This window comes from Pseudomonas sp. NPDC087697 (genome assembly GCF_044743155.1).
Lineage (GTDB): Bacteria > Pseudomonadota > Gammaproteobacteria > Pseudomonadales > Pseudomonadaceae > Aquipseudomonas.
On record NZ_JBIUVW010000005.1, the window covers coordinates 1 to 57671 of the forward strand.

A 57671-nucleotide genomic window follows, 5' to 3' on the forward strand; every position below is an offset into this window, starting at 1 on the left:
ACTCCGCCTCGAACCACCTGCCGCCTGCGCTGTTTGAGCAGCAAGCGGCCTAATGCTCCTACAGAGCGGTTCAAAAAAACTGAACCACAACACCGAAGGCTGCGATCTTTTGATCTTGCTTCTATTATTGGTGATTGCTAAACCGCTTTGGAGTCAGCAATCTGAACCGACATTCGAGCCCCGACATTCCGATGCCTTCAGGAGCCCAGCATGCCTGCAACCGTTCTGGTACTGGTTGAAACGATTAACGACTATCTGCCGATCCTCGAACATCAAGGCTTCCACCTGATTCTCGCGCCCACTCCCGCCGAGCGTGCCCAGGCCATCGCCAGTCATGGCGGACAGATCGACGCCGTGCTGACTCGCGGACCATTGGGGCTGTACGCCGACGAAATCGCCGCGTTGCCGAACCTGAAAATCATCTGCGTGATCGGTGCCGGTTACGAGCATGTCGATCTGCAAGCCGCCAGCGACCGGGACATTACCGTCACCAATGGCGCCGGCGTAAACGCCTCGTCGGTGGCCGATCATGCGATGGCCTTGTTGCTGTCGTTGGTGCGTGACATCCCTCGGTGCGACGCGGCAGTGCGACGCGGTGAATGGCCGAAAATCATGCGCCCGTCACTGGCGGGCAAACGCCTGGGCATTCTAGGGCTGGGCGCCGTCGGCAGGGCCATCGCCAAACGCGCCGGCAATGGCTTCGACATGACGGTGAGCTACCACAGCCGCCAATTGCTCAGCGACGTACCCTACGACTTTTGCTCGACACCCACCGAGCTGGCTCGGGCCTCTGACTTTCTGATCGTGTGCACGCCCGGCGGCATCGGCACACAACACTTGATCAACAAACAGGTGCTGGATGCACTGGGCCCCCACGGTTATATCGTCAACATTGCCCGAGCCAGCGTGGTTGCCACCAGCGATCTGATTGCCGCGCTTGAACAGCGGCGAATCGCCGGTGCCGCGCTCGATGTATTCGATGCAGAGCCTCAGGTGCCGGATGCGCTCAAGGCATTGAGCAACGTGATCCTCACGCCTCACGTGGCCGGCCTGTCACCGGAAGCAACCCGGGGCACCGTTGAGCTGGTCGGGCAGAACCTGATGGCGTTTTTCTCCAACCGCCCGGTATTGACGCCTGTGGCGTTGCCCCCGCCACTCTGAGAGGAGATGGCAGACTCTAGAGAACCCCTAATAACGTCCAGAGTCGACGCGACTCCGCGTCAGCCGATATCAACTCGCCAAGCAGTTCGCTCAACGGTTTATTGCCCCACTCCACGCCACGCCTGATCAAGTAAGGCACCGGACTGTGGGGCTCGGTTCGCGCCAGGTATTCGGCAATCAGCAACAGTTGCCGATAAGCCTCCTCGCGACTCACCGGCTCGCGCATTGCCTGCGCAGCCGCAGGCTCCAGAGTGTTTGGCGCCTGGACCTGCGGTGGCTCAACCGAGGCTGGGGCGGGCTGACGTGGATGCATGGCGATGAACTCCTGAACGAGCGTCAACAGCGCCTCGATGATGCCCTGCAACGATTTGTAGCCTGGCGCCTGACTGCCCAGGTAGGCATCACTCCAGTCTTCGAGCCGTTGCAGATGCTGCAAACTCAGCAACAGACTGCCTTGGCTACGCAACCAGAATGACAGCGGTGTCGCACGAATCTGTTCGGTGAGTTTTTTCTGCTCGTTGCGAGCGGCTTCAGCAGAGGTTTTCGCCGCCTTGGTGTCATTGACCATCACCTGTTGCACCTGCAAGCGTCGCCAGTCATCCAGGCAATAGCCCGCAAATTCGCTGGTGCGAGTGTCGAACAGCGGCACCTGGGTGAGCAGGATTTCGCTGTAGCGTCGCGCCAGCCATTCGAGAGGGATGACCCGCCACGACTGGTCGCCCTCCTCAGCCTGAGGATGCAGTTGCTCGGGGTAGCGTTCACATAAACCCGCCACCAGCGCCAGGCTGCCCGGCAACCCTTCCAGGCCGTCCAGATGCAACCAGGCCTCGCCGAGCCAGGCACTGAGCATCAAGTCCTTGCTGCGCTCCAGCAGCAAGCGGGTGGCAAGTTTTGCCTGTTCCGGCCATTGGGCACGCTTGATCGACGACTGCCAGACCCCCGTCGGCAAGCTGGTATCGTCTTCGCGGCGCAGCTCGCGCAACTGATCGAATTCAGGCTCATAGCGCAGGTCCTGACCACAGGGCGTTTCGTCGCTGATCGGTTCGATCAATTGTGCGATCAACTCCGGCAGCGGCGATGAAAATGATGAAGGCGACGGCAGACTCACAAGCCCTCCTCGTTCGTCACGATGGCCGCCGTCGAACCCGTCGACATGAAGGGTGAACGTGGAGCGCGAGTCGGTAACGGTTGAATGGACAATGGCAGTTTCGATCCTTGAGTCATCCATGACAGGCGCATGAACATTTGTGTGGGTTCCTCAATGCTGGTACTCGCGGTGACCGGCAAGCGCAAAGTCAGCGGAAAATCCGTGTAGTCCATGCTTGGCTGGCGCTGAATCGACTGGTGCGAGCGCATCAGACGCAGCAACGACCAAGGGCCGCCGTACTCCCAGCCAGCCTCCAGATCCCGGATGACCAGATTCGGTTGCAACGGGTCGTTGACCGGCCGCTGGGGACCATTCCTGGCCCAGCGCAAGGTCAACCTGACGGGTTGGCCGACCATCCAGCGCAGGTTCTGTTGTGCCTCACCGGGATAGCTGATCTGTTGATTGCCGGCATTCAAGCCCCAGGCAATGACCTGATCGGCGCCTCGCTCTTCCTCGCGATCAGTGCGCCAACGCACGTCCATCTCCACCCCCAGAATGCCGCTTTTGTCACGCACAAACAGCGGCCCGAGCCAGGTGCTGGCCTGTTTCAAACGGTTGAGAAAATCCTCCGCGGCCAAGCGCTCCGGCGTCTGGCTGAGCAACAACCCGGCTTGCGCCACCGGCAGGCGTTTGTCGATCAACTCCAGCAAATGCTGGACCCGCGCCGGGTCGGCATCGGTGGCCTGAATGCCATTGGCGAACGGAAAGCGCCCGGCCAGGTACTGATTGAAGTAATTGGCCAGGTCGTTCCACGCAGCCGAGGCCTGTTGCTGTCGCAGCGACTGGCAGCGTTGCATCGCGGTTTGCTGCAGCTCCTGGGCCCTCAGGGCAAGCGTCCCACGGCCGCCGGAAAGGTTGGCGGTTTGCAGGATCTGTGCACAGGACCCGGCATCCATTTCAATAAAATCCCGGCTCACCAACTGTTCGATCTGTGCCGGAGAACTGGCGGGATTCTGTTCCTTGTACTTGAGCAGTTCATCATTCAAGGCACTGAACTGTACAACCCGTTCGTAATCGAGCCCTGACAGATTTTGCTGCTGGACCTTCAGCCACTCCAGCGCCGGGGTGCGTTGTTCGGTAATACTCAACATGGTGTTGAACTGCTGCTTGAGGCTCAGCTTCAGATCCTGCACATCGCTGGCGCCGTACAGCTGCAAACCCAGGTTCTTTGAACCGTCCCACTGAGCAATACTGGTTCTCTCGCTGAACACCGGCTGGGCGCCTATTTCGTTCAGACCACTCGCCACCTCGGCCAACGCCCGGCGGTTAAGCGCGTTCTGCAAGCGGGTGGCCAGGTCACTGCGCCGGACCTCGATAAAGGCTTTCTGCAACGCCACGGCCTGCGAGGCCTGCACATTGAACCCGACGCCTTGCTGCGCCTGACCGCCCTGCTCCTCCAGGCTGAGCCACATGGCCTTGGCCGCCGCCCCTTCCGCCGCCTGGAGCAGCGCGCTCCGGTAAGCCGGCGGGATACGTGGCAACTCTTCGCTGGCATAGCTTTTGTAACTGGCGAAGTAATTCAACGCACTGTTGAGACCATCATTGTCAGCACTCTGACTCTGTGAAGCACTGAGGTTGGAGTCATCCTGACGCAGCGCGATGGCCACGAAATCACGCTTGAACAAAGCCTGTACGGCGTTGTTCAGCTGGCTGACATGCTCCTGCAATACCAGTTGTCCGCTGCCTTGCTGAACCAGCAAATTGCCACGCGAGCCGGCCTGAGCAATCCATTGATCACGAAAACTCTGCTGCAATTTCGAAGCCTGCATGTCCAACTGTTGCTCCAGTTGCGGCCCGAGCAAAGTGCTTTGGCGCACTTTATCCATCAGCTCGCGGTAGCCCGGCACCAGGTCCTGGCCCTTGCCCCGTCCCCACGCCGAGTTGGTCAAGCCAATCAACGCTTGCAGGTCGTCAATCAGCGCCCTTAGGTCCTCGAGTTCGCTGAGGGAATTTCCACTGCCGGACTCCAGACGCTCCAGGTGCAACTTGAGATAGCCGGCCTGACGCACGAAGTTGTCAGCCAGAAAGTACTGGTCCAGCCAGCGCTCCATCAGACCTTCAAAATTCGTCGCGATGGTCGAGCGTTCGGTGCTCAGGTCCAGCGCTTTCAAACCGCTGGTGTCGGAATTGAGCAGCACCCGGTTATAGAAGGCCGCACGACGCAATGTGCCGACGTTGAGATTCAGCGACAACGCGTTATTGCTGAGCAGCACCAGGTCATCGAGTGGGGTCCGGGGATTGTTCAACGCCTGATTGAACCACTGGTTTTGTTGCTCAAGACGCACCGCGCGCTCCACCAGTTCCTTGGCCTTGACGTAATTTTGCCATTGCGCCGGGTCCTCGCTTTCCACGTTCAGTCGCCGCTCGGTATTGCGGATCGCCTTGAGTTGCGCCAGGTCCGACACCAGCAACTCTTGCAGCGGCACCAGCAACTGCCGCTGGGCGGTGAGCCGCAGTTCGTCTTCCATCTGTGTATCCAGCGATGAAAACCAGGACGTGGGAAAGACCACCGAGGTGAAACTCCAGCGTGGGGCCTTTTCCAGTACCCGCCAGAAACTCTCGACGTTGCGTCGCGTCGGTTCCAGCCGATGGGCTTCGTCCGTGACCGCGACATAGTTTTTCTGCGCGCCTTGCAACAAGCGCGACAACTCATGGGCATCCTTGACCGAATCGTGCCAGACCCAAACCATACCGATAGCCCAGACCAACCCGACCACCAGTGCAACCATGCCGGTCACCCGTTGCCAGCGTTGGCGCAGCCGCAAAAGACGCGGTACGACCTGAGCCACGCCACGTTCGGCGACAATCCGTCGCTGCCACAACCGCCGCGCAAAAGCGCTCTGCTGCAACACCGTGTCATAGGCAGAGAAGCTGTCCCCGGTACTCTCTGGCGCTTGATTGGCGGTGAAGTAAATCCCGCGAAAACGCGGAGCCTCGCCTTGTGCATTACCCTGAAAGACCGGCTCAAGCAGGGTTTGCAATGTGCGACGCAGCGCTTCGAAGCGGTCCGGCAAGGCAAACAACTCACTGCTTAAATGCCCGGACAAGGCACCGATCTCGATGATCGACTCAGACAGTGCCCGGTTCACCTGATCCAGCGCCTGATCACTCCATTGCGATTGCCAGACCGCCTCAGGCGAATACGGCGACGACCACCCCAATGCACGTTCCCGCGCCTCGGCCGGCAACGTGCCAATCAACTCCTGAAAGCCCGGCAGCTCCTCCATCCCGGTGATGACCACGTACACCGGCAGGCTCAGACCGAAACGCTGTAACAGATCAATGAAGCGCCGCCGGGCCGCCAGACCGAGGCTGGCCGCCTGCTCCGGATCGCTCAGCTGACTGACCGGCACGGTCCAGATCACCGCGTCCAGCGGCCGCTTGCTGCGCAGGCGCACGATCAAACCCAGCAGACGCCACCAGCCGCCCCGTTGCAGGTTCAAGCCTTCATCAGGCAGGAACAACGCCTGCGGCACCACCAGCACCGCGCCCTCGGGGTCCGACCACCAGCGCCCGAACCAGGCCGGTTTGTCGGTGGGCTGCAAACGCCATTGGGAGCACAGTTGGGTGCCTTGAGCTTCGTTGCCGAGCATCAGCAGCCAGGGAATCTGATAGCGATCCTGGGTCCCTTGCTCCTGCTCCATGTGCCGGACCGACAGATAGAAACTGCGAATCGCGGCACCGCTCTGGGTGCGTAACCACCAGACCGCGACCAGCAATACCGCCAGCAGCAACAGCACCGCAACGATGGTCAAGACAATACCCAGGGTACTCATGAGTCTTGCTCCTGGGCCGCTGCCGTTTCGGAAAGGTGCATGACCGGTTCAAGCTCCTGACGAATGTCACGCCAGAACATCTGCCCCAACCCTGTCATCAACAGCAGGACGCCGAGGATCGCCAGGCCCAGACGAAAACCGTCGGGTAGTGACAGACGCATGGGCAACTGCACGGGAGCGACCGCCGAAGGCTGCTCCAGCCTGGCGCTGACATCGGCGTAATCGGGCTCGTGTTGCCAGGCGAAGGCGAACAATGCCAAGCGCCATTTTTCATGCTGGACCTGATTCTGCTCGCCGCGTAGACGCCCTTCAAAACCCAGGACCAGGCATTGCAGGTACACATTGGCCAGATCCCGGGTAGCCGGCACCTGATCGTCGAGCAATTGCTTGATCGCCAGCGGCAGCCGTTCACCCGCCTGACGGCTGGCGTACATCCGCGACTCCAGCGGTTTGTCCTGCCAGGCAAGCTGGCCAGGCCAGGGAGTAAACAACAGCGTCTCGTCGATCAGCGCGACAAACGCATACACCACTGCGGTCACCTGTTCGGTGGCCGCATCACCGACTTTGGCGAACGCCGTTCGCCACAAGCGCTGGGTAATCTGTGTAGAAAATTCGACGACGGCCTCGACCAGCGCCTCATCGTCACTGTCTTTGGACAGTTCGTTCCAGGCCTGCGACCACTCTTGCCAGGCCTGACGAAAAGCACTGCTCAGCGGCGCTTCGTGGAGGCCTCGCGCACCGCTGCCGACGTTCCCTTCAGGCATTTGACTCCCCTTCCCTGATCAAGTGTTTTCATTGGCTTGAGCGACAAACAACACCACTTGCCACGGGCTGCTCGCCAGCTGCGATGCCGGCGCGACAATCTGCAACGGCAGTTGCCCGTCGAACCATTGCCCCTGGGCGGTGACCACAAACAATCGGGTGTCGTCGCCCACGCTGTAGGCCACCTGCTCGTTGCGATTCATGGCTTCATGCGCCAGACCACTCATGCGCTGTCGACCGAGCAAGGCAATGTGCGGCGCAGAGGCGATGATCGCCCGCCTCAACCATTCACTCGCAGACTGCTCGCTTGCGCCGTTGGGCATGCGCAAGCCAATCACCAGACGCTGGCTCGGTTGATCGTCGGGCAACTGGATCGAAAAGAGGTGTTCGTTGCGTTCGAACGGCAGGCTGCGATAGCCGGCGCGAATCAATTCGAGGGTGTTTTCCAGCCAGTCGAGTACGCTCTCGTAGCCACGCTGCAACTCGAGAAAATCCAGCGCCGCAAAGGCCGGCACACCCGCCAGTGGATCAAGCGCCGACCATGTGCCGGCCAACCCGAGCAACAGGCCATACAGCGCTTGAGGTGTCGCCAGCCGGCTGCTCAACAAGCCCTCGACCTCCGGCAGACGTGCCCAGAGTGCCGTCAGTTGGCGACGAATTTCTGCCGCGTCATCCTGATTTCCGGCCTGCTGCGCCTGGCGCAAGCGACCGGCCAGAAACATGCATTTCTCCCGGGCCCGGGCACAAAGACCTGCGACCCGACGCCCCAATACCGACTCCGGCAGCAGGCACGGCGTCGGCGCTGTATAGGGCAGTTGCAAAAAGCCGCCGCCTTCCTTGCGAATGCGCAGCAATGGTACACAGATCGAGTCAGCCTTGTTCAGCTGTGTGCACAAACGCGGATTGGGTCGCCACACCGTGATCGACTCGGGGTACTCGCCGCTGGTGAGGTCGGGCAACGCATCACCGACCACCGATTGCAGCCGCCCTTTGAGTGGCAGTAACTGCCCCGCTCGCCACAGTGGGCTGACTGCCAGGTACACCGTCACGGTGGCGTTGTCCGTTGCATTGACCGCTTCGCTGACATCGAGCTCCAGCATCGACCCCACACCGGCCTGCAGATTTACCGGCAAACCATCCGGCAACGTCGCCTGCAACGCGAGCAGCCGAACATGCCCGGCGCTGAGTGCCGAGGGGTCGATGTCGAGATGGGTGACACCCCAGAACCAGGGGTTGCAAGCCTTGGCAAAATGCGCGACCAACGCTTCGGCGCGCAGCCCTTGCAACTGAAAATGCTGGGGCAGCAATTGCATGCCCTCGTGCCAGCAAACCGCGTCAGGTAGCAAACTCATACGATTCCCTTCGACGTCGAATGTCGCCGCGCGTGCCAGCGGCCTGGCGATCTGTTCAGTGCGGATCAGTGCGGATTGTCGCTGACCAGTGTCATCTCGCGACTGTCGAACTTCAGCCAGGCCTTGCGCTGATCGTCCAGTCGAAGTCGGTGCGCTCCGGGTGTGTTATAGCTCGCGAAGATCAAAAGTCCAGCGGCGCGCTGGCCCCCCAGGGGAAAGGGTTGCTGATCCATGAACTGCCCGGGAACCAGCTCCAGCCCCCAGACGGTCATCATCTGTCGGTAGTCGCGCTGAAACTGTTCGCGCTCGCTGAACCATTGCCGAGCCGTCATGGCCGACAGCTGTTTGAGCAGGTCGGGATCATTCACCGCAACAAAATCCACGGCAATCGGGGTGTCGTCATTGGCATGGGCGGCGACGTCCAGGGTCAGACTATCGAGATCGACTCGCGGCCCAAACAACGAACAGCCTGCGAGCAACAGGAACAAGAGAGGACTAAAAAAACTTACGCGCACAATGAATTTTCCTTTTCTCATGACGGTCAAAAATTGTTTTTGCTTGCTTTTTTATAGACCTGTTCTAGCGTCTTGGGTAGTTCGGTCAGCACGACGAACGTGGAAGGTTCGTCAAGGGAATGACAGGTCCCACTGCCTCCCTTTCTAACCTACGGTTCAGCAAGGGAATGCGATGAGCGGGCCTCCCGAAGCATTGCTCCCACCCAATGCATCGGAGTCCGCCACCATGGCCGAAAGTACTCAGCACAAGCTCGACAGGGTCCGTCCGCCCCGCGTTCAAATCACCTATGACGTTGAAATAGGTAACGCCATCGAGAAGAAAGAATTGCCTCTGGTGGTCGGCATTCTTGCCGACCTTTCCGGCAAACCTCTGGAACCCCTGCCCAAGTTGAATGAACGGCGGTTCACCGAGATCGATCGGGACAACTTCAACGAAGTGCTCGCCTCGATCGCCCCGCGCGCCACCTTGCAGGTCAACAACACTCTCAGCGGCGACGACAGCAAGCTCAACATCGAGCTCAAGTTCGGTCATATCGATGATTTCGACCCGGTCAAAGTGGTCGAGCAAGTGACGCCGTTGCGGCGCCTGTTCGAAGCACGCCAGCGTCTGCGTGACCTGCTGACCAAACTCGACGGCAACGATGACCTGGACAAACTGCTGCGCGATGTCATCGCCAACACCGAAGGCCTGCAAGAGATCAAGTCGGCCCGGCCGGAAGCGGCCCCTGCATCTGCACCTGTCGGCGATGCCGACGCGGCGCCGGAAGCACAAGCCTGATCGTTTATCCATTTAGGGAGAAATTGCCATGCCCGCCTCATCCAGCGCCCAGGCCCAAGCCAGCGAGAGTAGTGTGAACGAGACCTTGTCTCTGCTTGACCGAATCATCGCCGAAGGGCGAATGGCCCACGACGACAGTCAGCAGGATTACGCCCGCGACATGCTCGCGGAGTTCGCCACCCAGGTCCTTGACGAAGGCATGGCCGTCGACAAGGACACCGTGGCGATGATCAATGACCGCATCAGCCAGATCGACAAGCTGATCAGCGCCCAGCTCAACGAAGTCCTGCATCACCCCGATCTACAGAAACTCGAAGCGTCCTGGCGTGGTTTGCACCTGCTGGTGCAGAACACCGAAACCAGTTCCCGACTGAAACTGCGCTTGCTCAACGTGACCCAGAAAGAGCTGCAGAACGATCTGGAAAAAGCCGTCGAGTTCGACCAGAGCGCGCTGTTCAAAAAGATCTACGAAGAAGAATACGGGACCTTTGGTGGTCACCCGTTCAGCCTGCTGGTCGGTGACTACACCTTCGGCCGGCATCCGCAGGACATCGGTCTGCTGGAGAAACTCTCGAACGTCGCCGCCGCAGCCCATGCCCCGTTCATTGCCGCTGCCAGCCCGCGACTGTTCGACATGAACAGTTTCACCGAGCTCGCGGTGCCGCGTGACCTGTCGAAAGTCTTCGAGAGCCAGGAGCTGATCAAGTGGCGCTCCTTCCGCGAAAGCGAAGACTCACGTTACGTGTCGCTGGTGCTCCCGCACTTCCTGCTGCGCCTGCCTTACGGTCCGGAAACCTTGCCGGTGGAAGGTATCAACTACGTCGAAGACGTCAACGGCAGCGACCACAGCAAATACCTCTGGGGCAATGCGGCCTGGGCCTTGTCGCAAAGGATCACCGAGGCCTTCGCCAAGTACGGTTGGTGCGCGGCGATTCGCGGTGCTGAAGGCGGTGGCGCAGTCGAAGGACTGCCAGCCCACACGTTCCGTACCACCTCGGGCGATCTGTCGCTCAAATGTCCGACCGAAGTGGCGATCACCGACCGTCGTGAGAAAGAGCTCAACGACCTCGGCTTCATCGCCTTGTGCCACAAGAAAAACAGCGACGTGGCGGTGTTCTTCGGTGGCCAGACCACCAACAAGTCCAAGCTCTACAACACCAATGAGGCGAACGCCAACGCACGAATCTCGGCCATGCTGCCTTACGTGCTCGCAGCGTCCCGCTTCGCGCATTACCTGAAGGTCATCATGCGCGACAAGGTCGGCAGCTTCATGACCCGCGACAACGTGCAGACCTACCTCAACAACTGGATCGCCGACTACGTGCTGATCAACGACAACGCCCCACAGGAAATCAAGGCGCAGTACCCGCTACGTGAGGCCCGAGTGGACGTCTCGGAAGTCGCCGGCAAACCGGGCGTCTATCGAGCCACGGTGTTTTTGCGGCCGCACTTCCAGCTCGAAGAGCTGACGGCCTCGATCCGCCTGGTCGCCACCCTGCCGCCATCGGTAGCAGCCTGACCTGCCTCCCGCCGGCCTGGCCGGCGGGTTCTCCTTCGTTTATCTAGCGCGACTACTTTCAGGAGTTTCATGCGATGGATGCAATCATTCTCGACCTCGGCGGCGACATCAAAGGCGACAGCCTGCTCGAAGGTTACAAGGACAAGATCGAAGTCATGTCCTACAGCCACAACGTGGCAATGCAGGTGACCAACGACGTCAGCAACTCGGAGCGTACCTCCGGCAAGCCGCACATCGGCGAGTTCACGCTGACCAAGTTCGTCGACAGCTCGACGCCGTCTCTCAACGAGTACTGCTGCGCCGGCAAACCGATCCCGGAAGCCAAGATCACCATCGGGCGCAACGCGGCCGAAGGCAGCGGCCAATTGATGCCCTTCATCATTTACACCCTGACAAACGTGGTGCTGTCCAACGTCAGTGTCAGCGGTGGCACGGGCGGTAAACCGGTGGAAACCCTCTCGCTGAACTTCACCAAGATCAAGTGGGAACTGACCGCCCAGAAAGACGATGGCACCAAGGAAGGCACGGCCGCTTCGACCTGGGACCTGGCCGCGAACAAGCTGATCAAGGGCTGACGGAGTACCACGAAAATGACCGGCACCGGCATTCTGCCGCCGCTGTTCGAACGCCTTGCCGCCAGCGAGGCGGATACCGTGCAGGCGTTCGATCGCCAGGCACTGTTGGAGTCGGTCCGTATCGAGTTGCTGCGTTTGTTCAACACCCGCCGTGGCCAGAGCCCGCTGACCACGCCGCCAAGCGTTATTGACTACGGCATCGCTGACTGGACTGCACTGCAGCAACAGCGCAGCGATGACCGCCGTCAACTGGCGCGGCAGATTCGCGAAGCCATCGACCACTTCGAACCGCGCCTGCAACTGGGCGAGGTCGACGTCACACCCGTACCCGAACATCCGCAACAACTGAGCATCAGGTTGCAAGGGGAGCTACGCAGCGGCAAGCAGCATTGGCCTGTCGCATTCGTCATCGAGAACGCCGGCGATGGCCTTGAGGTGCGCCATGAGCGACTCGATTGACCCACAACTGCTCGATTACTACCAACGGGAACTGACCTGGCTGCGCCATGCCGGGAGCATTTTCGCCGAACGCTATCCCAAGGTTGCCAGACGCCTGGAGCTGTCTCCCGGCGAATGCCCGGACCCGCATGTCGAACGTTTGCTGGAAGGTTTCGCCTTGCTGGCGGCGCGCCTGCAACGGCGACTCGACGACGATTACGCCGAGTTCAGCGACGCGCTGCTGGAACAACTGTATCCGTTGACGATGCGGCCGCTGCCGTCCTGCGCCATCGTGCAATTCCAGCCGGACCCGAGCAAGGGCAACCTGGCCGGCGGTTATCCGTTGCCGCGCGACACGCCGTTGTTCGTCACCACCCACAGGGGTGAAAGCATCCACTTTCGCACCAGTGCTGCCGTTCACCTCTGGCCACTGGAAATCGACGAAGCATTGCTGCTGGGAAGCGACGAAGCCCAGGCCCTGACCGGCGTCGCCCTGGCACGCTCGGCCCTGCGCTTGAGTCTGCGCTGCCTGGGCAAAAGCCAATGGGCAGAACTTGGCATCGAGCAGTTGCGCCTGCACCTGGCTGCGTCACCGGTGATCAATGCCAACCTCTACGATTTGCTCGGTGCCCATGCGATTCAGCTCCTCGCCGGACCACCGGGCAGCGCGCCCAAAGTGCTGGCTGGGCTGCCGAAAATCGTCGGTTTCGCCAACGATGAAGTCCTGCTACCCGATGAGGACGGTGTGCATCCGGGGATGCGTTTGCTTGCCGAGTACTTTGCCTTTCCGGACAAATTCAATTTTTTCGACGTGCCGTTGGCGGGTGCAATCAGCGACAGCCAGACGCTGTATCTGTACATCGTTTTCGACCAGGCGCCCAGTAGTCGCCTGCACTTGCAGGCCAGCGACATTGCGCTCGGCTGCGCGCCGGTGATCAACCTGTTCCCGCGAACCTCCGAGCCGCTGCGCCCGGACGGCACTCGTAGCGAATACCGCTTGGTTGCCGACAGTCATCGGGAAAACAGCGTCGAAATCCACAGCATCCGTGCCATGCGCGCCAGCACCTCTCAGGGTGTGCAGCGCGTGCCGGCGTATTACGGCAGCCAGCACGGTGGCAACCACCGCTGTTACTGGCACGCCCGCCGAATCAGCGGCATGACCCCGAACCGCTTGGGCACCGACCTGATGCTGAGTCTGGTGGACACCCAGCTTGATCCGTTTACCGAAGTTACCGAACTGAGCCTGACCGCCGAGCTGCTCTGCACCAATCGACACTTGGCCCAGAGCCTGTCGGCCGGAACGCCGCTGGGCTTCGAGCGGCCGGGGCCGATAGCCTCGGCGCGTTTGCGTAATCCGCCGAGTCCGCAAAGCATGCCGCGACTGGACGGTGAGTCACGCTGGCGGCTGGTCTCGCAACTGACGCTCAACCATTTGTCATTGGTCGAAGGTCCCCAGGCGCTGGATGCGCTCAAGGAGATTCTGGCGTTGCATAACCTGCGTGACGAGGCCAGCGCTTTGCGGCAGATCGAAGGCCTGCTGAGCCTGAGCTGTGAGCGCGTCATCGCACATGTTGGTGAAGACGCCTGGCGCGGGTGGCGTAATGGGCTGGAAGTTCGCTTGCAACTCGATCAGCAGCATTTTGTCGGCAATAGCGCGGTGCTGTTTTCAGCAGTGCTGGCGCAGTTTTTCTCACTCTATGCCACGGCCAATCGCTTCGTGCGCACGGTACTGGTTCAATCAGACAAGGAGATCAAGGCATGGCAACCCCAAGCCGGCATGCCGCTCTCCCTCTGAGCCTGAGCCAACGACTGCGCCGCGATCCTCAGGCGTTCGAGTTGTTGCAGGCCTTGTTGCTGCTCGAACGCGAGCATCCGCAAGCCGAATCGCTGGGCAGTGGCACCGCACCGCAGGCTGAAGCACTGCGCTTGCGCGGCCCGCTGACGCCGTTGTTCGCCGCCAGCCAGGTTGAAAGCCTGACCGACGACAATGGCCACAAACCGACCCTCACCACCCCGGTTTTCGGCCTCGGCGGGCCAGACGGACCACTGCCCTACGCCTATCAGGAATGGCTGCAACAACGAGCGCGCGCCAAGGACCATGCACCGGCCGAGTTCCTTGACCTGTTCCAGCATCGACTGCTCAGCCTGCTTTACAAAGTACTGCGCAAACACCGGATTGCCGTGGGCTTTTCAGTACCAGGCGCTACACCGGTGCACGCTCAGTTACGTGCATTGACCGGTCTGCTGCCCAAATCCCTGCACGAGCGTCAGGCGATTCCCGATGCCGCCGTACTGGCGTGCAGCGCGCTGTTCGCTGACGGGCGCCGTTCGCTTGCAGGCTTTGCCGCGATCGTGCGCGAACAGTTCGGATTGCCGGTTGAGCTCAGCGCCTACACCGGCGCCTGGCGCGAGATTCCGCCCGCCAGTCGCAGCCGCCTGCAGCCGGGAGGGCGCAACTTGCAACTGGGGCGCAGCGCTGTGGCCGGCACGCGGGTCTGGGATGAACATGCCGGAATCCGTCTGACCCTCGGTCCGCTGACACCCGCCCAGGCCGCCGCCTACTTGCCGGACGGTGAAGCGCACCCGGCATTGGCCAGCCTCAGCGCCCTGTATTTCGGTCCGGACCTGGATTGCACGCTGGTGCTGCTGGTCCGTGGCGCGAGCCCGATAAAACTCGGTCGCCAGACACCGCCGATATTGAGCTGGAACGGCGGCCTGCAACGCCAGTCCAGCCTCGCCGTGCAACGCATCGAGACTCGTCTTCGTCAGCGGGAGATCACCTGAACATGGAACTGGCCAGCCTGATCGGACGCCTCAACCCGGACAACCGCCGCGCCCTGGAACGGGCCGCCCAGCGTTGCCTGCAACGCGGTCATCATTACGTTGAAATCGAGCACCTGTTGCTCGAACTGCTGGAGATCGAAGGCGGCGACTTCGCTTACCTGCTGCCGCGCTTCGGACTGGAGCGCGATGCCCTGACGGCGGAAATCAACAAAGCCCTGGAGTTGTTCAAGACCGGCAGCACCCGCACCCCGGCACTCTCGGCGCAAACCATAGGCCTGCTGGAGGACGCCGTGGTGCAGGCCAGTGTGCTTGGCCTTGAGAGCATCCGTTCCGGCCTGCTGCTGTTGGCGCTGCTCGACCGTGATGAACGCCGCAGCCTGTTGCTCAACAGTGCTTCATCGCTGCTGCGCATTCCTCGGGACGCCCTGCGCAGCAACCTGCTGGAATGGACCGAAAGCTCCCGCGAGCATGTCGGTGGTACGCGCCCGGTAGCCACAGCCGCAGGCAAACCCCAGCAGAAACAGGACTCGGTGCTTGACCAGTTCACCCAGGACCTGACCGCCGATGCGCGTGCCGGGCGCATCGATCCTATCGTCGGGCGTGACGGCGAAATTCGTCAGTGCATTGACATCCTGCTGCGCCGTCGCCAGAACAACCCGATTCTGGTCGGCGCGCCGGGCGTCGGCAAAACTGCGGTGGTCGAAGGCCTGGCCCTGCGCATCGCCGCCGGAGACGTGCCGCCCTCCTTGCAAGAAGTCAGCCTGCGGGTCCTCGATCTCGGTCTATTACAGGCCGGTGCCGGGGTCAAAGGTGAATTCGAGCAACGGCTCAAAGGGGTGATCGACGCAGTCCGCAGCGCGGAAAAACCAATCATTCTGTTCATCGACGAAGCCCACACCCTGATCGGCGCCGGTGGTGTCGAGGGCGGAAGCGACGCCGCCAACCTGCTCAAACCGGCGCTGGCCCGCGGAGAGCTGCGCACCCTGGCCGCGACCACCTGGCTTGAGTACAAAAAATACTTCGAGAAAGACCCGGCCCTCGCCCGACGCTTCCAACTGGTACAAGTCGAAGAGCCGGATGAAATCACCGCCGTGGAAATGCTTCGCGGGGTTGCCGCCAAACTCGAACAGCACCACGGCGTGCAGGTCTTGGACGCGGCGATTCATGAAGCGGTGAAGCTGTCCCATCGCTACATCTCTGGCCGGCAGCTGCCTGACAAGGCCATCAGCGTGCTCGACACCGCGTGCGCGCGGGTCGCCCTCGGGCAACACGACGTACCGCCGCCGCTGGAGAGCCTGCGTCATCGCCAGCAAAGCCTCAAAGATGAAGTCGAACGCCTGCGTCGCGAGCAAACCACTGGCCTGGATCACCGTGAGCGTATTACCTTGCTGGAGACCGAATCCACCAGCAACGTACAGGCCATTCGCGAACTGGAGATCCGCTGGAGTGAAGAACGCGTCGCCGTGCGTGAGCTGCTGGAAACCCGGCGCGAACTGCTCGCGCTGAGCGAACGCGCCGACAGCGACAAGCCGGACGACTTCACTGATGGGCGCATCGACCACCTGGCCGCCGAACTGCTGCGCCTGGAAGCCGGCCTCGACGCCATTCGCCAGGACGACCCGCTGGTGCCGGAACAGGTCGACGCGAAAACCGTTGCGGCGGTGATTGCCGGCTGGACCGGCATTCCGGTGGGCAAGATGCTCGCCGATGAGGCCCACGCCGTACGCACTCTAGGTCAACGCATGAGCCAACGGGTGATGGGCCAACGCACCGCGCTGAACACCATCGCCCAACGCTTGCAGGCGTATCGCGCCGGCCTCACCGACCCACAGAAGCCGGTTGGCGTGTTCCTGCTGGTCGGCCCCACCGGCGTCGGTAAAACCGAAACCGCCTACGCCCTGGCCGATGCGCTCTATGGCGGCGAACGCAACCTGATCAGCATCAACCTCTCGGAATACCAGGAAGCCCACACCGTCAGCCAACTCAAAGGCGCCCCACCCGGCTATGTCGGCTACGGCAGCGGCGGCGTGCTCACCGAAGCCGTGCGGCGCAAACCCTATTCCGTGGTGTTGCTGGACGAAATCGAAAAAGCTCACCCGGATGTGCTGGAGGCTTTTTATAACGTCTTCGACAAAGGCCTGATGGAAGACGGTACGGGCCTGGTGGTGGACTTCAAGAATACTGTGATGCTCGCCACCAGCAACGTCGGCGCCGAACTGCTGCTTGACACGCCAGTGGCGCAACTCGGCAGCGATGCCTTCAACGAGCACCTGCACAACGTCCTGCTGAAAGCCTTCCGCCCGGCATTTTTGGCGCGCATGACCGTGGTTGCGTATCGGCCGCTGGATGAAGCGACGCTGGAAGGGATTGTGTTGGCGAAGCTGGAGAAATTGCGTGCTCGCTACAAGGCTGCGACCGGCAAACAGTTCGAGTTTGATGCCGGGATTGTGCAGGCGGTGTTGGCCAAGTGCAGCGCGGCCGGTGCGCGAGATGTTGAAAATGTGTTGATGACGCAGGTGACGGGGAAGTTGGCGGAGTGGGTGCTGGAATAATCCATCAATCCGTTCCTCATTTTTATCTCAGTAAGGACAATCAAACGTGGGTAACGCCTCATCAAGCTCAAAAAAGGTAAACCAGCCTGAAGCTTTGTTGTCCTTGCTACGAACCAACCCCGAAGCTTTCTTCGGAAGCCATGCGCTGCTCGTGCGGGGCAGTGTCACTTCGGGAAGTTGCAGCCTTACCCCCGTGCAAACCAGCAACGCCAGTATCCTGCAGCTGGATGTCACCGCAGGCGGCATCGATTGGTACATTCCGTTTCGAAGTAGCAGTGCCGCCTACATTGATGTCCCCAAAGGGCAAGACACCGGCACACTGGTCGCTACATTCTCGATGAACGGATGCGCACTTTCTGTTCACGAAACGCCCACCGGCAACCGGTTTTTCCATGATGCCGACGGCAAAAACATGCCTGGATCGTTACCAGACGGTGTCCATCCCATTGCCAAATTCCGCCGCACTGACAGCGATTTTTCCGGAACCGATCTGACCGAGTTGAACGAATACGCGGCTAACGTCAACGAAAATGCCAAAGCCACAATGATCGACGATAAAAACTTCGTTCGAAGTTCGTATGAGCACACGGTTATTTCGGTGAAAACGGATGAAGGCTGGGAGGTTTATCGTTGCTCCGTCATTACTTGGGGACAGCAGCTTGTATGGATGAACAAAAATCAGCCCTGCTTACTTGGAAAGTTTATGGACTAGCCTAAAAACCCAGGAGTCGCCTGATGCCCTATAATCCGTTTAAAATAAAAGACCTGGATACCAACAGACCAGAAGACATGCTCGACAATGATAAAAATTGCGTGGCAATGTCTTTTTCCAGAGTACTGGGAATTAACGTATACACCACTATAAATTTTTTCTTGCAAAAGGGCTGGATCAACTCGGCGACACAACTTGAAAACGACACCATCGTCGAAGACATAGCAGCAGAGTTATGCATGGAAAAAATATATACCAATACACCGTGGGGTGAATTAAAAACATCGATGGCAAAAAACTTAGAGGGTCGATATCTAGCAGTTAATACCGGAATTCATGGATTTAACGAAAGCGCGAGTACTGTCGGACATGCTTTTTGCATCATCAAAAACGGAGGATTGGGCGTGGCGGGGAATAATTCGGAAAAAAAACATACCCCCTATCACAGCCAGATAGGCCACATGCACAAAATTACCGTCTGGGGACCTGTGCTTTGGTGTCCTTACTTCGGTATCGCGAAGCCGTTGAAAAAATGACACACCGTCCAACCGGAACGGGCGAGCCTCCACAATGCAGCGGCTGGAACAATCACGAAAAGGGAGATACACATGACGAGTCTGAATTACTGTTTGAGCCGACTCAGAGGAGAACAAGGGGTCATTGCCTTTGGTGACAGCGAGGACTGGTGCGTGACCCGTTTCGACAGCGACGATGACACGCTGGAGGTTTATTGGTCAGAGCCAAATGCGCCATACCGAAAAACCAGTGACTCACAGCATAGTCAAGAGGCATTTCGCCCATGGGGTGGACATGCGGAGATGCAAATGATCAGGGGTTTTCAAGGGACAATCGCTCAGTACGGCGCTACACCTTATCTGGTTGAAATATTCATAAGCAGAAGCCCTTGTTCTCGTTCACAGGCCTTCAATGTTGCGGGCCATGTCTACCCCATAGGTTGTGGAAGAAAAATTCTGGAGTTGGTAAAAGTGTATTCCGCCGTTTCGGTTTGGAAAGTTATCTACAATCAGGTTTTCTCTGGTTCAAGAAACGCACCAGATGAGCAAGCCACCGCCCAGGCGGAGTTCATGATCAACCGACTCAATCAACACCCTCGAGTGGAGGCGTTGCTATGGGCGGACTACCAACATCGACTGCAACCTGCTGAACAATAGCAATGAAAAAGAAAGAAAAAAGGACGCACATGGAGCCTTGGTTATGACTTACGACATTTACCAGGTAAAGCAGGAACATTACGTTGAGGCAGCGAAAGCTTTCATCCTCCAGGTAAATGCCTTAATCAAAAGCAAATCAGTGATTGACCAGCGAGCCATCCAGGCAAACGACGCGCTCAATATTGCAGAATCATATTTGACCAACGGCGACGGGGTATTCAAGTTTATTGCGCTTACCAAAGCAGGTGGAAGTGTTGCAGGGCTGATGACATTAAAAGTCCAAGACACCGAGGTTAAGGTGGAAGATCTTTGCGCCAATCCAACCCTGCCAGGAACGGGGACAGAACTGATAGAACGTGCTGTTCAGTTTTCCGAGCGTAGAGGAAAAAATGGATGTTTGACCTTGACCGACATGAGCAAACCAAAAGTTGAAGGTGGCAAGACATTTTATGGCTCGCTGGGTTTCACCGGACCGCCCGACGACCTTAAAAGAACACTGAACCCCAATGCCAACCCAGGAGTATGGACCCCGCTCCAAAAAAAGAGCGGCAAATCATGGACCAAAAAAAGATAACTTCTGTTACCTGAAAAAGGGGGCAGATTCTATTTTTTAAGGAGTTCCTCATGCGCCCAGTATTGCAACTACGGACCCAGAACGCCTACAACTGTGGTGGCTTTTCGATCTGGATGGCTTTGGAATCGATATACGGCATAGACGAAAGCCTCATTACCACCATAGAAAAAAAAGCAAAAGTCTTTTCAAACAGCGCGGGAGGACTTTTTCGATATTACGAAATAATGAAAGTTATTTTATCGCTCGACTATAGCGCCGAGGCCGTCAGCTTCCACGACCGTACGTCCTTTATAAATGGTCTCAACGCTCACGCTAACGACGCCATTCTTATCGCCTACTCGTTTTATGGACTGGATGGAAGGGTTCAGTCAGAGCATGTTGCTGCGGGAAGTTCTCACTGGAGCGTGGCTGACCGTTGCGAGGGCGGTTATGTGCGGCTTGCCAACCCTCATGGAAACTGGAAATGGGTCAGTATCGACACCATTGTCAGAGCCAACCTGGACTTGGGGAATGGGAGTTTTCACTGGGCTGAATTTGTTGACGAATACGAAAACACACCCACGTTCGATCAAGAAGCCGCTCTGTACACAACCAGTGCTGCTGATTTACTAAATCGAGTTCACGAGCAGACCGATCTCAGCGGCTATTTCATTGCCATCAAAAGCTAAAAAAGGCGCCACAGGTTATTTTTAGTCACTCATAAAGCCGACACTCACCGAGGCCGCTAGATGCCACGCACCACCGACAGCAACACCACCCTCTCCCTCACCGCCACCTCGCTGTCGGCGCTTTACCCTGAGTCGCTGTCCGGCGAAGAAGCCCTCAACGGCCTCGGCTCGCAAACCCTCAACGGCCTCAACAACGGCGCCGCCCTCACCCTGACCAGCGCCGTCGCCACCCACGTCACCACCACCCTGCACAACGACGCCCTGACCCGCCCCTTCGACGCACTGGTCGCGGAAATCCGCCAACTCCCCGCCGACGCCACCGCCGAGCGCTATCAACTCGTACTGCGTCCGTGGCTCTGGTGGCTGACCCTGGCCAGCAATAACCGGGTGTTCCAGAACCTCGCGACCTCGGACATCGTCACCACTATCTTCAAGGCTCATGGCTTTACCGATTTCCAGTTGAAACTCACCGGCAGTTACACCCCACACGAGTACTGCGTGCAGTACGCCGAAACCGATTTCGCCTTCGTCTCAAGGCTGCTGGAAGAGGAAGGGATTTTCTGGTTTTTCACCCACGAGGATGGTAAGCACACGCTGGTTCTGGGGGACAGTAACGATGCCTTCGTGCCAATCCCTAATGGACCCAAGGTGAGTTACCTCGGACAACAGATGGGCGGGCGCGAGTTGCATGGCATTCGATCCGGGCAAGTCTGTGTGCAGGCGGTGGCCGGGGTGTATCGGGCGACGGATTATGAGTTCACTACACCCTCCGCATCCCTCTACGATCAGGCCGAAGCGGTGGCCGGGCCACGGTCGATGTACGAGCATCCGGGCGGTTATAACGCCAAGGCTCGTGGCGATGCGCTGACCAAGCAGCGGGTGGACGGTTTGCGCAGTCAGGAGAAACGCTTTGTCGGCGAGAGCGATTGCCGCTGGCTGGTGCCGGGGCATTGGTTCACGTTGGCCGGCCACGATGACGCGTCACTAAATATCGATTGGGTGGTAACGGCGGTCACACACGAGGCCAGCCACGACAGCTACCGCAATCGCTTCGAAGCCATTCCCAAAGCCACACCTTATCGTCCGGCGCGGCTCACACCCAAACCACGGATGCACACGCAAACGGCGCTGGTGGTCGGCAAATCCGGTGAGGAAATCTGGACCGACCAATACGGACGAATCAAGATCCAGTTCCCATGGGACCGCGACGGTAAAAACAACGAAACCAGCTCTTGCTGGGTGCGGGTGGTACTGCCCTGGAGCGGCAAAGGCTTCGGCATGCAGTTCGTGCCGCGCATTGACCAGGAAGTGATCGTGACCTTTATCGACGGTGACCCGGATCGGCCACTGGTCACCGGTTGCGTCTATAACGGCGACAACGCCCTGCCCTATGCCCTGCCGGCCAATCAGACCCAATCCGGGATCAAGACCAACTCGTCCAAGGGCGGTGGCGGTTTCAACGAGTTGCGCTTCGAGGACAGGAAGGACGCCGAAGAGGTTTTTCTGCAAGCGCAGAAGGACTTCAAGATCAACGTGCTCAACGACACCACTGCCACCGTCGGCCATGATGAAATCCTCATGGTAAAGAACGCCCGCACCCGTACGGTGAAGGAAGGCGACGAGACCGTGACCCTGGAGAAAGGCAAACGCAGCGTGACGATCCAGACCGGCAGCGACAGCCTGGATGTAAAGGACAGCCGCACGGTGAAGGTCGGTGCCGATCAGAAGCACAGCACCGGCGGCAACTACGAACACAAGGTCACCGGCGATTACAGCCTGACGGTGGATGGCAACCTGACCATCAAAGTAACCGGTACCCTCACACTGCAAAGCGGCGGCAGTTTCGCGATCAAGAGTGGCGCCGATCTGGCGGCCCAGGCCAGCACCTCGATCAGTCAGAAGGCTGGCACCTCCCTGAGCAACCAGGCGGGTACGGAACTGACCAACAAGGCTGGCACCACGCTGACCAACGACGCCGGGGTCAGCCTGATGAACAAGGGCGGTGCCGAGCAGACCGTGGACGGCGGCGGCATGCTGACCATCAAGGGCGGACTGGTGAAGGTCAATTGAGGAGTGACAGAGGATGTCATCAGACAAACTGGAGCTGGAACGCGGTGACAGCCAGCTCAACGGACGAATGCTCGACGGCCAACTGGAAGGTCCGCTGCACATCAAGGAAGCCGGACGGCCCCAGGCAGCCTTGAATTACAGCCAGGGCGAACTGCAAGGGACGAGTCTGCTGTATCACCCCAACGGCAAGCTGTCGGCACAGATGCCTTTTGTGCACGACAAGCTACAGGGCGTCGCGACGTTTTATGCGCCGCAAGGCTGGCTGCAACGCAAGGCCACGTATCGCCGAGGCCTGCTGCATGGCGAAGCGAGCAACTATTTTCCCGATGGAAAAGTGGCTGAGGTGGAGTTTTACCGCGACGGTGTGCGTGAAGGGATTTACCAGCGTTTTCACCCTAACGGCAAACCCGCCGTCAACGCCCGCTACGTCAACGGTCAGCTGCTTGAACCGGAACAAGGCTTTGCCAGCGATGGACGACCGCTGGATGCCGAGGGCAAGCCGATTTCGCGGATGCGCTGGTGGTACCGGCGCTGGGCCGATCCAGCGCAAGTCTAAAGCCTTGTATTGAATGTGAAGGCCCCTTCGCGAGCAGGCTCGCTCCCACATTTTGATCGCCGCTGCACACAACTACTGTGTTCAATGAAGATCCCCTGTGGGAGCGGGCTTGCTCGCGAAGAGGCCGGCACATCCAGCATCAATGGTGGCTGAAACACCGCCTTCGTCGGATCGCCGCCCGGAGCAAGCGAACGTCGCCCGGCCCTTCCCACACTCGATCTGAGTCGTATCAGGGGATGAGCATCTGCATCTGCCCCGGCATCGCGATCTTGATCATCCCGCCCCAGTTGCACATCAAGCTGCAGTTGGCGTCGAGGGCAGGCATTCCCCCCAGCAACAGGGTCGGCGCTCCGGGCATCCACGGGGCGGCGGTGGCCGGAATGCACGGCATCGGCGTCAGCACCCCAAGGGCGGCGGCGGTGGCCGCCGCGACCATTGGATTGGCCGGGCTCATGCACATGCCAAAGGGCATGATGTTCAGAAGCGGAATGTGATCCATGATGTTCGCCGCCGGCATCCCGCCGGTCAGCGTGCGGTTCACCGGCAGCACGTTGAGCACTGCTGGCGCCGCACCGAAACTGCATTGCAGGGTCGCGGTGGCGCAAACTTGCGGACAGCCCATTTCGAATCTCCTTCCTGGAACCGGTGCTCCTCTGAACCATAGTCCGCCGAGCCTGTTCTCGCACATCAGGAACGCTGATTATCCAGCAACACGCTAACCTATAAGACCTTGCCGCGCTTGTGGTGCCCCCAGTGCGCCATTAGATTAGCCAATGATGTCTGGCCTCCAAAATAAGCAGAAGGGATAAGCATGGCGCTTACTGACCAGTCCACCCGTATCCGCTCTGGCGAAGAACTCGATGCCAGCCTGATCGATCCGTACCTCAAGGCGCACATTCCGGGCCTGAGCGGGTTGCCGCAGATCAGCCAGTTCCCCGGTGGCGCTTCAAACCTGACGTACCTGCTCGAATACCCCGAGCAGGAGTTTGTGTTGCGTCGGCCGCCGTTTGGCCACAAGGCCAAATCCGCCCACGACATGGGCCGTGAATATCGCATTCTCAATCAGCTCAAGGACGGTTTTCCGTACTGCCCGAAAGCCTACGTACACTGCACCGACGAATCAGTGATCGGTGCCGAGTTCTACGTGATGGAACGGGTCAAGGGGATCATCCTGCGCTCTGATCTGCCGCCGGAACTGGGCCTCGACGCGGCCAAAACCGAAGCCCTGTGCAAAAGCTTCATCGACAAGTTCGTCGAACTGCACCGCGTCGATTACCAGGCCTGTGGTCTGGCCGACCTGGGCAAACCGGAAGGTTATGTCGCGCGGCAGATTCGTGGTTGGAGCGAGCGCTACGAAAAAGCCCTGACGCCTGACGCTCCGAGCTGGGAAGCGGTCAAGGCCTGGCTCAACGACAAGATGCCGGCCGACCACCCGACGTCGAGCATCGTTCATAACGACTACCGCTTCGACAACGTGATCCTCGACCCGAACAACCCGATGCAGATCATCGGCGTACTGGATTGGGAACTGACCACTTTGGGCGATCCGCTGATGGATCTGGGCAACACCCTCGCCTACTGGATCGAAGCCGGCGACCCGGCACCGGTGCAGCTGATGCGCCGCCAACCGAGCCACGCTCCCGGCATGCTGACCCGTCGCGAGTTCGTCGATTATTACGCCGAACGCTCGGGGATCCAGATCGATAATTTCGACTTCTACTACACCTACGGGCTGTTCCGCCTGGCCGGTATCGTGCAGCAGATCTACTACCGTTTCTTCCATGGCCAGACCCAGGACAAACGCTTCGCGCAGTTCATTCACATGAACAAACTGCTGGAGCAGATGAGCCTGCAAGTCATCCAGAAATCCAGCCTCTGATCGCGCACCTGGCGCCACGCCCCTCACAAGGAAAAACCATGTCCAAGACTCAGTTGTTCGACCTCGACGGTAAAATCGCTTTCGTCTCCGGCGCCAGCCGTGGCATCGGTGAAGCCATCGCCAAACTGCTGGCCCAGCAAGGCGCCCACGTGATCGTGTCGAGCCGCAAACTCGACGGCTGCCAGCACGTTGCCGACGCGATCATCGCAGACGGCGGCAAAGCCACCGCCATTGCTTGCCACATCGGCGAGATGGAACAGATCACTCAGGTGTTCGCCAGCATCCGCGAGCAGTTCGGACGCCTGGACATCCTGGTCAACAACGCCGCGACCAACCCGCAGTTCTGCAACGTGCTGGACACCGACCTCAGCGCCTTCCAGAAAACCGTCGACGTGAACATTCGCGGCTACTTCTTCATGTCGGTGGAGGCCGGCAAGCTGATGCGCGAGAGCGGTGGCGGCAGCATCATCAACGTCGCGTCGATCAACGGCATTTCGCCGGGCATCTTCCAGGGCATCTACTCGGTGACCAAGGCGGCGGTGATCAACATGACCAAGGTCTTCGCCAAGGAGTGCGCGCAGTTCGGCATCCGCTGCAACGCCCTGCTGCCGGGTCTGACCGACACCAAATTTGCCTCGGCGCTGGTAAAGAACGACGCGATTCTAAAGACTGCGTTGCAGCAGATTCCGCTCAAGCGTGTGGCTGATCCGAGTGAAATGGCCGGTGCGGTGTTGTATTTGGCGAGTGATGCGTCGAGTTATACGACCGGGGTTTCGTTGAATGTCGACGGTGGGTTCTTGTCCTGATTCAGCGGACATGCGCTACGACAGGCAGCCTTCGGGCTGCCTTTTTTATGGACGCACCCTCATCGTTGTAGGAGCCGCCGAAGGCTGCGATCTTTTATCGCCGGTAGATCAACAGATCGTCCGAACGCGGCCCGAACCTTCGGCAGCTCCTACGCGAGCGAAAATGAATTCACACCTTGCGATAATCGAATATATATACATAAATAGACATCCTAAAAACAATAAAACACACGACTGTTACCCGAAGCGATCCGCAGCCGAACTTAAACATTTAGAAGTGCAATTTTCACTACCCACTCACTCAAACACGTTAGCCTCTAGTCCGCAGCCAAACACACCATAACTCTTCACTCACAATTCGTTCGCTGCACTACGCTCACGCGCCAACAGCCCTTATAACGATCAACAAGGGCAAAAGCGCGCCTGTACTTTATATATTGGAATCTATTCATGAAATCACGGATGAAACTTTCTTTAGCTATGACTTGCCTGATAACGGCCGGTTTTACAGCTCATCTTTACGCAGACAACGACACGTTCGGCACCCAGATCAGCGCACAGGTCACCGCGAACTATGCGGATACCCGTGACTCCTGCGGTAGCTACGCACAACCGGCTTTCGCCTGTTCAGGCGTCATCATCAGGTCCACGCGTTATTCCGACGCCTACCGGTCATGGGAGCCAAGCGCTAAACACAAGAGCGCCGGCGCCGTTTCGTTTTCTTATCTCAGAGCCGACTCGAAGTTCAACGAAATGGCGGGGGTAGGTCGAAACGGCTTCATCCGCTATCCGGATGATCAAATGCCTGCCGGAATGAATGGCACACAAGTTATTTGTGCCTTCCCAATTGATGGTGGCAGTGATGAACGGCAAGTATTAGGATGCGACGATTCCAACCTGACCCCTGAATTTGAAAGCAGCTGCCAGCAGCAAAGTATTACCACCGCCGAACAGTGGTATGCGTTTTATGTAAAAAACAACAAGTCACATCATCGCCAGTGTGCTTTCGATGTACTCACCGGCCCAACCGGTCCCGCGGCAAAAGAGTTCATCGAAAACCTTCGAGCAATGCAATACATACAAGATGAAAGTTTTGGTTCTCTAGGAAAGAGCAATAACGAGTTACGCATTGCCACATGGGCAGATGGCCTTGGAAAAGCTTTTCCGGTCATGTCGTTCTTTTACATTGAAGGTGGCCTTGAGGCCGCACAAAAAGATCAAAAAGCTTTTCATGCAGATACGGGAAGATTCGTTCCAATCCTGAACGTCACGTTGCCCCGGTCCCCCTCGGAGGACGCGACATTTACCTACCTTCCTTCTGACCAGCTCGCGCTGAACGATAGGTCAGGTCAGTCAAATCACCGCTAAAGCGATACGGCTCGTATGATCGTTACCACGCAGAGCGTGGGAACGATCAACATAAATCGCTGGTAGATCAACAGATCGCAGCCTTCGGCAGCTCCTACGCGAGCGAACATGAATTCCATATCTTGCAATAATCGAATTTATATTCCATAAATAGGCATCCTGAAAACAATAATCCAAAGGACCCTGTCATGCGCGAACTCGGAATCGGACTCATCGGCACAGGCTTCATGGGCCGTGCTCACGCCCTGGCCTTTCGCAACGTCAGTGCGGCATTTGAGCTGCCCTTCACGCTTCGCCTCGCCGCCCTTGCCGACGCCGATCCTGTTCGCGCACAAGCGTGTGCCAATGCCTGGGGTTTCGAGCAGGTCCACAGTGACTGGCAGCGGTTGATCGACGATCCCAAGGTCAACCTGATCGCCATCGCCACCCCCAATCATCTTCATTACCCGATGGCCATGGCAGCTCTGGCGGCAGGCAAACCGGTGTACTGCGAAAAACCGCTGGCTGTCAGTCTTGAACAAGCCAACGCCATGCATTCGGCAGCCAAAGCGGCCGGCGTGGTCACCCGTGTGGGTTACAACTACCAGCACAACCCGATCATTGGTTTGGCCCACGACCTGATTCGAAACGGCGACTTGGGCGAGATCATCAGTTTTCAGGGCGAGTTCAGTGAAGACTTCATGGCCGACCCAGCGTCACCCTGGTCGTGGCGTTGTGAAGCCGAACATGCCGGCGGCGCGCTGGCGGATCTGGGCAGCCACTTGCTGGCCATGGCGCGCTATCTGCTTGGCGATGTCGAGGCCGTGTGCGCCGATACCCAGACAGTGCATCGCCAGCGCCCAGCCACGGCGGGCAGCCAGGAGCAACGCAGCATTGCCGTCGACGACCAGGCCCATGCCTTGCTGCGCTTCGCCAGCGGCGCTCGCGGCACCTTCAGCAGCAGTTGGCTCAAGCACGGCTACAAGAATCACCTGAGTTTCGAGATCAGTGGTACCCGAGGCACCCTGGCGTTCGATCAGGAGCGCTTGAATGAGTTACGCCTGTGCCGCGTCGGCCAGGACGGTTTCCAGCGCTTGCTGGCCGGACCGAACCTGCCCGGCTACGCGGCTTTCAGTCCTGCACCGGGGCATCAACTGGGTTACAACGAGTTGAAGACGCTGGAAGTGCATGAGCTGATCATGGCCTTGGCCGGGCAAGGCCAGAACGGCACTGACTTCGAGCAAGCCTTTGAAGTGGAGCGACTGGCAACGGCGATTCGATTGGCGGCGCGGGAACAGCGCTGGGTCAATATCAGGGAGGTCTGATCGCTACAACGCTCCTGCTCAGCGCACCAATCGCTGCGCCAACGCCTTGGCCTGACTCGCCACGTCAGTCACCGCCGTGCTCTCCCACCACATCCCGCGCAGTGGTGGGCCCATGGCGAACAAGCGGCTCGATATCTGCCCTTCGGCATCCAGCACTGCGCCACCGGCATCTGCCGCGATCCCCAACGCCAATGGTCCCGGACGAATCAGTCCGCGTGTCAGCAGTTGCTGTGGTAACGGCCGGGCGACCCGGCGCCAGTCGTATTCGATGCCGCTGGAGTTGATCAGCGCGTCGCCACTGACCACCGTCACTTCAGACTCCCCACGACGACGGATGCGAATGCTCACCCGGCCCTCCGCCGAGGGTGCAAGGCCTTTGAACGAAGCGGCCTGAATCCGCAACCGCCCTTCCTGGTGCAAACGCGCCACCAATTCGGCACTCAAGGGCGGTGAACGGTGATGATGGCTTTCCCACCACGGCCGCACATGCCGCACGAACTGCCGACGCTGCACATCCGTCGCCTGGCTCCACAGCCGCCCGATATGGACCCGCACGGTATCCAGCGGCGCCTGCCAGTCGATACCGTCCGCCATCGCAGCACGGCAATGGCGTCGCAGCTCATGCATCAGCTGCCGCGGACTGCGAATGTCAGGATCTTCGGCAAGAAAATCCACCCACGCCGGCGGTTGCCGACGCACATGAGGCAGCAAGCCATGGCGGGAAAATACTTCGATCGGGCCGCGATGCCCGGCCTGCTCCAGCGACACCACAGCATCGACCATGGTCAGGCCCGAGCCGATGATCAACACCGTCGATTGCGGATCAAGCTGCGTCATCGCCGCCACATCCCAAGGGTCCACAGCTGCGGCGTTCAAGCCAGTGGATTCGGTTTGTGGCGTTCGCGCGGCCGGGAACAGGCCGGTGGCCAACACCGCAAAAGCGCCGCGCAACCGCGAACCATCACTCAACGTCAGCAACGTGGTGTGTTCTTCGGTTTGCAGGTCGATCACCTCCCCGCGCACATGCTCGACGCTTGAGCCATAGAGCGCGCCGACTGCCTGGGCTTCGGCCAACCGTTGCTGCACATACAGACCGAAAATGCCCCGAGGCGGGAACAACTCGGCGACAGGCACTGACTGCTGGTCCGACTCGGGCCAGCCGCCGTTCGCAATAAATGCGCTCAACCATTGGGTCAGGTCGTCGGTGTTGTCCGGGTCGACACTCATCCGCGCGGCGTTGCCGTTCAGCGTGTGGCCCAACTCAACCGCGCTGTAGGCTTCGCCCCGGCCCAGTTCGGCGCGAGGTTCGATCACCAGCACCTGACGCTTGCCGGGCAAGCGCATCAACTGCGCGGCAAGCAACGCACCGCTCAGGCCGCCGCCGACGATCAGGATGTCAGCGCTGCGGATGGTGTCTGTTGTCTGTCCGCCTGGGGTTTCACTCATGCGGTTCTCACGGGTCGATGTTTGTCTGAAATGTATCAGTGACGGCTGCGCAGTCAATCGCCACAGTGTTCAACCGCTGTTACCCACTCCACAATTTCAAAGCACCACATTACGCACGAATCGCACAGCTACAACACCATCATTGCGATAGGCGTGGGGCCGGTTACTGGCGAAGCTGATGAACTCACCTGTCGCGAGGCTGCGCTCCTCGTCCCCCAACACCAGCGTCAAACTGCCTTCGAAGACATACAGCTGTTCACTCCAGCCATCGGCATCCGGCTCCGAAAGGTACTGTTCGCCCGGCTCCAGCCGCCATTCCCAGAGTTCGACTTCACGACTGGCATTCGCCTTGGCCAGCAATACAGCTTTGCTGCCGGGAATCAAACCGGCCCACGCCAGTTCGTTGATGCGGCTTGGGTCGCGCACCTCGGGGGCCTGGATCAGGTCGCTGAACGCCACGTCCAACGCTTCGGCCACCCGGTCGAGGGTGGTCAGGCTGACGTTTTTCTCACCGGCTTCGATGGCCACCAGCATCCGTCGGCTGACCCCGGATTTTTCCGCCAGCGCGGTCTGGCTCAACTCCGCGGCATGCCGCAGGCGTCGGACGTTCTGGCTGACGTGTTGAAGGACGGAGGCCCGTTGGCCGGAATCTTTGTGCACTATATTGCTCACTTAGTAGGCTTGCGCAGTATACTGCCCAACTTCGGGCGCATTGTGCGTCCCCCTTAGGTAGCGCGCAAGGCCATGACGTCGGTGAATACTTCCAAGCCTTCTTCCTTTTTCTCGCGGTTCAGCAAAGCTGAATGCGTGCTGGTGCTGATCACCATGGTCTGGGGCGGGACGTTCCTGCTGGTCCAGCATGCCATGACGGTCAGCGGGCCAATGTTTTTCGTCGGCCTGCGCTTCGCTGCAGCGGCGAGCATCGTCGCGCTGTTCTCCTGGCGCAGCTTGCGTGAGCTGACCTTGTTCGAACTCAAGGCCGGCGCGTTCATTGGCGTGGCGATCATGCTCGGCTATGGCCTGCAAACCGTCGGCTTGCAGACCATCCTCAGCAGTCAATCGGCGTTTATCACGGCGCTTTACGTGCCGTTCGTGCCCTTGCTGCAATGGTTAGTGCTGGGACGTCGACCGGGGTTGATGCCGAGCATTGGCATCATGCTGGCGTTCACCGGGTTAATGCTGCTCTCGGGCCCCGCCGGGGCGTCGTTGAATTTCAGTTCGGGGGAAATCGCCACACTGATCAGCGCCGTCGCCATCGCCGCCGAAATCATCCTGATCAGCACCTATGCTGGCCGAGTCGACGTGCGTCGGGTCACCGTAGTGCAACTGGCGACCACCTCGGTGCTGGCATTTTTGATGATTGTGCCGACTCAAGAAGCGCTTCCCGGTTTCTCCTGGTTACTGCTGGCCAGTGCGGTGGGCCTGGGCGCCGCCAGCGCGGCGATTCAGGTGGCGATGAACTGGGCGCAGAAAAGCGTTTCACCGACCCGCGCGACGCTGATCTATGCCGGCGAACCGGTCTGGGCCGGTATCGCCGGGCGCCTCGCGGGTGAACGGCTGCCGGGGCTGGCGCTGTTCGGCGCGGCATTGATTGTCGCGGCGGTGATCGTTAGTGAGTTGAAGACCAAGGGCAAGGCTGCCGTGTCTGAAGAAGAGTTGGAACAGGAAACACAAGGTTAAGCCTCAAAATCTGGAGCGCCTGGTAGATCGCCTTCGCGAGCAAGCGAACGTCGCCCGGCCCTTCCCACATTAGATTTGTGTTATGTCGCGATTGCGCATACGCAGTAAATCGAGTGTGGGAGCGGGCTTGCTCGCGAAGGGGCCAGTGCGGTCGAACACACCCCTTCGAAACAATGTGAATCAGGCTTTTTCAGCCTACCTTGTAGGATCCTGCCACAGCTTGGCGGTTGGTGATCCGGGGCTCGGCACGTATGATCCTTCACAAACTTCCGCAGATTAGAAGCCTATGTCCCTGATAGTTCTACTGCTTCTGCCTTTTATTGGCAGCTGTCTGGCGGCCTTGCTGCCGCACAACGCGCGTAACGCTGAATCGATACTGGCTGGCCTGGTCGCCCTGATCGGCACCGTCCAGGTGGCTTTGCTGTATCCGCAAATCGCCCATGGTGGCGTGATTCGCGAAGAATTCTTCTGGCTACCGAGCCTGGGCTTGAACTTCGTCCTGCGCATGGACGGTTTCGCCTGGCTGTTCTCGATGCTGGTGCTGGGCATCGGTACGTTGGTTTCGCTGTACGCACGGTATTACATGTCGCCGGAAGACCCGGTGCCGCGCTTCTTTGCGTTTTTCCTGGCGTTCATGGGCGCCATGCTCGGGTTGGTGATCTCCGGCAACCTGATTCAGATGGTGTTCTTCTGGGAGCTGACCAGCCTCTTCTCGTTCCTGTTGATCGGCTATTGGCACCACCGCGCCGATGCTCGCCGTGGCGCCTACATGGCGCTGACGGTGACCGGTGCCGGCGGTTTGTGCCTGCTGGCGGGGGTGATGCTGCTCGGCCATGTCGTGGGCAGCTATGACCTGGACAAGGTCCTGGCCGCTGGCGATCTGATTCGCGCCCATGCGCTGTACCCCATCCTGCTGCCGCTGATCCTGATCGGCGCGTTGAGCAAAAGCGCCCAGTTTCCCTTCCACTTCTGGCTTCCCCATGCCATGGCCGCCCCGACACCGGTCTCGGCGTACCTGCACTCGGCGACAATGGTCAAGGCCGGGGTTTTCCTTTTGGCACGGCTGTGGCCGTCACTGTCCGGCAGCGAAGAATGGTTCTATATCGTCAGCGGCGCCGGCGCCTGTACGTTGTTGCTCGGCGCTTACTGCGCAATGTTCCAGAATGACCTCAAGGGCCTGCTGGCCTACTCGACGATCAGCCATCTGGGCCTGATCACCCTGTTGCTGGGCCTGAACAGTCCTCTGGCCGCAGTCGCGGCGGTGTTCCACATTCTCAACCACGCGACCTTCAAGGCCTCGCTGTTCATGGCCGCCGGGATCATCGACCACGAAAGCGGCACCCGCGACATTCGCAAGCTCAGCGGTCTGATCAAGCTGATTCCGTTCACCGCGACGCTGGCGATGGTCGCCAGCGCCTCGATGGCCGGCGTGCCGTTGCTCAATGGCTTTCTCTCGAAAGAGATGTTCTTCGCCGAAACTGTGTTCATCAATGCTACCGCCTGGATCGAGACGAGCCTCCCGATCATCGCGACCATCGCCGGTACGTTCAGCGTCGCCTATTCGCTGCGCTTCACCGTGGATGTGTTCTTCGGCCCAACCGCCACCGACCTGCCACACACCCCGCACGAACCACCGCGCTGGATGCGTGCACCGGTGGAGTTGCTGGTGTTCACCTGCCTGGTGGTGGGGATGTTTCCGGCTCAGGTGGTCGGTCCATTGCTCGCTGCGGCTGCCCTGCCGGTGGTTGGCGGAACCTTGCCCGAATATAGCCTGGCGATCTGGCACGGCTGGAACGCGCCGATGATCATGAGCCTGATCGCCATGTCCGGCGGCATCGTTGTGTACCTGCAGCTGCGCAACCAACTAAAACGCGGGCGCTTCAAATACCCGCCGATCATCGGCCGCCTCAACGGCAAGCGCCTGTTCGAACACAGCCTGGTGGTGATGATGCGTCTGGCCCGACACCTTGAGCGGTGGATCAGCACCCAGCGTCTGCAAACCCAGTTGTTCCTGCTGGTGCTGGTGGCGGTGCTGGCGGGTTTGATTCCGCTGCTCCACAGCGGCCTGAGCTGGGGCGACCGGCCGAAGATCCCGGGCTCGATCGTCTTTGTCATTCTCTGGCTACTGGCGATTGCCTGTGCGCTGGGCGCCGCCTGGCAAGCCAAGTATCACCGGCTCGCGGCCCTGACCATGGTCAGCGTTTGCGGCCTGATGACCTGCGTCACGTTTGTCTGGTTCTCGGCACCGGACCTGGCCTTGACCCAGTTGGTGGTCGAGGTGGTGACCACCGTGCTGATTCTGCTTGGTCTGCGCTGGCTGCCGCGGCGGATCGAAGACGTCTCGCCACTGCCCGGCAGCGTGCCGAAAGCACGGGTTCGTCGTCTGCGCGACTTGCTGCTGTCGAGCGCGGTCGGCATCGGTATGGCGCTGCTCTCCTACGCCATGCTGACCCGCCAGACGCCGAACGACATCTCCTCGTTTTACCTCAGTCGCGCGCTGCCCGAAGGTGGCGGCAGCAACGTGGTGAACGTCATGCTGGTGGACTTCCGAAATTTCGACACCCTCGGTGAAATCACCGTGCTGGTGGCCGTGGCGCTGGCAGTGTTCGCCCTGCTGCGACGCTTCCGCCCACCGAAGGAAAGCATGCAACTGCCGGCACAACAGCGTCTGCTGGCGCCGGACGTGGTCACCGATCTGGTCAACCCGCGTCACGCCAGCGATACCGCGCTGGGCTTCATGATGGTGCCGGCGGTGCTGGTGCGGTTGTTGCTGCCGATTGCAGTGGTGGTGTCGTTCTACCTGTTCATGCGTGGTCACAATCAACCCGGCGGCGGTTTTGTCGCGGGGCTGGTGATGTCGGTGGCGTTCATCCTGCAATACATGGTCGCCGGCACGCAGTGGGTCGAGGCGCAGATGAGCCTGCGGCCGGTGCGCTGGATGGGCACCGGGCTGCTGTTCGCCACGCTCACCGGCCTCGGTGCAATGGTCGCCGGTTATCCGTTCCTGACCACTCACACCTGGCATTTCGGACTACCGCTGCTGGGTGAGATTCATATCGCCAGTGCGCTGTTCTTCGACATCGGCGTGTACGCCGTGGTGGTGGGTTCGACGCTGCTGATCCTGACTGCCCTGGCGCACCAATCGGTGCGTGGCCACAAGCCGAGCAGCCAGCCTAAACCCATTGCCAAGCCAGGAGCCGCCTGATGGAAGAAGTCATCGCAATTGCCATTGGCGTACTGGCGGCCTCCGGGGTCTGGCTGGTGTTGCGCCCACGGACCTTTCAGGTAGTGATGGGCCTGTGCCTGCTGTCTTACGGGGTCAACCTGTTCATCTTCAGCATGGGCAGCCTGTTCATCGGCAAGGAGCCGATTATCAAGGACGGCGTGCCGCAAGACCTGCTGCATTACACCGACCCGCTGCCCCAGGCGCTGGTACTCACCGCCATCGTCATCAGCTTCGCCATGACCGCATTGTTTCTGGTGGTGCTGCTGGCGTCCCGGGGCCTGACCGGCACCGACCATGTCGATGGCCGGGAGCCTAGAGAATGAGCTGGATGCCCCATCTGATCGCCGCACCGATTCTGCTGCCGTTGCTGACGGCGGCGCTGATGTTGATGCTCGGCGAAAAACACCGCCCGCTCAAAGCGCGGATCAACCTGTTCTCCAGCCTGCTGGGCCTGGGCATTTCCGTGCTGTTGCTGCAATGGACCCAAGCGCAAGGCGTACCCGGTTCCATCGGCGTATACCTGCCGGCTAACTGGCAAGCACCATTCGGTATCGTGCTGGTGGTCGATCGCCTGTCGGCGTTGATGCTGGTGCTGACCGGGATCATCGGCGTCAGCGCCCTGGTGTTCGCCATGGCCCGCTGGGACCGCGCCGGCGCAAGCTTCCACGCACTGTTCCAGATTCAACTGATGGGCCTCTACGGGGCCTTCCTGACCGCCGACCTGTTCAACCTCTTCGTGTTTTTCGAAGTGCTGCTGGCGGCGTCTTACGGCTTGATGCTGCACGGTTCGGGTCGCGCCCGGGTGTCGTCGGGCCTGCATTACATTTCGATCAACCTGCTGGCCTCGTCGCTGTTCCTGATTGGCGCGGCGCTGATCTATGGCGTCACCGGCACCCTGAACATGGCCGACCTGGCGCTGAAGATCCCGCTGGTGCCGGAAGCCGATCGCGGCTTGCTGCATGCCGGCGCGGCGATTCTGGCCGTGGCGTTCCTGGCCAAGGCCGGGATGTGGCCGCTGAACTTCTGGCTGGTGCCGGCCTACTCCTCGGCCAGCGCCCCGGTGGCGGCGATGTTCGCGATCATGACCAAGGTTGGCGTCTATACCTTGCTGCGTCTGTGGACCCTGCTGTTCTCCGGCCAGGCCGGCGCTTCGGCGTACTTTGGTGGCGACTGGCTGACCTACGGCGGCATGGCGACGATTGTCTGCGCCGCATTGGCGATCCTTGCCACTCGGCGACTGGAACGCATGGCCAGCCTGAGCATTCTGGTGTCGGCGGGTATCCTGTTGTCGGCCATCGGTTTCGCCCAGCCGAACCTGACGGGTGCCGCGCTGTTTTATATGGTCAGCTCGACCCTGGCGCTGAGCGCGCTGTTCCTGCTGGCGGAACTGATCGAGCGTTCGCGCACGGCCATCGAGATGCCGTTGGATGATGAAATCGAAGTGCTGCCGCGACCGCTGGAATCCTCGCAGCCGACCAAAGGCATCAACCTCGACGACGACCAGAAAGCCGTAGTCGGTCAGGTAATTCCCTGGACCATGGCGTTCCTTGGCTTGAGTTTCATTGCCTGCGCGCTGCTGATCATCGGCATGCCACCGCTCTCCGGGTTCATCGGCAAGCTTGGCTTGCTCAGCGCCCTGCTCAACCCGTTGGGCCTCGGTGTTTCGGATGAGCAGCCGATATCAAACGCGGCGTGGAGCCTGCTGGCGCTGTTGATTCTGTCCGGGCTGGCCTCGTTGATCGCCTTCTCGCGCTTGGGCATCCAGCGCTTCTGGACGCCCGCAGAGCGCCCATCGCCCGTTCTGCGACGCCTGGAATGCGTGCCGATTTTTGCGCTGTTGGGCTTGAGCATTTTGCTGACCCTCAAGGCCGAACCGCTGATGCGCTACACCCAGGCGGCCGCCGACACCTTGAACAATCCGCAGCAATACGTGATGGCGGTGCTTGGCACCCGCGCCGTACCGAGCCCCGAAGCCAGGGCCGCGATGCAGGAGGTGCAACCATGAAGCGTCTGTTTCCCGCCCCCTGGTTGTCGTTGGCGCTGTGGGTCCTGTGGCTGGCGCTGAACCTGTCCATCAGCCCCGGCAACCTGCTACTGGGCGCGATGCTGGGTTTCTGCGCACCGTTGATGATGCGCAAGCTGCGACCGCTGCCGATCCGTATTCGTCGTCCCGGGGTGATCCTGCGCCTGTTCTTCCAGGTCGGGCGCGACGTGCTGGCGTCCAACCTCGCGGTCGCGTGGGGCGTGTTGAACGCCGGTCGACGACCACCACGCTCGCAGTTCATCAAGGTGCCACTGGACTTGCGCGACGCCAACGGTCTGGCGGCGTTGTCGATGATCACCACGGTGATTCCCGGTACAGTCTGGTCGGAACTGGCGCTGGATCGCAGCATTCTGCTGTTGCATGTGTTCGATCTGGACGACGAAGCGCAATTCATCCAGCACTACAAGGCGACTTATGAGCGCCCCTTGATGGAGATTTTCGAATGAGCGCCCTGCTCTCGAATGCGGTTCTGTTCAGCCTGTTCGTGTTCTCACTGGCGATGGGGTTGACGCTGATCCGCCTGTTCAAAGGCCCGTCGGCACAGGATCGGGTTCTGGCGCTGGACTACCTGTACATCCTCGCCATGCTGATGATGCTGGTACTGGGGATCCGCTATGCCAGTGACACCTACTTCGAAGCGGCGCTGCTGATTGCGCTGTTCGGCTTCGTCGGCTCGTTTGCCCTGGCGAAATTCCTGCTGCGTGGCGAGGTGATCGAATGAATGAGCTTGGCGAGTTGTCTCTGTGGGTCGAGATCCCGGTGGCGATCCTGCTGGTGGTCAGCAGCCTGTTCGCGTTGATCGGCGCCATCGGCTTGCTGCGTTTGAAGGATTATTTTCGGCGCATGCACCCGCCGGCCCTGGCCTCGACCTTGGGCGCCTGGTGCGTGGCGCTGGCGTCGATCATCTATTTCTCGGCACTCAAATCCAGCCCGGTGTTGCACGCCTGGCTGATCCCGATACTGCTGTCGATCACCATGCCGGTGACTACCCTGTTGCTGGCGCGTGCGGCGTTGTTCCGCAAGCGCATGGCCGGGGATGATGTGCCGGCTGAAGTCAGCAGTCGGCGGACTGAAAGCGAGCGTTGAGCCGAAAAGATCGCAGCCTGCGGCAGCTCCTACAAGAGCATGCGATAGCGTAGGAGCTGCCGCAGGCTGCGATCCTGAAGATTTCGATATTGTAAAAAGAACTCACCCCCACGCCACAGCCAACAACCCCGCCCCCAACACCACGCACAGCGGTGAATAAGCCCAGGTGTCGAGGCGCGCAAACTTCGACTCTGCCTTTTCCTTGAAAAAGCCGACAAGGTTCGAATCCCCGATCGCACGGGCAAACATCAACATGGCAATCGCACTGATCAGCCATTGCAGCGACCAGTGCCCGACTGCCGGCACAATCAGGCCGACCCGCAGGCTCACCATCAAGGCTATCAGCAACAACCCGACAGCCACCGCCAGGGTTGCCAGCGCTGAAGGTTTGAACGCTGGCCGCAGTTCTTCGCCCGCGCCGTCTTGTACCTGTGGCAGCACCGCGTCGAAGGCCCATCGGCCTCCGAGCGCCCAGTACAGATGAATCAGGCTGATCAGCACAAACGCGGCGACAATCCATTGAGCAAGCACAAACGTCATGAGCGGGGTTCCTGGAATCGATGGCAGAAACAACAGCCTAGACCAGACTTTTCGTTAGCGCGTATTTCCGTAGCGGGGTTGAAGCGCCACCCCTTGGAATTCGCCGAAACGACCGCTCATTGATCGACGGAATGTTCTACAGACTGGCAGACACCTTGTCCGCCACGTCTTTGGGCAGCCACGCCCGCCAGACCTCCGGATGCGCCTTCATGAAGGCCTCGGCAGCCTGGCGCGGCGCTGTGTGGTTCTCGCTGATTTCGGCCAGGGCCTTGTTCAAAGGCCCGATAGGCAGGTCAACCTTGCTGAAAAACTCAGTCACCTGCGGATACTGCTTCTGAAAAGGCGCGGACACACCAATCGACAGTTTCGAGGCCAACGAGCGTGTCGGTTTTGGATTGGGATTATCGGCATCGGTCAGGGTCTTCCAGGCCTCGGCATCGAACGGTGGTTCCTCCAGCTGAATCAGCTTGAAGCGCCCAAGCAAGGGGGTTGGCGACCAGTAATAAAACAGCACCGGCTTGCCACGGCGAATGGATGAGGTGATTTCTGCATCCAGCGCCGCGCCGGAACCGCTGCGAAAATTCACGTAACTGTCAGTCAGGCCATAAGCCTTGAGCTTCTGCTTGTTGACCACTTCCGAGGTCCAGCCGATGGGGCTGTTGAGAAAACGGCCTTTGCCCGGGCTTTCCGGATCGCTGAAGACATCCTTGTAACGCGGCAGGTCCGACACGCTGCGCAAGTCCGGCGCCAGGGGCTTGATGCCTTTGGCCGGATCGCCCTTGATCACGTACTCCGGCACCCACCAGCCTTCGGTTGCTCCTTTGACCGTATCGCCAATACTCGCCACCTTGCCTTCAGCCTCGGCCTTGACCCAGACCGGGCTGCGACCGGCCCACTCTTCGCCAATGACCTGAATGTCATTGTTGGCCAACGCGGTTTCCAGGGTGATGGTAGTGCCCGGCAAGGTATCGGTCGGCAGGCCGTAGCCCTTCTCGACAATGATCCGCAAAATGTCGGTGATCAGGCTGCCGCTTTCCCAGTTCAGGTCGGCGAAGTGGATCGGGGCCGGGGCGGCCGTCACGACCACGGGCGACGCCAGCAGACCAACAGTGGCCAGCAGACTTCCCAGCAACAGTCGAAAACCTTTCATGCTTTGCACCTCGCGCTGTTCACAGCAATGGCAGGACGGCTTTGCGCACAAAGGCCGTGCACCTGCGAATACTCAGTCAACTGACTGTAGTAGAGGTTTCTGCGTTCGAGGTCCAACGATCAACTTTCAGAAGAGTCCTGCAAGTGCTGCAACTCCCTTCGCACCATGCTGGCGTACTCCGCCGGACGCAAGGTGTAGATCTGCGATGCCACCCAGCTCAGCCAGGCGCCCTGCAGAACAGCCTTCTGAGCGAACAGACGCTGGGCGTGTACGCGAGCACTGTCGAGGTTCTGCTCATGGAACTCGGCCCGGGACAGGCTCATTTACTCACTGGCCTTGAACGTCGTGAGCTCGCCTTTGCGCCACTTGGCAGCTTTACCGGTCACCGCTTTCAAGGTTTTGGTCAGACCTTCCTGTAGCTGTTCGTGAGCGGCAAATACCGTCACCACGTTATGGCCTTCCTTGAACAAAATCGCCTGGCCTTCTGCCGTGGTCACGAACGCGTAGTCGCCGAGGCCGTAGACCGTCAGTTTGATCTCGCGAAACTTGATTTCGAATTTGCCACCTTCGCGGCTCGGCAATACTGCTGCGCGAAAATGATCGCCGACTTTGAGCTCCAGGCGAGGCTTGTCGTCCACCACCAATGCCGACTCGGTGTCGATCTCGGCGATGTAAATACCTTCAGGAGTCTGCTCGGTGATGTAAACGAAACGTGATTGAAACTGTTTGACCAGCTTTGCGCGCAGGTCACCCAGCACGAACAAAGCATGCATATCGAGATTACTTACTGCCAAGGAAACATCCCCACATCTGAAAATGACGCTACCTGCAGAAAAAACAGGCAGCAAAAAACGGCCATACCGAAAATGTCGCAACAATGGCCCAAGCTGGAATCGTGAAGTGAGCAGAAAGCTCCTTCATCGCAAGGCAGGAGAAGACTACTGGAACGCGACTCTTGCCGTCTTCTCGGGCGGTCGTCAGAGGTTGAGGGAAAACGCCCTTCTAACGGCCAGAGAATACTGGACTATCAACTTTAGGGAGAAAACTCTTTAAAAAAAGCACTTTTCTGACATATCGCCAGAAAAAAATTGCTTTAGATGAGCATGAACCTCCAACCAGTGGAGGCGATTCTAGAGCAGCCATGCGCTCCTAGACTACCTAAAGCGACGTGTATCCGTCGGCAAACCATAGAAAAGGAATTCATATGAGCACGCTGACCCTCCCTGCCCAGGACACAATTACCCTTACCTATAGCCCTCATCTGCGTTATCAGGTGGTCCTGGCGGGTAACCGTTTTTTCCATATCAAGGAAACTGCAACTGGCCGCGTAAGAGGTTTCCGTGGTGACCACAACGAAGCCTGCGCCCTCGCCAGAAACTTCGAAGCCAGCCTCTGACGCACCCCAGTGCGTTTGCCAGCGCAGTCGTTTCGTCACACCGATGACTTAACTGCGCCGCCGGCAAGCAACAACTGCCATACTGCCCGACCATTGAAACTCAGCCCCCTCGGCGGGCTGCGTTGAAAACAACAGAACAATTTCCAAGGGAAGGCGCACGTGACCGAATTTGATATCGGCGAGTTTTTTATTTGGGGCGAAGCCAGAGAAGTCGACGGCGAATTCCAGGCGGTCATTGTGATGCGTGCCAAGCCGCCGCTGACCACAGTGACTTACCACCAGGTCGAGAAAGACCGTTGGTTCAAAACCCCGGACGTCGCCGCAACCGCTGCCATGGAATCTGCCAAAGCGCTGAAGCTAGCCGTTGATGGGGGCGCGCTGAAAGCCTGATCGACAGATCGCGACTTCAGCAAATTCATTAGCGAAAACGATTTAATGCAGGCTGTCAGGCTTTTCGGCGTTCAGTTGCGCCAGCCAGGCAGCCTTGCACTCCTCGGCTTCATTGCGGCTGGAAAATGCAGTGCCGCGTTGCTCGCCATTGAACAAGACGACCCAGCACACGCTTTGCCCCATTGCCCGCAATCCGGCAGGTACGCCACTGCCAATCATCACCGCCACATCGACTTTACTTTGCATGAGAGCACCTCGGAAATTTTCATTAGCTTCCTAATAATGTAGGAATGTTAATGAGCCCCGCCCCTTGGAAATAGCTGCTTGCTTGCACAATTTCCTTGCATAACCGGTAACAATCACTTGTCTCCGGGAACAGCCTTAACGTGGATTTTCAGGTTTGTAGCCCAACCTCAATCCACCCCAATGCCGTCCTTTGAGCATGATCGGAACCGACAGGTCATGCATCAATTCGCCCGTATCACGAGTATAGGTCTGAAGTAGTACGGCCTGTTGATGGCTGCCACAGCGAATACCGGTACGGTCGCTGAATTTGCGTTTGGTGCGGTTCTGCAACGTGTCGACGTGTACATCGCCGGTCAGTGGCTGGCTGAAGATTGCATTGTGCGTCGGTACGTAGCCTTGCTGGGTACAGGCGATTGCAAACACCAGACCTTCATGACGCTTGAGTAATGGCTCCTGAATCCCCGGCAGCACCTGATCGGCATAACGATCAAAACGGGTCTGGAACTTGCTGGGCACCGTGTTGGGAATTGCCTGATAGTTGCGGTCGAACAGGTCTTCCAGACTGACGCGCCCCTGGTCGATATCCTGCGCGAATCGTTCAGCGATCTGACTCGCACCTTCGCGTGCCAGGTCATAGATCCGTTGGTGGTAGTCGTCCAGTCCGACTTCGGCGAGGCGTTCGCTGATAGTCTCGGCCTGACCTTCCATTTGCACCGCTGCTTGCGCCAGGTGCCGGGTTTGCTGATCGCTGATCGCCAGATCGCTGCGCATCTGTTCGACAGCATGAAACAGGCTATCCAGCTGTTGGTGATTATTGCTTGAGCCACTGGCGATTTCAGCGACCTGGGTTTCAACCCCGGCGGCCAGTCGAGCGATATTTTGCAATTGTTGTCCGGTGTGTTCGACTTGCTCGACACCATTGTTCAGATCGCTGGACAACTGACGGATCTGCTCGACCACCTGCGCTGTACGCTGCTGGATATCGGCCACCATCAACCCGACCTCTCCCGTAGCCGCTGCAGTGCGCCCGGCCAGACCGCGCACTTCATCGGCGACCACCGCAAATCCACGGCCATGCTCCCCTGCCCGCGCCGCCTCAATTGCCGCATTCAACGCCAGCAGATTGGTCTGACTGGCGATCGTCTGAATCACCAGCGTGACTCGCTGGATGTCTTCACTGCGTACACTCAAGGCCTCGATCAGCTCACGGCTGTTGTTGGCGCGCACGCTGAGCTGATGCATCCGCGTAATGGATTCGGCCAGCACGGTGCTTCCCAGGACACTGCTCTGGTGGGCTTCGCTGGCGGCGCTCAAGGCTTGCTGACTGAGATGCGAAGTTACCTTCTCAGTCTCGATCATGACTTCGGCGCTGCTGACGATCTGTGCGGCGGCATCAAGTTGCGATTGCAACTTGCCGGCCAATTGCTTGACCGAATAGGCCACGCCCGCGGCAGACAACGCGTTATGGCTGGTGGAATAGGAAAGATCGCGGGTCAGTTCGGTGATCGCACTGGAAGTGTCGGCGACGGGAGCGTCGACGGCTGTCCGCGAGCGCAGACGGGGCAGCCATATAATCAGCACCGCCAAGGGCAAGCAGAGGTAAAGCGACCAGCCACCGAGTGCCAAGGCGCACAGCAACAGCATCAGGGCGACGCTTTGCAGTGCAGGCGTCAACCAGCGCCCATCGGCTTTGGGTGAAACCAGCGATTGCGCTGCTGCGCCTGCCAGAGATCCGTCACTTGCCATGTTCGTTACCCCACTGCATCTTCTATTTGTTGTCCCTGCATTAAACGCCACTAGAAGGCCATTATCTATGGTCCATTAGTCGTGGGGGTTGCAGCAGATCAATAGAAGTGCGGGGATATATTCCAGACGGCAAAAAGCTTCGCGGGCAAGCCCGCTCCCACAGGTGAAGTGTGACCTATGGGAGCGGGCTTGCCCGCGAATGGGCGCTACTGAATCAGGCCTGACGCTGGTGCTTGTCGATTTGCTCGTGACGTTCTTGAGCTTCGATGCAGTACTTGGTGGTCGGGCTGATCAGCAGGCGTTTCAGGCCGATCGCCTCGCCGCTGTCGTCGCACCAGCCGAACGTGTCGTCGCCGATACGTTCCAGCGCTCTTTCCAGCTGAGGCAGCATGCGCTGATCACGATCAATGGCGTTGACCAGCCAGGTGCGCTCTTCTTCGACCGAAGCCGCGTCAGCCGGGTCAGCCGGGGTATCCAGGCTTTCAATGGCGATGCGGTTCTGTTCGATGCGCTCGTGGGTTTCCACTTTCATGGCTTGCAACAGCTCGGTGAAAAAAGCCTGTTGCTCGGCATTCATGTAGTCGTCCGCCGGCATGGCCAGCAACTTTTCCTTTGTCATTGATTTCTCTATAAAAAATACGTGCATTAAGGCGAATCAGGGAGCTTTCCGGTCGACCTGCAAGGCCTCGGAAAGGCGCCATACATTCCAAGCGCCACCCGGCACTCAATTTACGAGGGGCGGCAGTCTAAGGCCGACTTGCGGCCTCAGCAACTGAAAAGACAGGGAATTTGTCCGACAAAGCCCTTAAATTGCTCTATGGCAAGCTTTGAGGCGGTTATCGGAGTGCGTTTATAGCAAGAAATTCAATCGAGCGGCTGTATATAGAAGACAAACGGCTACGCCACGCTTGCGTGCGTGGCGTAATTCACCGCAAAAAGTACCTTTAGAACACGGTTTCGACCTTTATCCCGCCGATCACCGCCGAATCGACTTCACGCACACCACCGGGGTAACGCACGTATTGCAGGTTCGGTCGTACCGTCAGCCAGTTGGTGACATGAAAGCCGTAATACACCTCGGAACTGTATTCGCTGTGCTGCAGCGGGATACTTGCCGGGTCGTTGTAGTCGGTCGCACCATTGACCTGATTCTGCAATTGCGCGCGCTCACGGTAGTCGCTGTTGGTGTGAACCCGCGCAACACCAAAGCCGATCGCATCCTTGGGCCGTGAATCGAACAGTCCGGTGTAAACCATCCCCGCTTGAATGAAGTTGTCGACCTGGTTGGTGTCCTTATCGTGCAGCGTCAGGTTGGCGAACAGCGACAGACCTCGGCTGGCATCGCCGTTATGGCTGGTAATCTGTTGTTGAGCCACCAGCCAGTAGCCGGACTTGCTGGTGTGAGACTTGAACCCGTCGCCGGTTAGCGGTTGCGGCTGGCCGTTGACGTCCTTCAGCACGTCGTTGGCGCTCGCTGTGCTGTAGTAATAGCCGACCCGGTATTCGCCCGGCAGCCCCTGGACTTTCGGCGACCAGACCAGTTCTACCGGAAAAATCGTGCCCTTGGTACCGCTGCCATCGAGCTTGAAACCGTTGCCGACTTCCAGGTTCGATGGATTCTGGTTGTAGGCGCCGACCTGCACGAACACTTCAGGATTGAGGCTGTATTTGACCCGCCCGGCCAACTGGCTGACGGGCCAGTTGAACCAAATGCTGCCGGCCCAGTTACCGACCTGGGAGCCACAGAAGGTCAAACTCTGGAAGTCGCACGGGAAGCTGTTGAAGTCTTCACCGGGGCCAAAACGACCGACCTTGATGTCCAGCGCACCGTCGTCAAGAAAACCCTTGCTCAACCATAATTGGGTCAGGCGCCAGGTCTGGCCACGGCCGTAGACCTCCTGGGACGAGGTGTAGCCACCGACTCGCGGATCGGTAATCCGGTCGTTGGTCAGGCTGCGACCATCGCGCTCGGTGATCGCCATTTTGAAGGTTGCGTGCTCGATGCCCATGGCCTTTTGCAGATCGACCTTGAGGCCGAACACGAACTGCTCGGTCCAGCGTGCGGTCTTGTCGTCGTTGTAGCCGCCCTTCAGGTTGCTGGCAAATTCACCGCCGTGCTCCAGTTGAATGTCGTAACCCTTTTCCAGCCACTCGGTGCGCAAGCCTCCCCAATCACCGGTCAGCCATTTCGAATCGGCCGAGAAGGCATCCGCTGCCAGACTCTGTCCCGCGCCGCCCATGGCCGCCAGCAGCAGGCACGGGGAAAGGTACAACGTTGATTTTCTTACGCCCATGGCAAAGCTCACCTTCATTATTGTTGTTAAGGTTTTTTCAGTGCGAGATGTGGGTATTGCGAAGTACAACCTTTGGACGCCGGACCTGTGGGAGCGAGCTTGCTCGCGATGCAAGCGCTGCGGTTTTCCTGGAACACCGCGGTGATGCTATCGCGAGCAAGCTCGCTCCCACACAAGCATTGCTCCCATGGGGGGCAGTTCAGCGCTTGAGTTTGCGCTTGTTGCGGTATTGGTCGATGACCACCGCGACCACGATGATCAGGCCTTTGATGATGTCCTGGATGTAGGCATCGACGCCGACAAAGGTGAAGCCGCTGGCCATCACCCCGAGGATCAGTGCACCAATCACCGTGCCGGTAATGCGCCCCACGCCGCCCGCCAGGCTGGTACCGCCGATCACCGCTGCGGCAATCGCGTCCAGTTCATAGGACATGCCCATCCCGGCCTGCCCCGTTGCAGCACGGGCCGACGCCACCACGCCCGCCAGTCCCGCCAACAACCCGGCGATGCTGTAGACGATCACCAGATGGCGTTTGACGTTGATCCCGGAGGTGCGCGCCGCCTGCATGTTGCCGCCGATGGCGTAGGTGTACTTACCGTACTTGGTGTAGCGCAGCGCGATGTGGAAGATCACCGCCACCACTAGAAAAATGATCACCGGCATCGCGCCGTGACCGATGGCCGTGTAGGAATCCGAAAGCATGCTCACCGGCTGCCCTTCGGTGTAAAAACGCGCCAGACCACGGGCCGAGACCATCATGCCCAAGGTGGCAATGAACGGCGGAATCCCGGTGATGGCAATGATGCTGCCGTTGATTGCCCCCGCCAGCAGCCCGACCCCGAGCCCGGCAATCACCGGAATCCACACTGGCAAGTCAGTCAGCGACGGAAACACCGCCCGAGCGAAATCCGAGGTCTGCGCAAGACTCGCGGCGATCATCGCCGACAAGGCCAGCACCGAGCCCGACGACAGGTCGATGCCGGTAGTGATGATTACCTGGGTCACGCCAATCGCCAGCAGGCCGATGATCGACACTTGCAGGATCATCAAGACCAGCCGCTGGGAGTTCATCAAAAAGCTCTGGTCACGCACAATCCAGCCGAACACTTCAAAGACCAGACCGATGCCGATCAGCACCAGGAAGATGCTCAGCTCGGTCGGCAAGCGCCGGCGACTCTTGACCGGTGCCGTTGCAGGCTTGTTTTCCAGTATCGCGTTCATAACCACTCACCCTTCTATCGCGTTGCCGGACTCGGACAAAACCGCGGCCAGCCTCAATTCGTTGAAAAACTAGTGAACCGCGGTCATTCCGGAGGCCAGTTGCATGACCCGCTCCTGAGTCGCCTCGCTGCGGTCGAGCGTACCCATCAGGTCGCCCTCGTGCATAACCATTACCCGGTCGCTCATGCCGAGCACTTCCGGCAGCTCCGAAGAAATCATGATCACCGCCATGCCTTCGCTGGCGAGGCAGGAAATCAGTCGGTAAATCTCGGCTTTGGCGCCGACATCAATGCCACGGGTCGGCTCGTCGAGAATCAGGATTCGCGGATTGGTCATCAGCCAACGGGCGAGCAAGGCTTTTTGCTGGTTGCCGCCGGACAAGGTGTCGATGCACTGCTCCAGCGACGGGGTTTTCACCCGCAGCTTCTTGCACATGTCTTCGCACAAGGCGCGCAAGGCTTTCTGCTGGATGAAGCCGTTGCCGACGTAATGCGGCAGCACCGCCATTTCCATGTTTTCCAGCACCGACAGGCACGGGAACAGGCCGCTGAGCTTGCGATCCTCGGTGAGTAACGCAAAGCCCTTCTCGATGGCCATGTGCGGGTCGCTGATGCGCACCGGTTGGCCGTCGAGACGGATTTCACCGCCATCGCTTGGGGTGACACCGAAAATCGCTTCGGCGACATTGGTCCGGCCTGAGCCCATCAGCCCGGCGATGCCAAGGATCTCGCCGGCGTGCAGGTCGAAGGAAACACCCTGAAAGACGCCGTCCAGGCGCAGGTCACGTACCGACATCAACAGATCGCCTATCGGCTTCTCGCGCACCGGGAACAACTGGCTCAATTCACGACCGACCATCATCGAGATCAGGCTGTCACCGTCCATGCTGTCGGCCCGTTGCAGGCCGATGTAGGCACCGTCACGGAATACCGCGACTTCGTCGGCGATGCTGAACACCTCATTCATTTTGTGGGTGATGTAGATGATGCCCTTACCCTGCGCCTTGAGGTCGGCAATGATCGAGAACAGGTGGGCGACTTCCTTGTCGGTGATCGCCGACGTCGGTTCGTCCATGATCAGGATGTCCGAGTCGTAGGACACGGCTTTAGCGATCTCGACCATCTGCCGTTCAGCGATGCTCAGGTTGCCGACGTGTTCTTCCGGGTCAAGGTTGATCCGCAGCCGCTCGAGCAATTGTGCGGTGCAGCGGTGCATTTCCCGGTGGTCGATCATGTGGAAGCCGTTGAGCTGCTCGCGGCCGATCCAGATGTTCTCGGCGATGCTCATGTGCGGCATCAGGTTAAGTTCCTGATGGATCATCGCGATCCCGGCCTGCAAGGCTGCCAGCGGTGTATCAAACGTTACCGGTTTACCGCGCAGACGCAGCTCACCGGCGTCCGGCTGATAGATGCCGGCAATGATTTTCATCAGGGTGGATTTGCCGGCACCGTTCTCGCCCATCAAGGCCAGCACCGAACCCGGACGCACCCGCAGCTGGACATCGGACAAGGCCACCACACCGGGAAAACCCTTGCTGACGTTGATGATCTCCAGCAGGTACGGCTCATCGACAGGTACGACGTTTGGCTGGATACCCACCAACGGGGTGCTCGAAGCAGTCGCTGAAGCGAACATGATCAGGTACTCCATCAGCAAGGTTGGCAGTGCCACCTTGCGTGCTTATTGTTGTTATCGAACGGACTGATTATTTGAACTGGTCAACGTTTTCCGGGGTAATCAAGCGATACGGCACCCACACCGCCTGCTCGACCGCCTCGTTCTTGGCCATCTTCACGGCCGCGTCGATGGAACCGACCGCCTGACCCTTGGCGTCCTGGAACACCGAGACCGCCAGATCGCCTTTCTTCACGGCGCGCAGGCCGTCAGGGGTGCCGTCGACACCGGCGATCAATACACTACCCTTTTCCACCCCGGCCTGTTTCAAGGCCATCGCGGCACCGATGGCCATCTCATCGTTATTGGACACGATGGCGTCGAATTTGCGGCCCTGGGTCAGCCAGTCGTTGACCAGGGTCATGCCTTTGTCGCGTGACCAGGTACCGGTCTGCTCCTGGTCGATCTTGATGCCCGGGTATTTGGCCAACACCTCTTTGACGCCTTTGGTGCGGTTGGTGGTGGAGTTATTGGCGAGGTCGCCCAGCAGAATCACGATGTCACCCTTGCCTTTCATTTTTTCAGCGAGGTACTGCATCTGCATCTGGCCGGCCTCCAGGTCATTGGAGGCCACGGTAATCACGCCTTTGGGCAGGTTCAGATCATCCGGGCGGCGGTTGACGTAGACCAGCGGAATCCCGGCCTTGACCGCCGCCTCGGTGATTTTTTTGGTCGCGGCGGTATCCACCGGATTAACCACGATGGCGTCGACTTTCTGGCTGATGAAGCTTTCGACCTGGCTCAGCTGCTTGACCACGTCGCTGCGAGCGTCTTCAAACTGCAGTTTGACGCCATCGGGCATGGACTTGGCTTGCTTGTCCATGGATTCGCGCAGGTAAGTCAGCCAGGTGTCATCGAATTGCGACATGCTCACGCCAATCTTCATATCAGCGAACGCTGCGCCGCTGGCAAGCATCAGGGACAGGGCAAGTGAGGTGAAACGGATCTTGGTCTTCATGAAAAGTCTTTCTCCACATTCTTGTTGGTTTTATGGATAAGGCGCAGGACGAATTCAGTGAGTGGGCAAGCGAACGATCGGCGCGCCGGGAATGCAGCACACCAGGGCACCCCTGTGTTCGACACAGAGGAATCGGGAAAAGGAAAGGAAACTGGCGCGAAGCAGCGCGGACGGTGAGACTCGCAGAGCAGAGCTGAAGGTTTTCATCGACGGTACCTATCGTTGTTTCTTGTTTTTGTTTCGCCCTCCCCGCACTCAAGGCTGGCTTGAGGTCGATCGGGACGTTGATAGTCGGCAACCTGGAAATGACTTTATTGGAATTTAATTTCCACATCAACTCATTTTAGAATTTTATTCTGTTTTTATTCCATGACCGCACGCAGGCTTCATTTCAACCACCTGACGGCGTTCGAAACTCAGCCGTGCGGCGTCTAGAATGCGGGTGGTCGCCAGTGCATCACGGGCCTCGACCGGCAGTGGGCCAGCGCTTTGCAACGCGGTTTGTAGCTGTAAATAGAACTGATTCCAGCAACCACGCTCAGACGGAATCCGCTCGCGCTCCTCAAAGTGCTCGAACCAACCCCAACGTCGATGCTCTTCAACGCCCCAGCGATCACCTTCGGATAGTGGCGTCAGCCCGGCCAGCGCCAAGGCCTCCTGCCCATCCAGACCGTCGACGCTGTAAGTCCCTTCTGTGCCGTTGACCCGAAATCGCGGCGCCGGATTGTTTTGCAGGCAACTGCCGCTCAAGTGCGAAATCACGCCGTTGGCATGGGTCAGCGAGAGGAAAAACCCGTTGTCGAAAAGCTGGCCTTCATTGAGGTAATCCAGCTCGGCGTAAACCCGCGTCACCGGCCCGAACAGTTGCAGTGCCTGATCCACCAGATGGCTGCCCAGATCACGCAGGAATCCGCCACCGCTGCCCTTGCCCACTGACTGCGGTGAATAGCGCTCTATGCTGGATTCAAAGCGCGTGACCTGGCCCAACGCTCCGGACTCGACAAGTTTGCGTACCGTGAGGAAGTCCGAATCCCAGCGGCGGTTCTGATAGACGCTCAGCGCAACCTTGTGACGTTCGGCAGCGGTTACCAGCGCTTCGGCCTGCTGCGCGTCGGCGGCGAAGGGTTTGTCGCAGACCACGGCCACCCCGTGTTCAATGGCTTCGAGCACCAGCGCCGCCCGTCCTTCCAGCGTGGTGGAAATCACCAGTACATCGACCCCGGCTTCCACCAATTGACCAATGCTGTCGAAGGCCGGGACACCCGGGTATTCAGCCGCCAATAGATGACGGCGCTCGGGGGAACGCGTCACCACCCCAACGAAAGTCGCCGCTGGCAAGCTGCTGATCAGCGGCGCATGGAAAAACCGGCCGCCATGGCCGTAACCGACAAGTCCGATTCGCATCATTGAATTCCTTTGGTTAACACAATCCGTAGGAGCAAGGCTTGCCCGCGATTGGGACACCGCAGTTCGTCAGGCAAACCACGTCATCGTTCATCGCGGGCAAGCCTTGCTCCTACAGGAAATCGGGGCCTATTTGCACAACTCGCGGGAGACGCGCTCCAGCATCATTCGGTTGGACTCGTCCGGGCGATCTTCCCAGGCGAATACCGAGACTGTAGCAATACCGTCGAACTTGATCTCGCGCAGGGTGCTGAAGAACGCCTCCCAGTCGACCTCGCCCTGACCGATGTCCAGATGCTGGTGCACGGTGGCCGTAACGCCCGGCGGATTGACGATGTAGCGCAGCCCCGACGAGGCCTTGTGGTTGTAGGTGTCGGCGATGATCAAGTGACTCAGCTTGGAGCCTGCGTACTTGAGCATCGAGGCGATGTCGCCTTTGCCGTCGTCGTAGAAAAAGGTGTGCGGCGCCGCATAGAGGTAGTTGATCCAGTCGCGGTCCAGACCCCGAATGATGTCGACCGACTCGTTATTGCGCTCGCAGAAGTCATAGGGGTGCGCCTGGATATCGAGTTTGATGCCTTCGCGTTCGAACTCGGGAATCAACTCATCCATGGAACGCATGAACTGGTTTTCGCAGACCAGCGGGTTATCCGACTGGCCGGTGAACTCGGTGTTGACCAGCTCGCAGTCCATTTCGACAGCGATATGGATCGCACGCTTCCAGTTACGCACTGCGGCCACCCGCAAACCTTCATCGGCGGCGGCCCAGTGGTACATCGGGAGCAAGGACGAGAGTTTCACCCCGGTGTCGCTCAGGGCTTTGCGAAATTCCTTGATCCGCGCCTTGTCGACGCGCGGGGCCTTGTAGAACGGCAAAAAATCTTCCCGGGGTGAGAGTTCGATGTGTTCGTAACCAAGCTCGGCGACTTTGTCGACCATCTTGCCCAGGGACAGCGTGCGGTACATGTAGGGGTCTAGTGCGATGCGCATGACTTACTCTCCTGAACCAGGGACTCAGCCCTGATATCAATCCTGTGGGAGCGGGCTTGCTCGCGAAGACGGCGGTACATTCAACATTGATGTGACTGTCAGACCGCGTTCGCGAGCAAGCCCGCTCCCACATTCGATGATGGTTAGCCGTAGAAGTGTGGGCGGTCTGGTAGGCCGACTTTTACGATCTGACCGCTGTTCTGCGCTTCAATGCACGCATCCGCCGCCACCGCTGCCGCAAAACCATCCCACGCCGACGGCCCGCCAACCTGCCCGGCGCGCACGCCATCGATGAAGGCCTGCAACTCAACATCGTAGGCGGCGATGAAACGGTCTTTCCAGTCCATCAGAATCGCATTCGACAGCTTGGCCCCGCTACGCATCTGCACCTGCGACGGCTCCGGCAGTTTGGCGATGCCGGTCTCGCCGACCACTTCGCACTGGATGTCGTAGCCGTACTGGCAGTTAACGAATACTTCGACGTCGATCCGCGTGCCCTTGGCGGTTTCCAGCAGAACGATTTGTGGGTCTTTCAAATGGGCGTGGGCTTTGCTGGTCTTGCGCGGGAACACCACTTGCACCGAGACGTAGTCATCGGCGAGCAACCAGCGCAACACGTCCAGTTCATGGATCAGCGTGTCGGTGATCGCCATGTCGGTCTTGTAGTTCTCACCCACGGTCGGATTGCGATGAGCGCAATGCAGCATCAGTGGCTCGCCGATCTGGCCGCTGTCGATCACCGCTTTCAAGGCTTGATAACCCTGGTCGTAAGGACGCATGAAGCCGACCTGCACCAGACGTTTGCCGTGGGCCACTTCAGCCTCGACGATCTTGCGGCAACCCTCAGCGGTGACCGCCAACGGCTTCTCGCAGAACACCGGTTTGCCCGCCGCAATCGCCGCCAGCACGAATTCTTCGTGGCTCGGCCCCCAGGAGGTGACCAGAATCGCTTCGACTTCCGGCGCCTTGATCAGCGCGTGACCGTCCGGGTACACCTCGGCGGTCAGTTTCAGGTCGGCAACCACCTTGGCTGCCTGCTGCAAATTAATGTCGGTGACCGCCACCACCTGGCTGTTGAGCAGGGTCTGGCTGCAACGACGGATGTGATCCTGACCGATAGCGCCGGTACCGATGACGCCTAGCTTTAAAGACATGGAAAGACTCCCGTTGGAATGCTTGTTGTTGTTCGTTGCAAAGCAATCAGTACTGACGGGCCTTGGCCAGTCGTTCATTAAGAGTTTTGGCCACCGCATCGGTGCGGGCGCTGGTTGAGACTTGCGCCACGCCCACCCGCCACCAGGACAGGTATTTGTGGATCATGGTCTTGGGCAGCACCTTGATGTCGATCAGCGTCGAAACGCTCTGCAACCGCGCATCGGCCAGCGCCGCTTGCAGTTGCTCGACGGTATTCACCTTGTAGGTCTTACAGCCGTAAGCCGCCGCACTCATGGCAAAGTCCACCGGGACAAAACCGCCATCGAGCTTGCCGGTCTCAGGATTACGGAAGCGGAACTCGGTGCCGAAGCTGTCCATGCCGTGTTCCATCTGCAAGTTGTTGATGCAGCCGAAGGTCATGTTGTCGAGCAGGATCACGTTGATCTTGCGCAGCTCCTGAATCGAGGTGGCCAGCTCCGAATGCAGCATCATGTAAGAGCCGTCGCCCACCAGCGCATAGACCTCACGCGCCGGTTCCGCGAGTTTCACCCCGAGCGCGGCATTGACCTCGTAGCCCATGCAGGAATAACCGTACTCAACGTGGTAGGTGTTCACGCCCTTGCTGCGCCAGCTGCGCTGCAAGTCGCCGGGCAAGCTGCCGGCAGCGGCAACAATCACCGCGTCGTCGGCCAGGGTTTCATTCAACACACCGAGCACACGGCTTTGGGTCAGGCAGGAACCGGTCAGCTCGATGAATTCGCGCAGTACCGCTGGGTCCATGTGGTCATTGATTTCCGGGACGAAATCCTCGGTTTGGTATTCGACCTGGTAGACCCGATCGACCTCTTCATCCAGTTGTGCCTTGGCCTGACGCGGTTGATCGCCCCAACTGGATCGGTAATCGGCCAGCGCTTCAGACAATGCTTGCAAACCGGACTTGGCGTCGACCAGCAACTGCACGCCATCGAGTTTCAGCGCATCGCAAGGGCTGATGTTCAGGTTGAGAAACTTCACTTCGGGATGCTGAAACAGCCATTTCGACGATGTGGTGAAGTCCGAGTAGCGGGTGCCGATCCCGATGATCAGATCGGCTTCCTTGGCCAACAGATTCGCCGCCAGACAACCGGTTTCGCCAATCCCACCGACGTTCAGCGGATGGCTTGAAACCACCGCACTCTTGCCGGCCTGAGTCTCGGCGAACGGAATGTCGAAACGCTCGGCAAACGCCTGCAACGCCGCATTGGCTCCCGAATATTTGACCCCGCCACCGCAGATGATCAGCGGCTTGCGCTTGCCTTTGAGCAATGCCACGGCGTCGCCGAGCATGGCTTCGGTGGCCGGACGACGGTCGATGCGGTGCACGCGTTTTTGCAGGAAGTAATCAGGGTAATCGTAGGCTTCAGCCTGCACATCTTGCGGCAAGGCCAGCGTCACCGCGCCGGTTTCCGCCGGATCGGTGAGCACGCGCATGGCGTGGATCGCCGCGCTCATCAATTGTTCGGGGCGGTTGATGCGGTCCCAGTATTTGCTCACCGCTTTGAAGGCGTCGTTGGTGCTGATGCTCAGGTCGTGGAACTGCTCGATCTGTTGCAGCACCGGGTCCGGTTGGCGACTGGCGTAGACATCGCCGGGCAACAGCAGCAAGGGAATGCGGTTGGCGGTGGCCGTCGCCGCAGCGGTCAGCATGTTCGCTGCGCCGGGACCGACCGATGAAGTGCAGGCGTAGATCTTGCGCCGCAGATTCTGTTTGGCAAAACCGATGGCCGCGTGGGCCATGCCCTGTTCGTTGCGGCCTTGATGGACGATCAGGTCGCCGCTGTCCTGCTCTAGCGCCTGGCCGAGGCCGAGTACATTGCCGTGGCCGAAAATGGTGAAGATCCCGGCGACGAATTTGCTTTGAACCCCATCGACCTCGACGTATTGGTTATCGAGGAATTTCACCAGGGCCTGGGCCATGGTCAGTCGTGTTGTGGTCATGTCCACTCCTTTTATGTGGATGCACACTATCTCTGTAGGAGCAAGGCTTGCCCGCGATCAAGGCGCCTCGGTGTTTCTGATACACCGCGTCATCGTTCATCGCGGGCAAGCCTTGCTCCTACGGGGGGCTAGTCAGCTCAGGGATTTTTGCAGGTGATCCATGCTCGCGCCGATCGCCTGCCGGATATCCGCCAGCCCATGCACGCTGTCGGCAAACGGTTCGAACGACAGGTAACCGGTATAGCCGGTGCTGAGCAAGGTATCGATCTGCGCCGCGTTGCCGAGGATGTCGCCCTCGCCCACCAGTACCCGATGGCCGTCGCGAATGGTCGCTAACGGCGCTTGCGCGTCCTCGACACCGGAGATGTGCACCAGCCCGGTCAGCTCAGGGAAAAACTCATGCTCACTGGCCAGATGATGGTGAAAGGTGTCATGCACCAGACGGAATACATCCAGCCCGCCAATAGACTTGATCGCGTCCACTGCCGTGCGTTTGCGCCGCAGTGAACACTCTTCGAAACCCAGCGGTTCGATGAAACCGAGAATCCCGTACTCACGCAGAATCGGCGCCAGTTCGCTCAATGCGGTACGCAGGCCAGCGCTGCGCTCAGCTTCGGAGCGTGGATCGGCACGATCATTCAGCGGGCACATCACCAACCCTTGCGCACCGCAATCACGGGCATAGGCGGCGAGTTTCAGGGTTTGCGCACGGCGCTCGTCGTTCCACACATCGAACGGGTACAACGCATTGATCGACAGCACACTGATCCCGTTGGCCCGACACAACTGACGCACGCGCTCGGGCGGCGTGCCGTCTTCGATCTCGATGCCCTTGAGGTCGTTGCGGATCTCGATGGCATCGGCTTTCAGGGCCACCGCCAGTTCAATGAATTCAGGCAGTGACAAACGTGGGGCAACCATACGGTTCAGGGCGAAACGCAGGGGCTGGCTCATTATTCTTGTTCTCCGCACTCAAGTTGATTATTTGGCTGTGGGCATGCTGAATTCGGGGCCTTTGGCGATGCTGTCCGGCCAGCGCTGCATGACGCTTTTGTAGCGGCTGTAGAAGCGAATGCCTTCTTCGCCGTAGGCATGGTGATCGCCGAACAACGAGCGTTTCCAGCCACCAAAGGAGTGCCAGGCCATAGGCACCGGAATCGGTACGTTGATGCCGACCATGCCGACCTTGATGGTGCGGGCAAACGCCCGGGCAATCCCGCCGTCGCTGGTGAAACAGGACACACCGTTGCCAAACTCATGAGCGTTGATCAGCGCTACGGCGCTGGCGAAATCCGCGACCCGGACAATGCCCAGCACCGGACCGAAGATTTCCTGCTGGTAGATGCTCATCTCGGTCGTGACCTTGTCGAACAGGGTCGCGCCGACAAAGAAGCCATTCTCCGCCCCCGGCACTTTGAAATTTCTACCGTCGACGATCAGTTGCGCGCCCTGGGCCACGCCTTGATCGATGAACCCTTCGACCTTGGCCTTGTGCTCGGCGGTCACCAATGGCCCCATGTCGCTGTCGCCCTGCATACCGTTGCCGACCTTCAGCTGATCAATGCGCGGCAGCAGTTTAGCAATCAGCTTGTCACCAACATCGCCGACGGCCACGGCAATCGAAATCGCCATGCAGCGTTCGCCGGCCGAGCCGTAAGCGGCGCCAATCAGCGCATCGGCAGCCTGGTCCAGATCGGCGTCGGGCATTACGATCATATGGTTCTTCGCCCCGCCCAGCGCTTGCACGCGCTTGCCACGGGCCGTGGCTTGCTGATGGATGTACTCGGCAATCGGCGTCGAACCGACAAACGAAATCGCTTCGATGTCCGGGTGCTGCAACAAGGCATCGACCGCGCTCTTGTCGCCCTGCACCACGTTGAACACACCGTCCGGCAACCCGGCTTCGCTGAGCAGGCGCGCCATCAGCAAACTCGCCGACGGATCACGTTCCGAAGGCTTGAGGATGAAGCAGTTGCCGGTGACCAGCGCCAGCGGAATCATCCACAGCGGCACCATCACCGGAAAATTGAACGGCGTGACCCCGGCGCAAACGCCCAGCGGCTGACGCAGGTTCCAGTTGTCGATGCCGCCACCGATGTTGTCGCTGAATTCGGTTTTCAGCAGGTTCGGCGCACCGCAGGCGTATTCGACGATCTCGATGCCACGAGTGACTTCACCCTTGGCGTCGGAAAATACTTTGCCGTGTTCGCGGCTGATGATTTCCGCCAGTTCATTGTGATGACGGTCGAGCAGTTCCTTGAACTTGAACATCACCCGCGAGCGGCGCAGCGACGATTGCTCGGACCAGGCCGGGAACGCCCGCAGCGCCGAAGCCACGGCCTCATCGACGGTCTGCTGGCTGGCCAGCCCGACCCGCGCCTGAATGGCGCCAGTGGCCGGGTTGAAGACATTGCTGAAGCGCTCACTGCCAGTGTCCTGCACCTGGCCGTTGAGGTAGTGGCCGATAACCGGGGCGTCACTCATTGTTTTTGTTCTCCAGTCAGTCTTCAGAATTCAGAGGTCCAGCAGCCAGCTGTGCTGCGGATCGTTATGGAATTGCCAGATCCGTTTAGGACCAG

53 protein-coding genes and 1 pseudogene (1 of these 54 running past the window's edge) are annotated in these 57671 nt (G+C 59.3%); 28 read left to right on the top strand and 26 right to left on the bottom strand.

Translation table 11 applies throughout. The features are described from left to right. Positions 1-210 precede the first annotated feature (210 nt). Complete coding sequence (locus ACIPIN_RS05410; protein ID WP_401116312.1) at positions 211-1161, top strand: 2-hydroxyacid dehydrogenase; 951 nt, start codon at positions 211-213, stop codon at positions 1159-1161. A 16-nt stretch (positions 1162-1177) separates the two neighbouring features. Here ACIPIN_RS05410 and tssA read toward each other — a convergent pair whose 3' ends face one another. The 5 genes from tssA to ACIPIN_RS05435 form a co-directional block, all read right to left on the bottom strand. Beyond that, positions 1178-2269, bottom strand: a complete 1092-nt coding sequence (tssA, locus tag ACIPIN_RS05415) for a type VI secretion system protein TssA (RefSeq protein ID WP_401116314.1) — start codon at positions 2267-2269, stop codon at positions 1178-1180. Then, on the bottom strand, positions 2266-6084 hold the full coding sequence (locus ACIPIN_RS05420) for a type VI secretion system protein (RefSeq protein ID WP_401116317.1): 3819 nt from the start codon (positions 6082-6084) through the stop codon (positions 2266-2268). Before ACIPIN_RS05420 ends, tssA begins: the two co-directional genes overlap by 4 nt. Beyond that, positions 6081-6848: a DotU family type IV/VI secretion system protein gene (locus ACIPIN_RS05425; protein WP_401116320.1), complete on the bottom strand. Its 768-nt coding sequence runs from the start codon at positions 6846-6848 to the stop codon at positions 6081-6083. Before ACIPIN_RS05425 ends, ACIPIN_RS05420 begins: the two co-directional genes overlap by 4 nt. 18 nt (positions 6849-6866) lie before the next feature. Continuing rightward, positions 6867-8198: a type VI secretion system baseplate subunit TssK gene (gene tssK / locus ACIPIN_RS05430; RefSeq protein ID WP_401116323.1), complete on the bottom strand. Its 1332-nt coding sequence runs from the start codon at positions 8196-8198 to the stop codon at positions 6867-6869. 65 nt (positions 8199-8263) lie between these two features. Beyond that, entirely contained in the window at positions 8264-8734 is a 471-nt protein-coding gene (locus ACIPIN_RS05435; protein WP_401116326.1) for a type VI secretion protein, read from the bottom strand. Positions 8735-8939: 205 nt separating this feature from the next. Here ACIPIN_RS05435 and tssB point away from each other — a divergent pair, with 205 nt between their 5' ends. The 14 genes from tssB to ACIPIN_RS05505 all read left to right on the top strand — a co-directional run bounded on the left by tssB (position 8940) and on the right by ACIPIN_RS05505 (position 23111). Then, positions 8940-9491: a type VI secretion system contractile sheath small subunit gene (gene tssB, locus ACIPIN_RS05440; protein ID WP_401116329.1), complete on the top strand. Its 552-nt coding sequence runs from the start codon at positions 8940-8942 to the stop codon at positions 9489-9491. 28 nt (positions 9492-9519) lie between these two features. Then, entirely contained in the window at positions 9520-11010 is a 1491-nt protein-coding gene (tssC, locus tag ACIPIN_RS05445) for a type VI secretion system contractile sheath large subunit (protein WP_401116332.1), read from the top strand. A 74-nt stretch (positions 11011-11084) separates the two neighbouring features. Then, positions 11085-11585 carry an Hcp family type VI secretion system effector gene (locus tag ACIPIN_RS05450; protein WP_019690979.1) on the top strand — a complete coding sequence of 167 codons (501 nt, stop codon included), beginning with the start codon at positions 11085-11087 and terminating at the stop codon, positions 11583-11585. A 15-nt stretch (positions 11586-11600) separates the two neighbouring features. Further along, positions 11601-12044 carry a type VI secretion system baseplate subunit TssE gene (gene tssE, locus ACIPIN_RS05455; RefSeq protein ID WP_401116336.1) on the top strand — a complete coding sequence of 148 codons (444 nt, stop codon included), beginning with the start codon at positions 11601-11603 and terminating at the stop codon, positions 12042-12044. Further along, positions 12028-13818: a type VI secretion system baseplate subunit TssF gene (gene tssF / locus ACIPIN_RS05460; protein WP_401116339.1), complete on the top strand. Its 1791-nt coding sequence runs from the start codon at positions 12028-12030 to the stop codon at positions 13816-13818. Before tssE ends, tssF begins: the two co-directional genes overlap by 17 nt. Continuing rightward, on the top strand, positions 13782-14807 hold the full coding sequence (tssG, locus tag ACIPIN_RS05465) for a type VI secretion system baseplate subunit TssG (protein ID WP_401116341.1): 1026 nt from the start codon (positions 13782-13784) through the stop codon (positions 14805-14807). Before tssF ends, tssG begins: the two co-directional genes overlap by 37 nt. A 2-nt stretch (positions 14808-14809) precedes the next feature. Continuing rightward, positions 14810-17359: a type VI secretion system ATPase TssH gene (tssH, locus tag ACIPIN_RS05470; RefSeq protein ID WP_401116344.1), complete on the top strand. Its 2550-nt coding sequence runs from the start codon at positions 14810-14812 to the stop codon at positions 17357-17359. A gap of 46 nt (positions 17360-17405) precedes the next feature. Then, positions 17406-18071 (top strand): hypothetical protein, encoded by a 666-nt coding sequence (locus ACIPIN_RS05475; RefSeq protein WP_401116347.1) that lies wholly within the window; start codon positions 17406-17408, stop codon positions 18069-18071. A gap of 23 nt (positions 18072-18094) precedes the next feature. Then, positions 18095-18607, top strand: a complete 513-nt coding sequence (locus tag ACIPIN_RS05480) for a hypothetical protein (protein WP_401116349.1) — start codon at positions 18095-18097, stop codon at positions 18605-18607. 72 nt (positions 18608-18679) lie between these two features. Further along, complete coding sequence (locus tag ACIPIN_RS05485; protein WP_401116352.1) at positions 18680-19243, top strand: hypothetical protein; 564 nt, start codon at positions 18680-18682, stop codon at positions 19241-19243. Positions 19244-19286: 43 nt separating this feature from the next. Next, entirely contained in the window at positions 19287-19817 is a 531-nt protein-coding gene (locus tag ACIPIN_RS05490) for a hypothetical protein (protein ID WP_401116354.1), read from the top strand. Between the two features lie 50 nt (positions 19818-19867). Then, positions 19868-20485, top strand: coding sequence for a hypothetical protein (locus ACIPIN_RS05495; RefSeq protein WP_401116357.1), 618 nt, complete (start codon positions 19868-19870; stop codon positions 20483-20485). Positions 20486-20545: 60 nt separating this feature from the next. Continuing rightward, on the top strand, positions 20546-22555 hold the full coding sequence (gene tssI / locus ACIPIN_RS05500; protein ID WP_401116360.1) for a type VI secretion system tip protein TssI/VgrG: 2010 nt from the start codon (positions 20546-20548) through the stop codon (positions 22553-22555). A 13-nt stretch (positions 22556-22568) separates the two neighbouring features. Then, complete coding sequence (locus ACIPIN_RS05505; protein WP_401116363.1) at positions 22569-23111, top strand: toxin-antitoxin system YwqK family antitoxin; 543 nt, start codon at positions 22569-22571, stop codon at positions 23109-23111. A 229-nt stretch (positions 23112-23340) separates the two neighbouring features. On the opposite strand, the gene ACIPIN_RS05510 is transcribed toward ACIPIN_RS05505, so the two are convergent. Next, on the bottom strand, positions 23341-23733 hold the full coding sequence (locus tag ACIPIN_RS05510) for a DUF4280 domain-containing protein (protein WP_401116366.1): 393 nt from the start codon (positions 23731-23733) through the stop codon (positions 23341-23343). A gap of 189 nt (positions 23734-23922) precedes the next feature. On the opposite strand from ACIPIN_RS05510, the gene ACIPIN_RS05515 reads away from it, so the two are divergent. The 4 genes from ACIPIN_RS05515 to ACIPIN_RS05530 all read left to right on the top strand — a co-directional run bounded on the left by ACIPIN_RS05515 (position 23923) and on the right by ACIPIN_RS05530 (position 28468). Beyond that, positions 23923-24990, top strand: coding sequence for a phosphotransferase family protein (locus ACIPIN_RS05515; protein ID WP_401116369.1), 1068 nt, complete (start codon positions 23923-23925; stop codon positions 24988-24990). A gap of 38 nt (positions 24991-25028) precedes the next feature. Then, positions 25029-25796, top strand: coding sequence for an SDR family oxidoreductase (locus tag ACIPIN_RS05520; RefSeq protein WP_401116372.1), 768 nt, complete (start codon positions 25029-25031; stop codon positions 25794-25796). A 450-nt stretch (positions 25797-26246) separates the two neighbouring features. Then, positions 26247-27164 (top strand): hypothetical protein, encoded by a 918-nt coding sequence (locus tag ACIPIN_RS05525; protein ID WP_401116375.1) that lies wholly within the window; start codon positions 26247-26249, stop codon positions 27162-27164. Between the two features lie 188 nt (positions 27165-27352). Next, a complete protein-coding gene (locus ACIPIN_RS05530) occupies positions 27353-28468 on the top strand; it encodes a Gfo/Idh/MocA family protein (RefSeq protein WP_401116378.1) in 1116 nt (371 codons plus the stop codon). Between the two features lie 18 nt (positions 28469-28486). Here the strand turns inward: ACIPIN_RS05530 and ACIPIN_RS05535 are convergent, their stop codons facing one another. Both ACIPIN_RS05535 and ACIPIN_RS05540 read right to left on the bottom strand, forming a co-directional pair. Then, positions 28487-29914, bottom strand: coding sequence for an FAD/NAD(P)-binding protein (locus ACIPIN_RS05535; protein ID WP_401116381.1), 1428 nt, complete (start codon positions 29912-29914; stop codon positions 28487-28489). A 96-nt stretch (positions 29915-30010) separates the two neighbouring features. After that, complete coding sequence (locus ACIPIN_RS05540) at positions 30011-30574, bottom strand: helix-turn-helix domain-containing protein (protein WP_401116384.1); 564 nt, start codon at positions 30572-30574, stop codon at positions 30011-30013. Between ACIPIN_RS05540 and ACIPIN_RS05545 the strand changes: the two are divergent. The 7 genes and pseudogenes from ACIPIN_RS05545 to ACIPIN_RS05575 all read left to right on the top strand — a co-directional run bounded on the left by ACIPIN_RS05545 (position 30569) and on the right by ACIPIN_RS05575 (position 37950). Then, a pseudogene (locus ACIPIN_RS05545) lies at positions 30569-31594 on the top strand (DMT family transporter). The gene ACIPIN_RS05540 and the pseudogene ACIPIN_RS05545 sit on opposite strands and share 6 nt — an antisense overlap. A gap of 286 nt (positions 31595-31880) precedes the next feature. Then, positions 31881-34799 (top strand): monovalent cation/H+ antiporter subunit A, encoded by a 2919-nt coding sequence (locus ACIPIN_RS05550; RefSeq protein WP_401116387.1) that lies wholly within the window; start codon positions 31881-31883, stop codon positions 34797-34799. Beyond that, positions 34799-35143: a Na+/H+ antiporter subunit C gene (locus tag ACIPIN_RS05555; RefSeq protein WP_003180540.1), complete on the top strand. Its 345-nt coding sequence runs from the start codon at positions 34799-34801 to the stop codon at positions 35141-35143. Before ACIPIN_RS05550 ends, ACIPIN_RS05555 begins: the two co-directional genes overlap by 1 nt. Then, the gene (locus ACIPIN_RS05560) at positions 35140-36825 is read left to right on the top strand and encodes a monovalent cation/H+ antiporter subunit D (RefSeq protein WP_401116390.1); all 1686 of its coding nucleotides are present in this window, start codon (positions 35140-35142) and stop codon (positions 36823-36825) included. Before ACIPIN_RS05555 ends, ACIPIN_RS05560 begins: the two co-directional genes overlap by 4 nt. Beyond that, a complete protein-coding gene (locus ACIPIN_RS05565) occupies positions 36822-37310 on the top strand; it encodes a Na+/H+ antiporter subunit E (RefSeq protein ID WP_401116393.1) in 489 nt (162 codons plus the stop codon). Before ACIPIN_RS05560 ends, ACIPIN_RS05565 begins: the two co-directional genes overlap by 4 nt. Further along, positions 37307-37585, top strand: a complete 279-nt coding sequence (locus ACIPIN_RS05570; protein WP_401116396.1) for a K+/H+ antiporter subunit F — start codon at positions 37307-37309, stop codon at positions 37583-37585. The genes ACIPIN_RS05565 and ACIPIN_RS05570 overlap by 4 nt, the downstream gene beginning before the upstream one ends. Continuing rightward, positions 37582-37950: a Na+/H+ antiporter subunit G gene (locus tag ACIPIN_RS05575; protein WP_401116398.1), complete on the top strand. Its 369-nt coding sequence runs from the start codon at positions 37582-37584 to the stop codon at positions 37948-37950. Before ACIPIN_RS05570 ends, ACIPIN_RS05575 begins: the two co-directional genes overlap by 4 nt. A 102-nt stretch (positions 37951-38052) precedes the next feature. Here ACIPIN_RS05575 and ACIPIN_RS05580 read toward each other — a convergent pair whose 3' ends face one another. From ACIPIN_RS05580 to ACIPIN_RS05595, 4 genes are all read right to left on the bottom strand, one after another. Further along, positions 38053-38490, bottom strand: coding sequence for a DUF3995 domain-containing protein (locus ACIPIN_RS05580; RefSeq protein ID WP_401116401.1), 438 nt, complete (start codon positions 38488-38490; stop codon positions 38053-38055). 136 nt (positions 38491-38626) lie between these two features. Continuing rightward, on the bottom strand, positions 38627-39640 hold the full coding sequence (locus ACIPIN_RS05585) for an ABC transporter substrate-binding protein (RefSeq protein WP_401116404.1): 1014 nt from the start codon (positions 39638-39640) through the stop codon (positions 38627-38629). 119 nt (positions 39641-39759) lie between these two features. Then, entirely contained in the window at positions 39760-39963 is a 204-nt protein-coding gene (locus tag ACIPIN_RS05590) for a hypothetical protein (protein WP_401116407.1), read from the bottom strand. Further along, on the bottom strand, positions 39964-40413 hold the full coding sequence (locus ACIPIN_RS05595; protein WP_401116742.1) for a hypothetical protein: 450 nt from the start codon (positions 40411-40413) through the stop codon (positions 39964-39966). Positions 40414-40844: 431 nt separating this feature from the next. Here ACIPIN_RS05595 and ACIPIN_RS05600 point away from each other — a divergent pair, with 431 nt between their 5' ends. Next, complete coding sequence (locus ACIPIN_RS05600; RefSeq protein WP_401116410.1) at positions 40845-41036, top strand: hypothetical protein; 192 nt, start codon at positions 40845-40847, stop codon at positions 41034-41036. Between the two features lie 159 nt (positions 41037-41195). Continuing rightward, on the top strand, positions 41196-41426 hold the full coding sequence (locus ACIPIN_RS05605; protein ID WP_401116413.1) for a hypothetical protein: 231 nt from the start codon (positions 41196-41198) through the stop codon (positions 41424-41426). Positions 41427-41468: 42 nt separating this feature from the next. Here the strand turns inward: ACIPIN_RS05605 and ACIPIN_RS05610 are convergent, their stop codons facing one another. From ACIPIN_RS05610 to iolB, 14 genes are all read right to left on the bottom strand, one after another. Continuing rightward, positions 41469-41672, bottom strand: coding sequence for a hypothetical protein (locus ACIPIN_RS05610; RefSeq protein ID WP_401116415.1), 204 nt, complete (start codon positions 41670-41672; stop codon positions 41469-41471). A gap of 135 nt (positions 41673-41807) precedes the next feature. Beyond that, entirely contained in the window at positions 41808-43418 is a 1611-nt protein-coding gene (locus tag ACIPIN_RS05615) for a methyl-accepting chemotaxis protein (RefSeq protein WP_401116418.1), read from the bottom strand. A 214-nt stretch (positions 43419-43632) separates the two neighbouring features. Continuing rightward, positions 43633-44037, bottom strand: a complete 405-nt coding sequence (locus tag ACIPIN_RS05620; RefSeq protein ID WP_401116421.1) for a TraR/DksA family transcriptional regulator — start codon at positions 44035-44037, stop codon at positions 43633-43635. Between the two features lie 325 nt (positions 44038-44362). Then, complete coding sequence (locus ACIPIN_RS05625; protein WP_401116424.1) at positions 44363-45712, bottom strand: carbohydrate porin; 1350 nt, start codon at positions 45710-45712, stop codon at positions 44363-44365. 199 nt (positions 45713-45911) lie between these two features. Continuing rightward, positions 45912-46934, bottom strand: coding sequence for an ABC transporter permease (locus tag ACIPIN_RS05630; RefSeq protein WP_401116427.1), 1023 nt, complete (start codon positions 46932-46934; stop codon positions 45912-45914). Between the two features lie 69 nt (positions 46935-47003). Continuing rightward, positions 47004-48569 (bottom strand): sugar ABC transporter ATP-binding protein, encoded by a 1566-nt coding sequence (locus ACIPIN_RS05635; RefSeq protein WP_401116430.1) that lies wholly within the window; start codon positions 48567-48569, stop codon positions 47004-47006. Positions 48570-48639: 70 nt separating this feature from the next. Next, positions 48640-49566 (bottom strand): sugar ABC transporter substrate-binding protein, encoded by a 927-nt coding sequence (locus ACIPIN_RS05640; RefSeq protein WP_401116433.1) that lies wholly within the window; start codon positions 49564-49566, stop codon positions 48640-48642. A 351-nt stretch (positions 49567-49917) separates the two neighbouring features. After that, the gene (locus ACIPIN_RS05645) at positions 49918-50970 is read right to left on the bottom strand and encodes a Gfo/Idh/MocA family protein (RefSeq protein WP_401116436.1); all 1053 of its coding nucleotides are present in this window, start codon (positions 50968-50970) and stop codon (positions 49918-49920) included. A gap of 129 nt (positions 50971-51099) precedes the next feature. Then, complete coding sequence (locus ACIPIN_RS05650) at positions 51100-51960, bottom strand: sugar phosphate isomerase/epimerase family protein (protein ID WP_401116439.1); 861 nt, start codon at positions 51958-51960, stop codon at positions 51100-51102. Positions 51961-52103: 143 nt separating this feature from the next. Then, positions 52104-53114: a Gfo/Idh/MocA family protein gene (locus ACIPIN_RS05655; protein ID WP_401116440.1), complete on the bottom strand. Its 1011-nt coding sequence runs from the start codon at positions 53112-53114 to the stop codon at positions 52104-52106. 46 nt (positions 53115-53160) lie between these two features. Continuing rightward, positions 53161-55092, bottom strand: coding sequence for a 3D-(3,5/4)-trihydroxycyclohexane-1,2-dione acylhydrolase (decyclizing) (gene iolD / locus ACIPIN_RS05660; RefSeq protein WP_401116442.1), 1932 nt, complete (start codon positions 55090-55092; stop codon positions 53161-53163). A 132-nt stretch (positions 55093-55224) separates the two neighbouring features. Continuing rightward, entirely contained in the window at positions 55225-56046 is an 822-nt protein-coding gene (locus ACIPIN_RS05665; protein ID WP_401116444.1) for a TIM barrel protein, read from the bottom strand. A gap of 27 nt (positions 56047-56073) precedes the next feature. Continuing rightward, entirely contained in the window at positions 56074-57576 is a 1503-nt protein-coding gene (locus tag ACIPIN_RS05670) for a CoA-acylating methylmalonate-semialdehyde dehydrogenase (RefSeq protein WP_401116447.1), read from the bottom strand. A gap of 30 nt (positions 57577-57606) precedes the next feature. After that, positions 57607-57671, bottom strand: partial view of a 5-deoxy-glucuronate isomerase gene (gene iolB, locus ACIPIN_RS05675; RefSeq protein ID WP_401116449.1) — the 3' portion only. Its footprint extends 745 nt past the window's final position; only the last 65 of its 810 coding nucleotides appear in the window; its start codon lies beyond the right edge, outside the window — the gene reads right to left on this strand; it ends in the stop codon at positions 57607-57609.

Excerpts from the sequence above, each read along its gene's own strand:
- ACIPIN_RS05655 (WP_401116440.1), bottom strand. The coding sequence starts at position 53,114 with ATGTCTTTAAAGCTAGGCGTCATCGGTACCGGCGCTATCGGTCAGGAT.
- ACIPIN_RS05515 (WP_401116369.1), top strand. The coding sequence starts at position 23,923 with ATGGCGCTTACTGACCAGTCCACCCGTATCCGCTCTGGCGAAGAACTC.
- tssC (WP_401116332.1), top strand. The coding sequence starts at position 9,520 with ATGCCCGCCTCATCCAGCGCCCAGGCCCAAGCCAGCGAGAGTAGTGTG.
- ACIPIN_RS05590 (WP_401116407.1), bottom strand. The coding sequence starts at position 39,963 with ATGAGCCTGTCCCGGGCCGAGTTCCATGAGCAGAACCTCGACAGTGCT.
- ACIPIN_RS05425 (WP_401116320.1), bottom strand. The coding sequence starts at position 6,848 with ATGCCTGAAGGGAACGTCGGCAGCGGTGCGCGAGGCCTCCACGAAGCG.
- ACIPIN_RS05480 (WP_401116349.1), top strand. The coding sequence starts at position 18,095 with ATGCCCTATAATCCGTTTAAAATAAAAGACCTGGATACCAACAGACCA.
- ACIPIN_RS05550 (WP_401116387.1), top strand. The coding sequence starts at position 31,881 with ATGTCCCTGATAGTTCTACTGCTTCTGCCTTTTATTGGCAGCTGTCTG.
- ACIPIN_RS05610 (WP_401116415.1), bottom strand. The coding sequence starts at position 41,672 with ATGCAAAGTAAAGTCGATGTGGCGGTGATGATTGGCAGTGGCGTACCT.
- tssI (WP_401116360.1), top strand. The coding sequence starts at position 20,546 with ATGCCACGCACCACCGACAGCAACACCACCCTCTCCCTCACCGCCACC.
- ACIPIN_RS05595 (WP_401116742.1), bottom strand. The coding sequence starts at position 40,413 with ATGCATGCTTTGTTCGTGCTGGGTGACCTGCGCGCAAAGCTGGTCAAA.
- ACIPIN_RS05600 (WP_401116410.1), top strand. The coding sequence starts at position 40,845 with ATGAGCACGCTGACCCTCCCTGCCCAGGACACAATTACCCTTACCTAT.
- ACIPIN_RS05535 (WP_401116381.1), bottom strand. The coding sequence starts at position 29,914 with ATGAGTGAAACCCCAGGCGGACAGACAACAGACACCATCCGCAGCGCT.
- ACIPIN_RS05510 (WP_401116366.1), bottom strand. The coding sequence starts at position 23,733 with ATGGGCTGTCCGCAAGTTTGCGCCACCGCGACCCTGCAATGCAGTTTC.
- tssH (WP_401116344.1), top strand. The coding sequence starts at position 14,810 with ATGGAACTGGCCAGCCTGATCGGACGCCTCAACCCGGACAACCGCCGC.
- ACIPIN_RS05560 (WP_401116390.1), top strand. The coding sequence starts at position 35,140 with ATGAGCTGGATGCCCCATCTGATCGCCGCACCGATTCTGCTGCCGTTG.
- iolD (WP_401116442.1), bottom strand. The coding sequence starts at position 55,092 with ATGACCACAACACGACTGACCATGGCCCAGGCCCTGGTGAAATTCCTC.
- ACIPIN_RS05650 (WP_401116439.1), bottom strand. The coding sequence starts at position 51,960 with ATGCGCATCGCACTAGACCCCTACATGTACCGCACGCTGTCCCTGGGC.
- ACIPIN_RS05555 (WP_003180540.1), top strand. The coding sequence starts at position 34,799 with ATGGAAGAAGTCATCGCAATTGCCATTGGCGTACTGGCGGCCTCCGGG.
- ACIPIN_RS05670 (WP_401116447.1), bottom strand. The coding sequence starts at position 57,576 with ATGAGTGACGCCCCGGTTATCGGCCACTACCTCAACGGCCAGGTGCAG.
- ACIPIN_RS05495 (WP_401116357.1), top strand. The coding sequence starts at position 19,868 with ATGCGCCCAGTATTGCAACTACGGACCCAGAACGCCTACAACTGTGGT.
- tssK (WP_401116323.1), bottom strand. The coding sequence starts at position 8,198 with ATGAGTTTGCTACCTGACGCGGTTTGCTGGCACGAGGGCATGCAATTG.
- ACIPIN_RS05665 (WP_401116444.1), bottom strand. The coding sequence starts at position 56,046 with ATGAGCCAGCCCCTGCGTTTCGCCCTGAACCGTATGGTTGCCCCACGT.
- ACIPIN_RS05570 (WP_401116396.1), top strand. The coding sequence starts at position 37,307 with ATGAGCGCCCTGCTCTCGAATGCGGTTCTGTTCAGCCTGTTCGTGTTC.
- ACIPIN_RS05630 (WP_401116427.1), bottom strand. The coding sequence starts at position 46,934 with ATGAACGCGATACTGGAAAACAAGCCTGCAACGGCACCGGTCAAGAGT.
- ACIPIN_RS05620 (WP_401116421.1), bottom strand. The coding sequence starts at position 44,037 with ATGACAAAGGAAAAGTTGCTGGCCATGCCGGCGGACGACTACATGAAT.
- ACIPIN_RS05485 (WP_401116352.1), top strand. The coding sequence starts at position 18,680 with ATGACGAGTCTGAATTACTGTTTGAGCCGACTCAGAGGAGAACAAGGG.
- ACIPIN_RS05615 (WP_401116418.1), bottom strand. The coding sequence starts at position 43,418 with ATGGCAAGTGACGGATCTCTGGCAGGCGCAGCAGCGCAATCGCTGGTT.
- ACIPIN_RS05640 (WP_401116433.1), bottom strand. The coding sequence starts at position 49,566 with ATGAAGACCAAGATCCGTTTCACCTCACTTGCCCTGTCCCTGATGCTT.
- ACIPIN_RS05505 (WP_401116363.1), top strand. The coding sequence starts at position 22,569 with ATGTCATCAGACAAACTGGAGCTGGAACGCGGTGACAGCCAGCTCAAC.
- ACIPIN_RS05420 (WP_401116317.1), bottom strand. The coding sequence starts at position 6,084 with ATGAGTACCCTGGGTATTGTCTTGACCATCGTTGCGGTGCTGTTGCTG.
- ACIPIN_RS05530 (WP_401116378.1), top strand. The coding sequence starts at position 27,353 with ATGCGCGAACTCGGAATCGGACTCATCGGCACAGGCTTCATGGGCCGT.
- ACIPIN_RS05635 (WP_401116430.1), bottom strand. The coding sequence starts at position 48,569 with ATGTTCGCTTCAGCGACTGCTTCGAGCACCCCGTTGGTGGGTATCCAG.
- tssF (WP_401116339.1), top strand. The coding sequence starts at position 12,028 with ATGAGCGACTCGATTGACCCACAACTGCTCGATTACTACCAACGGGAA.
- ACIPIN_RS05520 (WP_401116372.1), top strand. The coding sequence starts at position 25,029 with ATGTCCAAGACTCAGTTGTTCGACCTCGACGGTAAAATCGCTTTCGTC.
- ACIPIN_RS05525 (WP_401116375.1), top strand. The coding sequence starts at position 26,247 with ATGAAATCACGGATGAAACTTTCTTTAGCTATGACTTGCCTGATAACG.
- ACIPIN_RS05645 (WP_401116436.1), bottom strand. The coding sequence starts at position 50,970 with ATGCGAATCGGACTTGTCGGTTACGGCCATGGCGGCCGGTTTTTCCAT.
- ACIPIN_RS05575 (WP_401116398.1), top strand. The coding sequence starts at position 37,582 with ATGAATGAGCTTGGCGAGTTGTCTCTGTGGGTCGAGATCCCGGTGGCG.
- ACIPIN_RS05565 (WP_401116393.1), top strand. The coding sequence starts at position 36,822 with ATGAAGCGTCTGTTTCCCGCCCCCTGGTTGTCGTTGGCGCTGTGGGTC.
- ACIPIN_RS05585 (WP_401116404.1), bottom strand. The coding sequence starts at position 39,640 with ATGAAAGGTTTTCGACTGTTGCTGGGAAGTCTGCTGGCCACTGTTGGT.
- tssE (WP_401116336.1), top strand. The coding sequence starts at position 11,601 with ATGACCGGCACCGGCATTCTGCCGCCGCTGTTCGAACGCCTTGCCGCC.
- ACIPIN_RS05490 (WP_401116354.1), top strand. The coding sequence starts at position 19,287 with ATGACTTACGACATTTACCAGGTAAAGCAGGAACATTACGTTGAGGCA.
- tssG (WP_401116341.1), top strand. The coding sequence starts at position 13,782 with ATGGCAACCCCAAGCCGGCATGCCGCTCTCCCTCTGAGCCTGAGCCAA.
- ACIPIN_RS05450 (WP_019690979.1), top strand. The coding sequence starts at position 11,085 with ATGGATGCAATCATTCTCGACCTCGGCGGCGACATCAAAGGCGACAGC.
- ACIPIN_RS05410 (WP_401116312.1), top strand. The coding sequence starts at position 211 with ATGCCTGCAACCGTTCTGGTACTGGTTGAAACGATTAACGACTATCTG.
- ACIPIN_RS05435 (WP_401116326.1), bottom strand. The coding sequence starts at position 8,734 with ATGAGAAAAGGAAAATTCATTGTGCGCGTAAGTTTTTTTAGTCCTCTC.
- tssB (WP_401116329.1), top strand. The coding sequence starts at position 8,940 with ATGGCCGAAAGTACTCAGCACAAGCTCGACAGGGTCCGTCCGCCCCGC.
- ACIPIN_RS05625 (WP_401116424.1), bottom strand. The coding sequence starts at position 45,712 with ATGGGCGTAAGAAAATCAACGTTGTACCTTTCCCCGTGCCTGCTGCTG.
- ACIPIN_RS05580 (WP_401116401.1), bottom strand. The coding sequence starts at position 38,490 with ATGACGTTTGTGCTTGCTCAATGGATTGTCGCCGCGTTTGTGCTGATC.